Source organism: uncultured Bifidobacterium sp. (assembly GCF_959020145.1).
GTDB lineage: Bacteria > Actinomycetota > Actinomycetes > Actinomycetales > Bifidobacteriaceae > Bifidobacterium.
Genome location: NZ_CAUEQY010000004.1, coordinates 1 through 57,671, shown reverse-complemented (window position 1 = coordinate 57,671; position 57,671 = coordinate 1). Strand labels below are relative to the sequence as shown.

The 57,671-nt window shown below is 59.9% G+C and carries 50 protein-coding genes and 1 other RNA gene (1 of these 51 running past the window's edge); 33 read left to right on the top strand and 18 right to left on the bottom strand.

Annotated features, from left to right (window positions below):
• Positions 1-209: the final stretch of an MFS transporter gene (locus tag Q5H33_RS02605; RefSeq protein ID WP_003810819.1), read on the top strand. The gene continues 997 nt to the left of window position 1, outside the view; only the last 209 of its 1,206 coding nucleotides appear in the window; its start codon lies off the left edge, out of view; it ends in the stop codon at positions 207-209.
• A gap of 15 nt (positions 210-224) precedes the next feature.
• On the opposite strand, the gene Q5H33_RS02600 is transcribed toward Q5H33_RS02605, so the two are convergent.
• Positions 225-944, bottom strand: coding sequence for a hypothetical protein (locus Q5H33_RS02600; protein ID WP_152659291.1), 720 nt, complete (start codon positions 942-944; stop codon positions 225-227).
• A gap of 554 nt (positions 945-1,498) precedes the next feature.
• On the opposite strand from Q5H33_RS02600, the gene Q5H33_RS02595 reads away from it, so the two are divergent.
• The 7 genes from Q5H33_RS02595 to Q5H33_RS02565 all read left to right on the top strand — a co-directional run bounded on the left by Q5H33_RS02595 (position 1,499) and on the right by Q5H33_RS02565 (position 6,472).
• Positions 1,499-2,155, top strand: coding sequence for a response regulator transcription factor (locus Q5H33_RS02595; protein ID WP_042990837.1), 657 nt, complete (start codon positions 1,499-1,501; stop codon positions 2,153-2,155).
• 1 nt (position 2,156) lies between these two features.
• Positions 2,157-2,381 carry a hypothetical protein gene (locus tag Q5H33_RS02590; RefSeq protein ID WP_035010619.1) on the top strand — a complete coding sequence of 75 codons (225 nt, stop codon included), beginning with the start codon at positions 2,157-2,159 and terminating at the stop codon, positions 2,379-2,381.
• Between the two features lie 8 nt (positions 2,382-2,389).
• Positions 2,390-2,644: a hypothetical protein gene (locus Q5H33_RS02585; protein WP_158001464.1), complete on the top strand. Its 255-nt coding sequence runs from the start codon at positions 2,390-2,392 to the stop codon at positions 2,642-2,644.
• A 202-nt stretch (positions 2,645-2,846) separates the two neighbouring features.
• Positions 2,847-3,539 carry a hypothetical protein gene (locus Q5H33_RS02580; RefSeq protein WP_085382618.1) on the top strand — a complete coding sequence of 231 codons (693 nt, stop codon included), beginning with the start codon at positions 2,847-2,849 and terminating at the stop codon, positions 3,537-3,539.
• A gap of 22 nt (positions 3,540-3,561) precedes the next feature.
• On the top strand, positions 3,562-4,203 hold the full coding sequence (locus tag Q5H33_RS02575; protein ID WP_034984655.1) for an ATP-binding cassette domain-containing protein: 642 nt from the start codon (positions 3,562-3,564) through the stop codon (positions 4,201-4,203).
• Positions 4,204-4,225: 22 nt separating this feature from the next.
• Complete coding sequence (locus Q5H33_RS02570; protein ID WP_080716519.1) at positions 4,226-5,314, top strand: hypothetical protein; 1,089 nt, start codon at positions 4,226-4,228, stop codon at positions 5,312-5,314.
• 81 nt (positions 5,315-5,395) lie between these two features.
• On the top strand, positions 5,396-6,472 hold the full coding sequence (locus tag Q5H33_RS02565) for a hypothetical protein (protein ID WP_055054735.1): 1,077 nt from the start codon (positions 5,396-5,398) through the stop codon (positions 6,470-6,472).
• A gap of 45 nt (positions 6,473-6,517) precedes the next feature.
• On the opposite strand, the gene Q5H33_RS02560 is transcribed toward Q5H33_RS02565, so the two are convergent.
• Together Q5H33_RS02560 and Q5H33_RS02555 are read right to left on the bottom strand one after the other, a co-directional pair.
• Positions 6,518-10,627 carry a DUF3418 domain-containing protein gene (locus Q5H33_RS02560; protein ID WP_302422847.1) on the bottom strand — a complete coding sequence of 1,370 codons (4,110 nt, stop codon included), beginning with the start codon at positions 10,625-10,627 and terminating at the stop codon, positions 6,518-6,520.
• Entirely contained in the window at positions 10,624-11,268 is a 645-nt protein-coding gene (locus Q5H33_RS02555) for a class I SAM-dependent methyltransferase (protein WP_271720811.1), read from the bottom strand. Before Q5H33_RS02555 ends, Q5H33_RS02560 begins: the two co-directional genes overlap by 4 nt.
• A 129-nt stretch (positions 11,269-11,397) precedes the next feature.
• Here Q5H33_RS02555 and hflX point away from each other — a divergent pair, with 129 nt between their 5' ends.
• The 3 genes from hflX (at position 11,398) to Q5H33_RS02540 (ending at position 15,198) form a co-directional block, all read left to right on the top strand.
• A complete protein-coding gene (gene hflX, locus Q5H33_RS02550) occupies positions 11,398-12,858 on the top strand; it encodes a GTPase HflX (RefSeq protein ID WP_107646370.1) in 1,461 nt (486 codons plus the stop codon).
• 261 nt (positions 12,859-13,119) lie between these two features.
• Entirely contained in the window at positions 13,120-14,082 is a 963-nt protein-coding gene (locus Q5H33_RS02545) for an L-lactate dehydrogenase (protein WP_003810784.1), read from the top strand.
• Positions 14,083-14,256: 174 nt separating this feature from the next.
• Positions 14,257-15,198 (top strand): cation diffusion facilitator family transporter, encoded by a 942-nt coding sequence (locus Q5H33_RS02540; protein WP_302422841.1) that lies wholly within the window; start codon positions 14,257-14,259, stop codon positions 15,196-15,198.
• Between the two features lie 179 nt (positions 15,199-15,377).
• On the opposite strand, the gene lexA is transcribed toward Q5H33_RS02540, so the two are convergent.
• Entirely contained in the window at positions 15,378-16,151 is a 774-nt protein-coding gene (lexA, locus tag Q5H33_RS02535) for a transcriptional repressor LexA (protein WP_003810781.1), read from the bottom strand.
• A gap of 90 nt (positions 16,152-16,241) precedes the next feature.
• On the opposite strand from lexA, the gene Q5H33_RS02530 reads away from it, so the two are divergent.
• Together Q5H33_RS02530 and nrdR are read left to right on the top strand one after the other, a co-directional pair.
• A complete protein-coding gene (locus Q5H33_RS02530) occupies positions 16,242-16,544 on the top strand; it encodes a LysM peptidoglycan-binding domain-containing protein (RefSeq protein WP_236837551.1) in 303 nt (100 codons plus the stop codon).
• Between the two features lie 49 nt (positions 16,545-16,593).
• Positions 16,594-17,046: a transcriptional regulator NrdR gene (gene nrdR, locus Q5H33_RS02525; protein ID WP_021913880.1), complete on the top strand. Its 453-nt coding sequence runs from the start codon at positions 16,594-16,596 to the stop codon at positions 17,044-17,046.
• A gap of 116 nt (positions 17,047-17,162) precedes the next feature.
• Here the strand turns inward: nrdR and serA are convergent, their stop codons facing one another.
• A complete protein-coding gene (gene serA / locus Q5H33_RS02520; RefSeq protein ID WP_003810774.1) occupies positions 17,163-18,362 on the bottom strand; it encodes a phosphoglycerate dehydrogenase in 1,200 nt (399 codons plus the stop codon).
• 10 nt (positions 18,363-18,372) lie between these two features.
• On the bottom strand, positions 18,373-20,652 hold the full coding sequence (locus tag Q5H33_RS02515) for an AAA family ATPase (RefSeq protein ID WP_039775458.1): 2,280 nt from the start codon (positions 20,650-20,652) through the stop codon (positions 18,373-18,375).
• Positions 20,653-20,912: 260 nt separating this feature from the next.
• On the opposite strand from Q5H33_RS02515, the gene mraZ reads away from it, so the two are divergent.
• The 12 genes from mraZ to Q5H33_RS02455 all read left to right on the top strand — a co-directional run bounded on the left by mraZ (position 20,913) and on the right by Q5H33_RS02455 (position 35,023).
• Positions 20,913-21,428, top strand: coding sequence for a division/cell wall cluster transcriptional repressor MraZ (gene mraZ, locus Q5H33_RS02510; protein WP_021913877.1), 516 nt, complete (start codon positions 20,913-20,915; stop codon positions 21,426-21,428).
• On the top strand, positions 21,428-22,459 hold the full coding sequence (gene rsmH / locus Q5H33_RS02505) for a 16S rRNA (cytosine(1402)-N(4))-methyltransferase RsmH (protein WP_033499728.1): 1,032 nt from the start codon (positions 21,428-21,430) through the stop codon (positions 22,457-22,459). Before mraZ ends, rsmH begins: the two co-directional genes overlap by 1 nt.
• A gap of 1 nt (position 22,460) precedes the next feature.
• Positions 22,461-22,922 (top strand): hypothetical protein, encoded by a 462-nt coding sequence (locus Q5H33_RS02500; RefSeq protein ID WP_003810762.1) that lies wholly within the window; start codon positions 22,461-22,463, stop codon positions 22,920-22,922.
• Positions 22,923-22,975: 53 nt separating this feature from the next.
• The gene (locus Q5H33_RS02495) at positions 22,976-24,721 is read left to right on the top strand and encodes a penicillin-binding protein 2 (RefSeq protein WP_172620219.1); all 1,746 of its coding nucleotides are present in this window, start codon (positions 22,976-22,978) and stop codon (positions 24,719-24,721) included.
• A gap of 34 nt (positions 24,722-24,755) precedes the next feature.
• Entirely contained in the window at positions 24,756-25,634 is an 879-nt protein-coding gene (locus Q5H33_RS02490) for a hypothetical protein (RefSeq protein ID WP_033499725.1), read from the top strand.
• 75 nt (positions 25,635-25,709) lie between these two features.
• On the top strand, positions 25,710-27,179 hold the full coding sequence (murF, locus tag Q5H33_RS02485) for a UDP-N-acetylmuramoyl-tripeptide--D-alanyl-D-alanine ligase (RefSeq protein WP_302422923.1): 1,470 nt from the start codon (positions 25,710-25,712) through the stop codon (positions 27,177-27,179).
• 49 nt (positions 27,180-27,228) lie between these two features.
• Entirely contained in the window at positions 27,229-28,326 is a 1,098-nt protein-coding gene (mraY, locus tag Q5H33_RS02480; RefSeq protein WP_003810755.1) for a phospho-N-acetylmuramoyl-pentapeptide-transferase, read from the top strand.
• 76 nt (positions 28,327-28,402) lie between these two features.
• Positions 28,403-29,842, top strand: a complete 1,440-nt coding sequence (gene murD, locus Q5H33_RS02475) for a UDP-N-acetylmuramoyl-L-alanine--D-glutamate ligase (RefSeq protein ID WP_080755287.1) — start codon at positions 28,403-28,405, stop codon at positions 29,840-29,842.
• On the top strand, positions 29,829-31,076 hold the full coding sequence (locus Q5H33_RS02470; RefSeq protein WP_080505096.1) for a putative peptidoglycan glycosyltransferase FtsW: 1,248 nt from the start codon (positions 29,829-29,831) through the stop codon (positions 31,074-31,076). Before murD ends, Q5H33_RS02470 begins: the two co-directional genes overlap by 14 nt.
• A 121-nt stretch (positions 31,077-31,197) precedes the next feature.
• Positions 31,198-32,379 carry a glycosyltransferase gene (locus tag Q5H33_RS02465; protein WP_011743443.1) on the top strand — a complete coding sequence of 394 codons (1,182 nt, stop codon included), beginning with the start codon at positions 31,198-31,200 and terminating at the stop codon, positions 32,377-32,379.
• 89 nt (positions 32,380-32,468) lie between these two features.
• Positions 32,469-34,034, top strand: coding sequence for a UDP-N-acetylmuramate--L-alanine ligase (gene murC / locus Q5H33_RS02460; protein WP_302422826.1), 1,566 nt, complete (start codon positions 32,469-32,471; stop codon positions 34,032-34,034).
• Complete coding sequence (locus tag Q5H33_RS02455; protein WP_003810745.1) at positions 34,034-35,023, top strand: cell division protein FtsQ/DivIB; 990 nt, start codon at positions 34,034-34,036, stop codon at positions 35,021-35,023. Before murC ends, Q5H33_RS02455 begins: the two co-directional genes overlap by 1 nt.
• Positions 35,024-35,188: 165 nt before the next feature.
• Here Q5H33_RS02455 and Q5H33_RS02450 read toward each other — a convergent pair whose 3' ends face one another.
• The 4 genes from Q5H33_RS02450 to Q5H33_RS02435 all read right to left on the bottom strand — a co-directional run bounded on the left by Q5H33_RS02450 (position 35,189) and on the right by Q5H33_RS02435 (position 38,600).
• On the bottom strand, positions 35,189-35,593 hold the full coding sequence (locus Q5H33_RS02450; RefSeq protein WP_003810744.1) for a pyridoxamine 5'-phosphate oxidase family protein: 405 nt from the start codon (positions 35,591-35,593) through the stop codon (positions 35,189-35,191).
• Between the two features lie 287 nt (positions 35,594-35,880).
• Positions 35,881-36,277, bottom strand: a transfer-messenger RNA (tmRNA) gene (gene ssrA, locus Q5H33_RS02445).
• 190 nt (positions 36,278-36,467) lie between these two features.
• Positions 36,468-37,367: a carbohydrate kinase gene (locus Q5H33_RS02440; RefSeq protein ID WP_033499723.1), complete on the bottom strand. Its 900-nt coding sequence runs from the start codon at positions 37,365-37,367 to the stop codon at positions 36,468-36,470.
• Between the two features lie 30 nt (positions 37,368-37,397).
• Positions 37,398-38,600: an ROK family transcriptional regulator gene (locus Q5H33_RS02435; RefSeq protein WP_033499722.1), complete on the bottom strand. Its 1,203-nt coding sequence runs from the start codon at positions 38,598-38,600 to the stop codon at positions 37,398-37,400.
• A 391-nt stretch (positions 38,601-38,991) separates the two neighbouring features.
• Between Q5H33_RS02435 and Q5H33_RS02430 the strand changes: the two genes are divergently transcribed.
• From Q5H33_RS02430 to Q5H33_RS02415, 4 genes are all read left to right on the top strand, one after another.
• Positions 38,992-40,617 carry an ABC transporter substrate-binding protein gene (locus tag Q5H33_RS02430; protein ID WP_033499721.1) on the top strand — a complete coding sequence of 542 codons (1,626 nt, stop codon included), beginning with the start codon at positions 38,992-38,994 and terminating at the stop codon, positions 40,615-40,617.
• Between the two features lie 91 nt (positions 40,618-40,708).
• Positions 40,709-41,782, top strand: a complete 1,074-nt coding sequence (locus tag Q5H33_RS02425) for an ABC transporter permease (RefSeq protein WP_003810734.1) — start codon at positions 40,709-40,711, stop codon at positions 41,780-41,782.
• Between the two features lies 1 nt (position 41,783).
• Positions 41,784-42,959 (top strand): ABC transporter permease, encoded by a 1,176-nt coding sequence (locus tag Q5H33_RS02420; RefSeq protein ID WP_003810731.1) that lies wholly within the window; start codon positions 41,784-41,786, stop codon positions 42,957-42,959.
• A 4-nt stretch (positions 42,960-42,963) separates the two neighbouring features.
• On the top strand, positions 42,964-44,676 hold the full coding sequence (locus Q5H33_RS02415; protein ID WP_003810730.1) for an ABC transporter ATP-binding protein: 1,713 nt from the start codon (positions 42,964-42,966) through the stop codon (positions 44,674-44,676).
• An 87-nt stretch (positions 44,677-44,763) separates the two neighbouring features.
• On the opposite strand, the gene Q5H33_RS02410 is transcribed toward Q5H33_RS02415, so the two are convergent.
• Positions 44,764-45,285: an NUDIX domain-containing protein gene (locus Q5H33_RS02410; protein ID WP_003810728.1), complete on the bottom strand. Its 522-nt coding sequence runs from the start codon at positions 45,283-45,285 to the stop codon at positions 44,764-44,766.
• A 9-nt stretch (positions 45,286-45,294) separates the two neighbouring features.
• The gene (locus tag Q5H33_RS02405) at positions 45,295-46,896 is read right to left on the bottom strand and encodes an aminopeptidase P family protein (protein ID WP_033499720.1); all 1,602 of its coding nucleotides are present in this window, start codon (positions 46,894-46,896) and stop codon (positions 45,295-45,297) included.
• 146 nt (positions 46,897-47,042) lie between these two features.
• Between Q5H33_RS02405 and Q5H33_RS02400 the strand changes: the two genes are divergently transcribed.
• Positions 47,043-48,677: a folylpolyglutamate synthase/dihydrofolate synthase family protein gene (locus Q5H33_RS02400; RefSeq protein WP_080723518.1), complete on the top strand. Its 1,635-nt coding sequence runs from the start codon at positions 47,043-47,045 to the stop codon at positions 48,675-48,677.
• Between the two features lie 158 nt (positions 48,678-48,835).
• Here the strand turns inward: Q5H33_RS02400 and Q5H33_RS02395 are convergent, their stop codons facing one another.
• The 3 genes from Q5H33_RS02395 to Q5H33_RS02385 are packed head-to-tail and all read right to left on the bottom strand — an operon-like array spanning position 48,836 to position 52,375.
• A complete protein-coding gene (locus tag Q5H33_RS02395) occupies positions 48,836-49,561 on the bottom strand; it encodes an aspartate/glutamate racemase family protein (protein WP_011743433.1) in 726 nt (241 codons plus the stop codon).
• Positions 49,558-50,802 (bottom strand): carboxylate--amine ligase, encoded by a 1,245-nt coding sequence (locus Q5H33_RS02390; RefSeq protein ID WP_033499719.1) that lies wholly within the window; start codon positions 50,800-50,802, stop codon positions 49,558-49,560. The genes Q5H33_RS02395 and Q5H33_RS02390 overlap by 4 nt, the downstream gene beginning before the upstream one ends.
• A gap of 19 nt (positions 50,803-50,821) precedes the next feature.
• Entirely contained in the window at positions 50,822-52,375 is a 1,554-nt protein-coding gene (locus tag Q5H33_RS02385) for a UDP-N-acetylmuramoyl-L-alanyl-D-glutamate--2,6-diaminopimelate ligase (protein ID WP_033499718.1), read from the bottom strand.
• A gap of 130 nt (positions 52,376-52,505) precedes the next feature.
• Here Q5H33_RS02385 and Q5H33_RS02380 point away from each other — a divergent pair, with 130 nt between their 5' ends.
• Positions 52,506-53,087, top strand: a complete 582-nt coding sequence (locus Q5H33_RS02380) for a sigma-70 family RNA polymerase sigma factor (RefSeq protein ID WP_003810718.1) — start codon at positions 52,506-52,508, stop codon at positions 53,085-53,087.
• On the top strand, positions 53,084-53,335 hold the full coding sequence (locus Q5H33_RS02375) for a hypothetical protein (protein ID WP_003810716.1): 252 nt from the start codon (positions 53,084-53,086) through the stop codon (positions 53,333-53,335). The genes Q5H33_RS02380 and Q5H33_RS02375 overlap by 4 nt, the downstream gene beginning before the upstream one ends.
• Before the next feature lie 346 nt (positions 53,336-53,681).
• Here the strand turns inward: Q5H33_RS02375 and Q5H33_RS02370 are convergent, their stop codons facing one another.
• Entirely contained in the window at positions 53,682-54,632 is a 951-nt protein-coding gene (locus tag Q5H33_RS02370) for an aldose 1-epimerase family protein (RefSeq protein ID WP_302422817.1), read from the bottom strand.
• Positions 54,633-54,818: 186 nt separating this feature from the next.
• Here Q5H33_RS02370 and Q5H33_RS02365 point away from each other — a divergent pair, with 186 nt between their 5' ends.
• Positions 54,819-55,823 (top strand): 4-hydroxy-3-methylbut-2-enyl diphosphate reductase, encoded by a 1,005-nt coding sequence (locus Q5H33_RS02365; RefSeq protein WP_033499716.1) that lies wholly within the window; start codon positions 54,819-54,821, stop codon positions 55,821-55,823.
• A gap of 92 nt (positions 55,824-55,915) precedes the next feature.
• Here the strand turns inward: Q5H33_RS02365 and ybaK are convergent, their stop codons facing one another.
• Positions 55,916-56,422 carry a Cys-tRNA(Pro) deacylase gene (gene ybaK, locus Q5H33_RS02360; RefSeq protein ID WP_033499760.1) on the bottom strand — a complete coding sequence of 169 codons (507 nt, stop codon included), beginning with the start codon at positions 56,420-56,422 and terminating at the stop codon, positions 55,916-55,918.
• A gap of 126 nt (positions 56,423-56,548) precedes the next feature.
• Positions 56,549-57,604 (bottom strand): type I glyceraldehyde-3-phosphate dehydrogenase, encoded by a 1,056-nt coding sequence (gap, locus tag Q5H33_RS02355; RefSeq protein ID WP_302422815.1) that lies wholly within the window; start codon positions 57,602-57,604, stop codon positions 56,549-56,551.
• Positions 57,605-57,671 lie beyond the last annotated feature (67 nt).

Genomic DNA, 57,671 nt, shown 5'->3' with positions numbered 1-57,671 from the left:
GATCGTTGAACCTGGCCGCGTCGCTCAACTCCATGTCGTTCAACATCGGCATCGCGATCGGTTCCGCGGTCGGAGGTCTAATCAACGGCCATTTCGGACTGATGTGGCTCGGCCCCGTCGGCGCGCTGTTCCTGGTATGCGCCATCGCCATCACCACGTTCCTGCGCCCGTTCGTCGCGCAGGAACGAGACTTCTATGCTGATATATGACGGGGAACACGGTGGTCAGCCGAGCGGCTTCCACTGATCGGTGTCATTGACGTCCCCGAACGACGCGCCGTTCGCCACCCAGCAGCTCTGCATTTCGGCATTCGAGAAATCCACAGTGGTGGGCTGGTTTTTGGCGTGCGCGTCCAAATCCTTCTTGTACGCTTCCTTGTCGTAGTTTTTCGGCACGATACCGGCCTTATGCAGGCAATCGACCATGGCCTGGTCGCCATCGGAAAGCATGCCGGGATTGCCGATCTGCATCTGGTACACGCCGGTCACCGCAATGACTTCAGTGTTATAGCATTTGTTCTCATCCTCGTTGAACTTCCTGCGCTGCTGGTCGCTCATGCCTGTCGTGTCGCGCATGGCGATCATGTACAGGCCATTGGAGAACTGCTTGAGCACAGGTGTCGTATACCCATAGCCGGTCACGCACTGCTTGTAATTCGACCAGGCGAGTTCGTAATCCGGTTTCGACACGCTTCCCGACTTCCTGGAACGTTTCAGAATCGTTTTCTGTGCGTCACTCATGGGATATTTGGTATCGGGTTTGGCGTCCAAATCAAGAAGGAAATCGATGTAATCCGGTATCGAATTCGCGATTTTGGCTTTGGATGTGTCGCTGCCGACACTTCCGGTCGGCTGTTTCGTATCCTGCTGGTCGACAGCCACCCCACAGCCCGCGCAGCCGATAAGAGTTATGCCTACCAAGCATGTGGTGATGTTTCTCAACACATGGACTATTCCATTCCGCATGGTGATCGAGCTTCCTAATACTGATAATATTCAACATAATCATTTTGAGTCAATGAAGAGCCTCCGCTGACTGAGGCGGAGCAATGTTGCTTAGCGAGCGCTCTGCTTGTCTGCGAATGTTGCGTCCTATCTTGCTGTGCGTAGCAATATTGGTTATGGTAATCGGTTTGAGTCCTTACATATGAACTTGTCGGTTGCACACTCCATTCAACATGATAAGGGCCTTCGCTATATGAGCCACTGGTGACAGGGTACCGACATGCAGCACTCGCCACGGCAGTGGCGCCGAAGCATATTCCGACAGCTGCTATTGATGCGGCAATTGTTTTCGCTAATTTATTGTGTTTCATCCAGGACATCATCGTCCACCTTTCATCATCATATCGAACTGCCTTGGCCCGGTGATTCATATGATATGAGTTGTTTTACGGGGTTATTGCGAACGATCTACTCAATATGAGTAAGGGGTGGTGATGAAATGATGTATTGTATTGCGGCAGGGGGATGTTTCCCGGGGGAAGGAGCGTTGTACCATGACGGGGAAAACGGTTGGTGGTCCGAAGATATTGCTTGTTGACGATGACAAAATCGTCATCGAAGCGCTGGCCGACCTATTCAAGCGGATTCTTCCGGCGGTGGGTATCGTCGATTCGGCTACCAGCGGAGTTGAGGCTTTGGAATTGTTTGCATCAAATGCCGACCAATATGCTCTTGTGCTGCTTGATATGTCGTTGGAAGGTATGCAAGGCCCGGAAGTCTGCCGTCGCATGCGGCTGACAGACTGTTCCACGCCGATTCTCGGCATGACCAGCTTCAGTCTGAACCGGTATCGCGTGCCGCTGGCGGCGGCTGGCGCGCAAGGGCTTGTCGGTAAAGGTGACGAGACACAGCTCGAACAAGCCGTCTCCCGTGTCCTTTCAGGATGTTTCCTGCCCGGTTTTGAAACTCCGATGGCGGCTTACGCGAGGCTGAAATGCGATGCTCGAGCGGAGTCCACGCTCACCAACACGCAAGAAACCATCATGAACCTGTGCGCGAACGAATATCTGACGGATGGAGAGATAGCCGAACGACTCGGCATATCCATCGCCACTGTGCGCAAGCACATGCAGAACATCGTCAAACGACTGAACTGCCGTACGCAACGGCAAGCCATCATCACATGGTTGAAACATGGGAACGAGCGCTGACATGACCGGAAAGAACAAAGAGCTCCGGTGGCCGGATATGCCGCGAATCAAACATCCGTTCCGTCTTGCGGCCATCATGACGTGCGAACTTCTGATGGTCTATGAGGCGGTGTGTTACCCCGGTTCGCCAATGGCATTGATGTTTACCGTCATGCAGATTATGCTGACCGGTCTCGCCTATTTCTGGTCCCGTGCGCGCGTCCGTATGCCTATCATAAGGATGTGATCGGCCGGTTGATTGGCGAGGTGTACGCGAACGTTTCGCGTCATGCGCCTTCCGGAGGCAAGTACGAGGTGTCGGTTCTGGTAAAGGCGCATTCCTTGGAAATCACCGAAGTGAATGATATGGGTGCCCGGCATTCCGGCAGCCTGCCCGGTGGCCATGGTCTCAGACAGTTCGCGGCTGAAATCGAGCATATCGGAGGAAGTCTTTCCACCGATTGCGAGAACGGCATATGGATGTTCCACGCGCGCATTCCGTTTGACTGATGGCTTTCCGGCGCGGAGAACGGGGTAAATGCAACGAGCCGGTGGATGATGCTGGGGAACACCTGGTTCCACATACCCATATTGGGTATGCCGCGCGTGACGGCAGGTCTTGGGGGTATAGAATAGGGGTAAAGCGGGCCATGGCGGCCTGACGGCTGCGTCGTTTGTGAGGGGGCTGATGACGATGTCGAGGAAAACGGGCATGCGTGGCAAAGCTATTGCCGTCATATGCTGTCTCGCTTTGCTTGTCGGCTGCACGGGCTGCGGGGCACTGAAAGAAAGCTCGCGACGGGAGCGTCAATCCCAGCAGGGTCAATCATCGCAACAGGGTGAACGAATCGCGTCGTCGCTGAAGGATTATGCGCGATCGTTGTTGGATTCCGACGGCGGCAAAATATCCGATCAGCAGAAGTCTGCACTGGAGAAGGCCGCTTCGGGCGGAAAGGTGAGTCAGGCCGACTACGAACGCGCATGGGCGGATTACAAGCAGTGCATCATAGACAAAGGCTATGCCGAGCCGACGTTCGACAAGTACGACAACGGCATTTACGCTCTGCCCTCGTACAACACCGATGGTGCCAGCAAAGAGGCGATCCGCAAACTCAATGACGATCTGACATCCTGCAGTATGCTGCATGTCACGGATATCAACACCGTGTACAGGCTCCAGTTGGGCAATCCGAAGCTGCTGCTCAATGACAAGGAGGTGGCGGCCGACTGTCTGCGCAAGGAAGGCATAAAGCCCAAAGACTACACCGCCGATAAGCTGGAGAAGGATTTGGAATCCGGAGAAAGCGCAGGACTGCGCGATAACAGGAAGGCGCTGACCTGCTTGGTGACGGCCGGAGTGAACGTGACCGCCTCGGATGAGACGGTCTGGTATCCGCTGAAGTAGTCTGATGCGCGAAGGGGCTCATATGCGAGTGGTTGTGGAAGGGCTGGCCCACCGGTTCCCGGGGACAGACCTGCTGTTCGAGCATCTTGATTTCGTGGCGGAACCTGGCTCCACCATCGCGGTATGCGGACCATCCGGTTGTGGTAAATCGACATTGCTGTCGATTCTCGCCGGTTGGGAGAAACCATATGCCGGAACCGTAACCCGTGAAGGCGTGAACCGTGTGGGATGGGTGTTTCAAAACCCGTACGGTGTGGCGGAACGCACCGCGCTCGACCACGTGGTGTTCCCGCTGCTCGCCAAAGGCATGCGGCGCAAGGAAGCGGAGCTCAAAGCCTTGGAAGCCATGGGGCTGTTCGACCTCGAATACGCGGCCGACCGCCGGTTCTCCGACCTCTCCGGCGGCGAGGCGCAACGTCTCATGCTGGCACGCGCCGTCTGCTCCAAACCCGACATGCTGCTCGTGGACGAGCCGACCGCTCAATTGGATACGCGCACCGCGCATTCCGTCAGCCATGTGCTGAACAACCTTTCCGGCCAAGGCATGATCGTGCTCGTGGCCACACACGATCCCGACACCCGCGACGCCTGCGACCGTGTGCTCGACCTCGCCGACTACGCGCCAGGCGGCAGCAAATCGCAGGAACCGGAATTGGAAGAATAGACGAATAGAAAGGCATCGACTCATGGGAAAGAAACATAACGCCACAGCCGTGACGAACGGTGCCGGACGCGGACGACTCGCATGGGCTTGGAGCCTGCTCGCCGTGGCAACCGCCATCTGCGTGTCCGTGGGAGCATGCGCGCTGCTCCTGCCGGATCGCGCGCCGGCATTGCTCGGCTCGGCAGGGGAGACGACCACCGCGCCAGCCAGCGTGCAGGAATACTCCGGCAGCCAGCAAGTGACGGTTGTGCCCACTATCTCCACCGAACGTAATCTTCTCGGCAACGCCAACGGCACCGTCACCGCCGACTGGTCCGCAGACGGACTCGCCTCCGGCAAAGGCGCATACAAAGTCAACGACCGCGTGGTCGTGGCCTTGAACACTGCCACACCCCTATACCGTGACCTCAAAACCGGAGACAAGGGCGACGACGTGCTCGCACTGAACAACGAGCTGAGCCGACTCGGATACAACAGCGTGGCCGGTTCCGACACCTACTGGTGGGCAACATCCGACGGCTGGCGGCAACTCATGAACGACAACGGCAACCCCTCCGACGGCACGCTTGCGCTTGCCGACACCATGTGGATTCCTGAAAACGCAGTCGCGGTCGACGAGTGGACGGCCACCACCGGTTCCATGGTGACGGGCGGTACGGCAATCGGAAAAATACCGGGAGCGTTGACGAAACTCACCGTGAAAAACGGCGCGGCGGTAGGACAGGATCGCACCATAAGCATGTATGGCGTCAATGGAATATTGCCGGCCGATAGCACGGAAATCACCGACGCCGAATTCCTGCGTAATGTGTCGGCAAGCGAGACGTTCCAGTCCATGGACATGCAGACCAAAAAGGCCGGTCTCGATGCCACCGTGGCATTGAAGGAACCATTACAGGTGCTGCGTGTGCCGGCGGGAGCGGTGTTTGGCATCGACGGCAGCAGCGGCTGCATCGTACCAAAATCCCACAATGCGTCTAATACGCCGGCGAAGGTGACGATTGTGGGCAGCGAGCTGGGCGTGAGTCTGGTGCAGACGCAGGATGCCGACGTGTCCGCGATCGCCAACGTCGAAATCGGCAGCGGGCTCAACGGGCTGGTTTGCAAATAGTCGGCGGATGAATCGCAAGAAACCGTTGAGCTTCGCCAAACAGTGTGAAAACCGCATGAAACCGCCAATAAGGGAGCGTATATGAGACTTGGATCGGTGCTTTCCGAAGCGCTGCGCAACATCGGTTCGGGCGTGAGCCGCGCGTTCGCTATGTTCCTCGCAGTGCTGCTCTCCGGAACGCTGCTGGGCGGATATGAGGCGATGACCGTGATTGACTTGGAATCGCAGGCCGTGCAGCGCATCAACGCGTACGTTGACGTCAACGCCATCGTCGGTGGAACGGTGGATGGCACCGCATGCGACCGGTTGTCCGACGCCGGCGATGGAATGACGGGAACCTTGGCTGGTGCGATGCGTGCCGGCGAACAGGTCGTGCCACTCGCGACACCCGGCAAGGACATCTCATCGTATGACGTGACGCCTGGTATGATCCGGCTGATCGCCGGCAATGCCAAGGCCGACGTGTCCGGCGTATGGGTGCCGCGCGACGTGGCCAAGGACTTCGGGCTCGCCGTGGGCAGCGCATTGCGGACACGCGAAGGCACCACACGTGTGGCTGGTGTGTTCGACTGGCCGAACGATGGGCGTGACACGCGTTTCGCCTACGCGTTCATCGTGCCGGTGTCGGCGAGCGCCTCGACGTTCAACGAATGTTGGGTCAAGCGGTGGCCGGCCGATGGACAGATGGAAAATCTGCTGTATGCCACGTTGGTGGCGGGTTCCGGCTCGTCGAATGCGGGTGTGACGCAGGTGAATAAGGGGTTTGATGCGCATTATGACGCGCGTGCGTCGTATCTGAATCGTTCGACGCGGTGGATGCCGTGGGTGGGGTTGGCGATTGGCGTGTTGGTTGGTGTGTTTGGTGTGCGCCGGCGTAGGTTGGAGTATGCGGGTGCGTTGCATTCGGGGCAGTCGAAGGGTGCGCAGTTGCTGGGTATTGGTGTGGAGACCGGTGTTTGGGCCGGGCTGGCTACGTTTGCTTCGTGTGCGTTGTTGTTGGCGTATGCGGTGCGGATGAGCCGGTCCGATTGGGTGGCGGTGTTGGCGGCTGCGGTGCGCACGCCGTTGGCTGTGTTCGCCGGTGTCATGGTGGCGAGTCTATTGGTGGGGTTGTTGATTCGTGAATCGCAGTTGTTCCGTTTCTTCAAGAAGCGTTGACGGGTTTGAAGAAACGGAACAATCCGTTGGGGTTTTGGCTGGTGGCTAGGCGATCGCCTTTTTGATGCGTTGCAGGCTGATCGGTTTCGGCGTGCCGAGTTCCTGTGCCCACAGGGACACGTAGAATTCCTCCAGCATCCAACGTACGGTTTCCGCCTGCTTCATCAGTGTTTCGTGGCGTGGGCCGGCTGGTTCACGTTGTGCTTTCGCCACGGCCTTGTCGGCAAGTTGTTTGGCTTCGTTGGCTTCCCAAGCCCATCGCACGTCGCGGTTCTTGTCGTTTTTCGCCTTGGTGAGGCGCAGCAGGTCGGCGTGCAGGTATCGTTCGATGGACGGCAATGCCTCTGGCGGCGTCTTGCCGATGAAACCGGGGTATACGAGTGTGGCGATGTGTTCGCGGATCGACTGCAGCACGCTCAGCAGTGGCAGGTCCGCTTTGCCGGACACGGCTTTGTCGACTTCCGCATACCGTTTCAGTATGGCGATCACGTCATGCGCCACCGCGTACACGGTGTCCTCGTACACTTCGCGCACATCGAGCACTGCGTCGGCGAGCGCTTCGTCGTCGGGCAGCTGGTCGATGTTGGGCAGGAGCCGTTTGACGGCTGCCAGCTGCAGGTCTTCGGTGAGCTCCTTCGTGGACTTGTAGGGGGCAGAGGCGAGCATGAGCGCTTCCGTGCCGAGCCAGCGTGAGGAGATGCGTTCACCGGGCAGGCGCAGCGTGTCGAGCGCGCCTTGCCAGAGCATGGTGGCGCGTGCTTCGGTGGTCGCTCCCGCTTTGTTGAGCAGGTTGGCTTGTTCGACGAACTTGCCTTGGTCTCCTGCGTTTCGGGCTTGTTTTTCGACCATGTGGCGTGCGGAGGCTTTGGCTTGTTCGGCGAATCTGCGTTGCAGTTCGACGAGTGATTTGCCGGTGCCGAGTGTTTTGACGGGGCCTCGCGCGTGCCGTCTGCCGTGCTGGTTCTTGCGGTTGGGCGGCAGCTGCTGTTCCACGGCGAAGGTCATGCGCAGGTATGGTGCGAGCTTGTTCCATAGTTCTCCGGTGAGGACTTCCGGGTGGATTTGCGCGCCGACGATGCTGATGGCCGCTTGGGTGAACGCGTGTGGCAGGTCGGGCCATGTGGCGACGCCATCCTCGTTTTCGGGGGCCAGGTTTGGTTTTTGCTGGCTTCCGGAGCCGGGAAGGTCGGGGTAGCGTTCGTCGATCCAGGCGCGGATCCTGCGTGCCGTGTCCGGGGCGGGTACGAACTGTACGCGCAGGGTTTTCGGCAATGATTTGATCATGCCGATGATGAGCTCGTCCAGCAGTCCCGGCACGTTCCATGTGAACTGTTCCGGGGTCAGCCGCGACAGCGCCTTCAACGGCACGTGCACGGTGACGCCGTCGTTCGGGTCGTGCGGATCGTAGATGTAGCTCAACCTTAGGTCGATGGGGGAGCCGTCGGTGCCGAGCGTATGCCAATGGTCGGGATAGTCGTCCAAGGACACCGAATCGGAGTCGGCGAGGCGTTCCACCTTGTCCGGGTCGAAATCCAGCAGGTCGGGTTGTTCGTCGTGCCTTGTCTTCCACCATTTCGCCAGGTCGGCCACGCTGGTGACGGTGTTGGGGATGATGGCGTTGTAGAAGTCGAACAGGTCCTCGTCGCCGACGGTCTGCGCCACCTGGCGGGTGCGGCTCGCGTCGTCGGCCGCGTCTTCGAGGATGTCGCGGTTCCGCATGACGAAATCGTCGTAGGGGAACCGTTGCTGGATGTCGCCTTCCACCAGGCCTTGGCGGATGAGGAAGTCGCGTGCCTCGAGCGGGTTGATGCGCCCCCATTGCACGGTGCGGTCCTGCACGATCGGCAGGCCGTACAACAGCACCTTCGCGCTCGCCACGGCCGAGCCACGCGAACCGGACCAGTGCGGATCCGCGTACGTGGTACGGGTGAGTGCTCCGGCGAGCGGCTCCGCCCATGCGGGATCAATCTGCGCGGAATACCGCGCCCACAGTCGGCTTGTCTCCACCAGTTCGGTGCTCATCACCCATTGCGGTGTCGATTTGGCTACGGCGGAGGCGGGGAACAGGGCGAAATGCGTGCCGCGCGCGCCCTGATAGTCGTTCTTCGCCATCTTCTGCGCGCGTTTCATCGCACGAGCGCGTGCCGCACCCTTCAAACCAGCGAAATCGGATGCCTTCGGCTCGCGCGTGACCTGCATGCCCATCATGGACAGCAGGCCGGAAAGCATGGACGTGTGGATGCCCTGCGCGTCCCATGAGCAGCACAGCGAATGCGCTGCCTGCTGGTTAAGCGGCAGCTGGCGGATCTCCAACGGTGGACGGGACACGGGAATCGGCTCGCCAAGCTTGAATTTGAACTCCTGGCACATTTCGCGCAGCTGGGCGACCAAATCCTTCCATTGGCGCATGCGCAGCCAACTCAAGTACTCGGTCTTGCAGATGCGGCGCAGCGCGGAATTGCTCGGCTCGCCATCCGCTTGGAACACGCGGTCCCACAGGTTCAACGCGGTCAGGAAATCACTGGTCGGGTCCGCATACCGGTTGTGGATCCGATCCGCCTCCTCACGGTTCTCGTCGGGACGTTCGCGCGGATCCTGCAGGCTCAGGAACGCGACTACTACCAGCACCGCCGCCAGAGTGTTCGGCGTGGTCGACTTCGCGGCTTCGATGACCATACGGCCCAAACGCACGTCGATCGGAATACGTGCCAGCAGACGGCCGGTATGCGTCAACACCACCTCGCCATGTTTGCGCGCCACGGCCTTCAGCTCGGTCAGCTCGTTGAAACCATCCGACACGGCCTTCATATCCGGCGGATCGATGAAACCGAAATCCGTCACATCCTTCGCCGTACGCGCCACACCCACCGACAGCATGTGCAGCACGACCGCGCCCAGGGACGTGCGCAGAATCTCCGGCTCCGTGAATTCGGGACGCGTCTCGAAATCCTCACGCGAATACAAGCGGATCGCAATGCCGTCGGCGATACGGCCGCAACGGCCCGAACGCTGGTTCGCGCTCGCCTGGCTGATCGGCTCGATAGGCAGACGCTGCACCTTCGCCGTCTTCGAATAGCGGGAGATACGCGCCGTGCCCGGATCGACCACATATCGGATGCCCGGCACCGTCAGCGACGTTTCGGCGACATTCGTGGCGATCACAATACGCTGATGCGTATGCGGTTCGAACACCTTATGCTGTTCCTTCGAAGACAACCGTGCGAACAACGGCACGATCTCGATCGCATCCGGCCTGCGCATATCCGCCGCGCGCGGACCGTAATGGCGGCGCAGCGCGTTCTCGAAATCGTGGATGTCGCGCTCGCCGGAAGCGAACACGAGAATGTCGCGCGGACCACGGTCGTGCGTGGAATGGATCACCAATTCGGCGCAGGCGCGCGCCACCGCGGTGGGCATGTCCACGTTCGTGTCGCGCGAATCGCGGCCGTCCCTGCCATCCGGCGCGGCCGACAGCGCCTCGTAATCCGCGTCGCCGGGCATCGCGCCCGTTTCGAAACCCGGCACGGAACGCATCAGCGCCGGCGCGGTGCCCAACGGCTCATACACGATCTGCACCGGATACGTGCGTCCCGACACTTCGATGACCGGCACCTTCGTGTGCAGCGCGTGTTCGAAATGCTCCTGGAACTTCACCGAATCGATTGTCGCGGACGTGATGACGAGCTTCAGGTCGCGCCGCTTGGGCAGCAGCGCCGTCAGATAGCCGAGCAGGAAATCGATGTTCAGACTGCGCTCATGCGCCTCGTCGATGATGATCGTGTCGTACTGCATGAGCTTCGGATCGCGTTGGATCTGTGCCAGCAGAATACCGTCCGTCACCACGCGCAGGCGCGTCTTCGGCGAGCTTTCGTCCGTGAACCGCACCTGATAGCCGACTTCCTCACCCAACGTCACGCCCATTTCGCTGGCGATTCGTTCGGCGACGGTACGTGCGGCAAGCCTGCGCGGCTGCGTGTGCACGATCTGCCTGCCGTGCGATCCACGGCCCAGTTCCAGCAGAATCTTCGGCAGCTGCGTGGTTTTGCCGGAGCCCGTCTGGCCGGAGACGATCACCACCTGGCTTGACCTGACGGCTTCGGCGATGTCGCTGCGAGCCGCGGAAACCGGCAGTTCGGAAGGATATTCGAATTTCATGCCTTCACAACCTCGATGACGCGGAAGCCCTTCGAACTCGCGTACTTGCCCACTTCAAACCCGTCGCCCAACTGCGTGGCGAGCCACGGAATCAGCGAATCGGAACCCAGATTCCTCTGCACCACCAGATAGGCGGCACCGCCCGCGTTAAGCCGCGGCAGCCACGTCATCAGCAGCTCGTGCAGAGCCTCCTTGCCGACGCGGATCGGCGGATTCGACCAGATCAGATCGAACATGAGAACGGCCGGAACCTGCTCGGCGGTGACGGCATGGATATTGCCCATGCCGTTCAACTCGGCGTTGCGGCGCGTGAGCTCAAGCGCGCGTTCGTTCACATCCAACGCCCAGATATCGGCCTTGGGCGATTCGAAACCCAACGTCAGCGCGATCGGACCCCAACCGCAGCCCAGATCAAGGAACGTGCCCTCCTCCGGCGGTTCCGGCGCCTGGCGAAGCAGCACCGACGTGCCCAAATCCACACGATTGCCGGAAAACACGCCGTTCGACACTTCCACATCCGCCTCATTGCCACGCAACGTGACATGCAGCTTCCTGCGCACGTCCTTCGACTGCGGTTCCGCCGCGAAATACTGCTCGGCCTGTGCCATGCTCTCTCCTTGCAAACGTTCGTCCTCCGGCATCCGCGCGGTAATCGCGTCCACGTGGCGAAAACGGTGATGCCCATGTCTCTAGACAATGATGATAATAAAGACACCATAGTTCAACCGTGAGAGGTGCCATTGAGCCAAGAGAACGATATCGAGCAGAGCATGACCGCAGGCGACGTCGGGGGAGTGCTCGCCGACCAATCCGACGTGCTGCTTGATACCGACGGCGGGGAACACCTTCGCGAAACCCACGACGAACAGTGGCAGGAACGCGAATCCCGCAACGCATTGAAGCATGTGGCGGGTCTGGGCGAGATCCAGGACGTCACCGAAGTCGAATACCGTAAAGTCAGGCTCGAACGCGTCGTGCTCGTAGGCGTATGGTCCAGCCGCGAGACCACGCAGGCCGCGGCCGAGGAATCGCTCCGAGAACTCGCCGCGCTCGCCGAAACCGCGGGCGCCGTGGTGTGCGACGGCCTGCTGCAGCACCGCATCAAGCCGGACGCGGCCACATACGTGGGTTCCGGCAAGGCGCGTGAACTGGCCGGCATCGTGGCGCAGGACGAGGCGGACACCATCGTCGTCGACGATGATCTGCCGCCGAGCCAACGACGCGCATTGGAAGACGCCACCAAAGTGAAGGTGGTCGACCGCACCGCCGTCATCCTCGACATCTTCGCACAGCATGCGACTTCGCGCGAAGGCAAGGCGCAGGTGGAGCTGGCACAGCTCGAATACATGCTGCCGCGACTGCGCGGCTGGGGCGGGTCGCTGTCGCGTCAGGCGGGCGGCCGCGCGGCAGGCGACGCGGGCATCGGCTCGCGTGGTCCGGGTGAGACGAAAATCGAAATGGACCGTCGCGTGATCCGCAGCAGAATCGCCAAACTACGCCGGCAGATCGCACAGATGGCGCCCGCGCGTGACGTCAAACGTGGCGCGCGCCGTCGCTTCGGCCTGCCGACCGTCGCCGTGGTCGGCTATACGAACGCCGGCAAATCGTCGTTGACCAACCGGCTGACCGGTTCCGCGGAACTGGTGGAGAATGCGCTGTTCGCCACTTTGGATACCGCCGTACGCCGTGCGAAAGCCAAGGACGGGCGACTGTACGCGTATGTGGACACCGTCGGTTTCGTGCGCCGCCTGCCAACGCAGCTCATCGAAGCGTTCAAATCCACGTTGGAGGAAGTCGCCGACGCCGACCTGATCGTGCACGTGGTCGACGGCTCGCATCCCGACCCGTTCTCCCAGATCGACGCCGTCAACGACGTGCTGTCCGACATCGACGGCGTCGAGACGATCCCCACGATCGTGGCGTTCAACAAAGCCGACCGTATGGACGAGGCCGCACGCGAACGTATCGAGGCGCTGATGCCGGAAGCGCACATCGTCTCCGCGTTTTCAGGGGAGGGCGTCGACGCACTGCGCGAGCACGTGGAATCGATGCTGCCCACGCCGAACGTGCACGTCGAGGCGCTGCTGCCGTACACAGCCGGCTCGCTCATGTCCCGCGTGCGCGAATACGGCAAGGTGATCAACGTCGAATACCGCGACGACGGCATGATGCTCGAAGCGGAGGTCGACGACCAGCTGGCCGCGCAGATCGTGGAGCAGGCCATCGACTGAGCTTCCGCGCAAGCCGTTCCCGATGACGTTTACCGGAGCGGCCGTGCAAACGCTGCAACGGATTGCAACAGCTGCATTTCAACGGGCGCAGTGTATGTGAGCGCTCACAAAAGCTGTGACGAAAATCACTTTTCAGTGGTTGCAAATCATGCGGATTCACGGCGAAACGTCATGCTGTATGGATAAAGTAGGGTTGAAATCGAAAGAAAATACCCTGCCACAACGCGGGACGTTCTTCTTGCTCAAAGAGAGGTAAAGCACATGGTGGATTCACCAATCAAGCCCACAAAGCTCGCTATCATCGGTGCCGGCGCAGTCGGCTCCACTCTCGCTTTCGCTGCTGCTCAGCGTGGCGTCGCACGTGAGATCGTGCTCGAAGACATCGCCAAGGAACGCGTCGAGGCCGAAGTGCTCGACATGCAGCACGGCTCCAGCTTCTATCCGACCGTGACCATCGATGGCTCCGACGATCCGGAGATCTGCCGTGACGCCGACATGATCGTCATCACCGCAGGCCCGCGCCAGAAGCCGGGCCAGTCCCGCCTCGAGCTGGTCGGTGCCACCATCAACATCCTCAAGGCCATCATTCCGGGCCTCGTGAAGGTCGCTCCGAACGCCATCTACATGCTCATCACCAACCCGGTCGACATCGCCACCCACGTGGCCCAGAAGATCTCCGGCCTGCCGGCCAACCAGGTCTTCGGCTCCGGCACCAACCTCGACTCCGCCCGTCTGCGCTTCCTGATCGCGCAGCAGACCGGCGTCAACGTCAAGAACGTGCACGCCTACATCGCCGGCGAACACGGTGATTCCGAAGTCCCGCTGTGGGCCTCCGCCACCATCGGCGGCGTCCCGATGTGCGACTGGACCCCGCTGCCGGGCCACGATCCGCTGGACGCCGAAGTGCGTGAGCAGATCCACCAGGAAGTCAAGAACGCCGCCTACAAGATCATCAACGGCAAGGGCGCTACCAACTACGCCATCGGCATGTCCGGCGTGGACATCATCGAAGCCGTCATGCGCGACTCCAACCGCATCCTGCCAGTCAGCTCCATGCTGCACGACTTCCACGGCATCTCCGACGTGTGCATGTCCGTGCCGACCCTGCTCAACCGTTCCGGCGTCAATACCGCCATCAACACCCCGGTGTCCGACCGTGAGCTCGCGGCCCTGAAGCGCTCCGCGGAGACGCTGAAGGAAACCGCCGCCCAGTTCGGTTTTTAATTGACGGTTTGACTTTATTGACAGGGGAGCGGTGAGCCGCTAGACTGTCAGCAGAACTTGGAAACCCCAGCCTTCGGACTGGGGTTTCCTGCGTTTTGAGACGAATGAAAATGGTATTGAGAAGCGGTTTCAATAGCCGCGGATCGAACCAAAGACGACGAAAGGAAACCCATCATGGCACACAGCCATGCGGGTGTGGACGCCACGACCGCCGCAAGCGGGGCCGAACACCAGAAAAGACTCATGATGTCATTGGGGCTGACTTCCACGGTGTTCATCGCCGAAGTGGTCAGCGCCATCGTCACCGGATCGCTGGCGCTGCTGGTCGACGCCGGCCACATGCTCACCGACATGTCGGTGCTGATCGCCTCCACCGTCACCGCGGTGCTCATGCAACGCAAACCTAGCAACAAACGCACCTGGGGATGGGCGCGACTCGAAGTGCTCACCGCCGCGGTCGGCGCGCTCGTGCTCCTGATCGTCGGCATCTACGCGCTCGTCGAAGCCGGCATGAGGCTGTTCGGCGGAGCCGCCGACGAAGTGCACGACGTGCGGTTGCTGCTGTTCATGGGCATACTCGGCCTTGCCGCCAACGTCGGTTCGATCTTCATCCTCGCGGGGCAAAGCGAGGACAACATGAACATGAAAGCCGCGTTCCTCGAAGTCATGAACGACGCATTGGGGTCCGTGGCCGTGATCGTTTCAGCCATCGTGCTGATCTCAACGGGCTGGGTCGGCTTCGATGCCGTCGCGGGCGGCATCATCGCATTGATGATGATCCCCCGGGCGTTCGTGCTGCTGCGCAACGCCGTGCGCGTGCTGCTGGAGGAAACCCCACAGGAACTCGATCTGGACGAGGTGCGCGAACATCTTGAGCAGGTGCCGCACGTGGTGGCCGTGCACGACCTGCACGCCAGCACCGTCTCTACCGGCATGCCCGTCGTCATGGCCCATGTGGTAGTGGAGCGCGGGCTGACCATGGATGATGCCGCCGACATCCTCTCCCAATTGCAGAACTGCCTGCGTGAGCACTTCCCCGTATCCGTGCCGCACACCACCTTCCAGCTTGAACCTGAAGGATACGATTCGGACAGCCGCAAGGAACTGCATTCCTGAACCGTGCTCCCGAACTTCAAGAATGCGACGACATTTTGAAATGCCCTCGCGTTCATTCTTGATGGATTCGCAAGGTGAATGCACAACCGCGCGGTATGGCAAAGGGTATGGCAAAGGGCGTCGGACATGCCTCAAAATGGTATGTTCGACGCCCTTTGCCGTTTAACGTGTGAAAGCAATCAGATCTTGCGCAGCACGGTGACGACCTTGCCCATGATCTCGGCATGCGTGCCGTCGATGGGGGAGTAGGCCGGATTGTGCGGAATCAGCCAGACATGGCCGTGATCCTTGCGGAACGTCTTGACCGTGGCCTCGTCATCCAGCAATGCGGCGACGATATCGCCATTCTCCGCGCTGTTCTGCTCGCGGACCACCACGAAATCACCATCGCAAATGGCGGCGTCGATCATGGAATCACCGTGCACTTCAAGCATGAACAGATTGCCGGTGCCGGTAAGCCGTTCGGGAAGCCTCATCACATCATCGACATGCTGCTCGGCCGTGATCGGCACGCCGGCGGCGATGCGCCCGACCAGTGGAACGTCATGCGAGGCCATGATGGAGCCGCATGCGTCGTCCTGACTGGGGAACGGGATGACCTGGGCGACTTTTCCATTCGGCTCCTCGTCATTGAGGTTCACCACTTCGATGGCCCTCCCCTTGTTCGCGTTCATGCGGATGAAGCCTTTTTCGTCAAGAACCTGAAGCTGGTGTTTGACGGATGACGGGCTTTTAAGCCCTGCGGCCTCACCAATCTCACGGAACGAAGGAGCGAATCCCTGCTTGGCCAAATGCGTTTTGATGGCGTCAAGCACCTTGCGCTGGCGGTCGGTCAACGTGCTTTCATCCGGACGCTCGTCGCTCTTCTTGGGCGTGAAGGGGATGGTGCTCACGATGGGCTCCTTTCGTAGTTCCTTAGAAGCATAACGCGAAACGCCGATAAAATCAAACATCTGTTCGAGGTGTGTTTGCGTTTATCGAACATATGTGCCATACTTGGAACAAGCGTTCGATAGAACAGCTGTTCGAAAAGGAGTGGCGTGGTGAACGGTGCGGCGAATATCGGAAATGTGGCAAATCGAATCGCCATGGCGATCATGGCGGCCGGTCTTGCCTGGTGTCTTTTTGGATTCATCGCGCCCGGAAGTGCGCAGTCCGCGCCGGATTCCACCGCTGTCGCCGTGTATACGGTGCAACCCGGCGACACCTTGTGGAGGTATGCGGCGAGCATCACTCCGGAGGGTGGCAATGTCGGAGATACGGTGGATGAACTGATGCGGCTGAACAACCTTGATACGGTGTCTTTGCATGCGGGGCAGCGCCTCATTGTTCCCCATGAGGCGTAGGGGCCGCCAAGCGTGGCTTATTTCAAGGGCTCAGTCTATTCTGGACAACATGCATTGCCCGTTTTGCCAGAATCCAGACACCAAGGTGGTCGATACCCGTATTAGCGACGATGGTCACTCCATCCGTCGCAGGCGCGAATGCCCGAAATGCTCCAAGCGATTCACCACATTGGAGACGACCATGCTATTGGTCGTGAAGCGTTCCGGAAACGTCGAGCAATTCGACCGCAATAAGGTGATTTCCGGCGTGCGCAAGGCATGCCAGGGCCGTCCCATCAACGAGGACGATCTGAAGATGCTGGGGCAGAAGGTCGAGGAAGATCTTCGTTCACGAGGATTGGCCCAAGTCAAATCTGATGAGGTCGGCAAGGCGATTCTCAAGCCGCTGCGTGACTTGGACATGGTGGCGTACATGCGCTTCGCCAGCGTCTACCAGAATTTCGAGAATCTGGAGGACTTCCAAAGGGCCATCGACGAGCTGAAGGGCGCAAGTTCCGAATGATGGTGTGAGACGGGTGCCGCATCCGTAAGCAAATACAGCATATATAATGCGGGCGGGGTTCCAATCCTGATGGTTGGAACCCCGCCCGCATTATCGTAACGTTTCGTATTGCGTGCTCAGCTGATCACGCGCATGCGGATCGTACCCTCGATGGAGGCGAGCTGGTCGAGAGCCCTCTGGTCCGGGCGCTGTGCCACATCGGTGACCACATAGCCGATCTCGCCTTCCGTGCCCAAGGCCTGGGCGGCGATGTTGATGCCGTCCTCGCCCAGCACACGGTTGACGCGTGCCAGCACACCCGGAAGATTCGCATGCAGGTGGGCGATGCGGAAATTCGACTTGATGTCGGACAGGGTGATCTGCGGCAGATTCACCGACAACATGGTGGAACCCTTGAACCAATAATCCTCAAGACGCTGGGAGACGAACTGTCCGATGGACTTCTGCGCCTCAAGCGTGGAGCCGCCGATATGCGGGGTGAGGATCATGTTGTCCTCGTCCGCAAGGTCGGTCAGGAACTCGTCGCCGGTCTTCTTCGGTTCGATTGGGAACACGTCCACCGCCGCGCCGGACAGATGGCCGGAATCCAGATGCTTCTTCAACGCATCCAAATCCGCCACGAAACCACGGGACAGGTTGATGAAGATGGCATCCTGCTTCATATGCTCGAACTGGTCTTCGCCGAAGAATCCCGTGTTCGACTTGCGTCCATCCACATGAAGCGTGACCACATCGGACTGTTCCAGCAATTCGTTGAGCGTGTCGCAACGGTGGGCGTTGCCCATGGCGAGCTTCTCTTCAATGTCGTAGAACAGCACGCGCATGCCAAGCGCCTCGGCGACGACGGAAAGCTGGGAGCCGATGTTGCCGTAGCCGATGATGCCGAGCGTCTTGCCTCGGACCTCATGGGAGCCGGAGGCGGACTTATCCCACATGCCGTGCTTCATATGATGGGTGTGCGCGGGAATGCGGCGCATCAGGCAGATGATGTCGCCGATCACCAGCTCCACCACGGAACGGGTATTCGAATACGGCGCGTTGAAGACGGCGATGCCGTTCTTGCCCGCGTATTCGAGATCCACCTGGTTGGTGCCAATGCAGAAGCAGCCGACCGCGGTGAGCGTCGGACGCGCGTCGATGACCTTGCGGGTCACACTGGTCTTGGAACGGATGCCGAGCAGGTCGACACCTTCCAACGCATCAATCAGCTCGTCCTCGCTCAGGGCTCCCTTGAGGCACTCGACCTCGAAGCCATGGTCGCGCAGCGACTGCGCCGCGTCGGGATGGATGTTTTCAAGTAACAATGCTTTAGGCATGGTTCCTACCTTATAGCTTGAGCAGCTTTTCGTCGTCTTTTGTCCGCAGTATAAGCAGACGCTGCGTGGGCCTCGTCATGGCGACATACAAATCGGAGGCCGCTACGATACGCGACGGCGCGTTCTCCTCGATTCGTCCGGGCTGGACCACCATCACGGCATCATACTCCAGACCCTTCACGGTCTGTGTGGAACATACGGTGACCTGCTCGTCCCAGGAACTCTGGGCATCGAGCCTGTCGAATTCCTTCGGGTCGAGCTCATCCTGAAGTTGTGCGTATACGCGTGCGCGCAACGGCTTGAGCATATCGTCCGGCGCGATGATCGCCACACGACCGGTACCGTCGGAGGAAACGTAGGCGCGCACCAACTCGACGGTCTGCTGCGCGACGGCGTCGCCGATCAGGCTATCGTCACGCAAGGTGAGACGCTTGACTGAATCCGGGACGCCACGCACGGCGTTCACCGTGGAGATGTACAGGCCTTCGGACGAGGCGAAATCGCTGGCGAGCTGTGACACCTCCTTCGGATTGCGGTAGTTGATCGTCAACTCGTTGAGCTGCCAGTTGCGTTCGCCGAACAGCGGATCCATCATGCGACGCCAGGACCGGGTGCCGCCCAACGCGGAGGTCTGCGCCACGTCGCCCACAATCGTGAACGAGCGCGACGGACAACGACGGATCAGCATGCGCCAATCCATCGCGGTCAGCTCCTGCGCCTCATCCACCACGATATGGCCATACGTCCACTCGCGGTCGGCCGCGGCGCGCTGCGCGGTCAATTCGGCGTCCATGCCATTGATATTGTCCACCAGCATCTGCGAAGTGACGATGCCGGAACCGATACCGGCCTGCGCCAGCGTGTCCTTGGCGAACTGCTCTTCCTCGGCGCGCTTGGCATCCAACGCCTTCTGCCTGGCCACGGCCTTCGGATCCGGTCCAAGCAATTCCATGGCCTCATCCAGCAGAGGTACGTCGCTGACGGTGAAGGGCGAGCCCTTCGGACGCGTCAGCGTCTCGATGTCACGCTCTTCGAGCCAGGGGGCGAAACGGCGCAATTGCTGCGGTTTCGCGAACAGCTGGTCGACCAGCCATTCGCCGGTCATCGGCAGCCATGCGAGGTTCAGCGTCTTGCACAAATCGTCGTTCATACGCAACTGCTGCATCACATCGTTAAGCTCGGCCTGCTCCGGCTCGTAGTCAAGCCGTTCGACGTACCGGTTGCGCATGGCCGACAGCATGTCGCGCACGAAGGTCTCGCGCGCCTTGTTATGCGGCTGCCGCGTGCGCTTGGCATCGGCGATGGCCTGCTCGATATCCGCACGCACCATCGGCACGTTGAAACCGTTGATGCGGATGACCGGCAGATGCGAAGGCACGCGTTCACGAGCCGCCACGGCATTGGCGATCGCCTTGGCCATACGGCGTTCACCCTTGAGCTTGGCCGCATACGGGTCGTCATGCGCGGTGGCGATGATGCCGGGAATCAGATCCGCGATGGTACGGCTGACCACACCCGTCTCACCCAGCGAGGGGAGCACCTGGTCGATGTAATGCAGGAACGTCGAGCTGGGGCCGACCACCAGCACTCCGGAACGCTGCAACGCGCGACGATGCGTATACAACAGGTAGGCCGCGCGATGCAACGCGACCGCGGTTTTGCCGGTTCCCGGACCGCCCTGCACCACCACCGCCTGGTTGAGGTCCGCACGGATGATACGGTCCTGCTCGCCCTGGATGGTGGCCACGATATCGGTCATCTTGCCGGTGCGTTTGGCGTTAAGCGACGCAAGCAGAGCACCCTCGCCGGTCAATGTGCCATTGGAGGACGCCTCGCCGACCTGATCGGAATGCACGTCGAGCACCTCATCCTCGACGCCGACCACTTCCCGGAAACTCAACGTGATATGCCGGCGCATGACGATGTCGCCATGATTCGAAGGCGTCGCCTCATAGAACGGGCGTGCCGCGTCGGCACGCCAGTCGGTGAGAATCGGCTCATGATCCTCATCGGACAGGCCGATACGCCCAATGTAGCGATGCGCGCCATGCACGTCGTCGAGCCTGCCGAAAACCAGACGATCCTCCACCGCACGAAGCTGGGTGAGACGGTCCTCGTACATGGTGGCGAAGGAATCGCGTTCGGTGCGTTGCGTGGGCGAACCGTGCGATCCTGCGGCCCGGACCGTGTCGAGACGCGACCGAGCCTGCGCCCTCAACGCGTCCAGACGATCATATGCGCGGCTGACGGCCTGTTGCTCCTCACGCAACTGGGCGGAATAACTCGACATTGCTGTCCCTTCATCAAAAACTTAAGGCACTCTAATGTACCCCAAGGCTTCTACGAGCGGCGAGTGATCGCGGCGAATCGCGACGGTCTGACAGCGACGGAACTGTACGGTGCGGACGCGCAATCTCAAATATGGGGAGAAATCGACAATATTTTGAGGCATTTTTGCTTTTTCGTGGGGAAAAATGGTGAGCAGTGGGGTAGAGTGGGGAAAGTGTCTCGGATTGGTGGGCCGAGTGTGGGCAAAAAGGAGGTGCGGTAATGGTCCATGACATTGGAACAGAATCCGTCTCCGACGATGACCCGGCTCAATCCGGCGGCATGATGGCGGACTTGCCGCCATTGCTGCTGGGCACCTACACTCCGAAAATCGACGCCAAAGGACGTATGGCATTGCCTGCGAAGTTCCGCAGCCAACTGGGCTCCGGCATGGTGATGGCAAGAGGCCAGGAACGATGCGTCTACCTGCTGCCGCAATCGGAATTCAGACGGATCGCGGTGCAGATCCAACGCACGTCCATGGGAAACAAGGCGGCACGCGACTACCTGCGTGTGTTCCTTTCCGGCGCGGTCGACCAGGAGCCAGACAAGCAAGGACGTGTGCTTGTGCCGCAGATGCTCCGCGATTACGCGAATCTGGGCAGCGACATTGTGGTGATCGGCGTGGGAACCCGGGCCGAGATTTGGAACAGACAGGCATGGGAGGATTACTTGGCCGACAAGGAACAAGGATATTCCGACATTGCCGATGACGTATTGCCGGCGATGGAGTTCTAATGACAGACGTGACGACGATTCATCAGCCGGTGCTGCTCCGCGATTGCGTGGACCTGGTGGCACCGGCATTGGCGAAGCCCGGCTCGATCGCGGTGGATTGCACACTCGGCCTCGCCGGGCATTCCACAGCGTTCCTCAAAGCAAGCCCCAACGCCCGCCTGATCGGCATCGACCGGGACACCGAGGCGCTCGCGCTCGCCACGAAACGCATGGAAATGGAAGGCCTTGCCGACCGTTTCACGCCCGTGCACGCGGCATTCGACGACTTCTCCCAAGTGCTTTCCGACCAAGGCGTCGACAAGGTCAACGCGGTGTTCATGGACCTCGGATTGTCCAGCCTGCAGATCGATGAGACGGAACGTGGCTTCTCCTATTCCCATGACGCGCCGCTCGACATGCGTATGGACGTGACGCAGCCCCTGACCGCAGAGCAGGTGCTCGCCGAATATTCGTTCGCCGATTTGGTGCGTATCTTCCGCACATACGGCGAGGAGCGGTTCTCCAAGCAGATCGCACGGGAAATCGTACGCCGGCGTGAAACCGAGCCGCTGACCACGTCGGGCCAGCTCAATCGTTTGGTGGACGAGGTCGTGCCGCAGGCCCACCGTCCCGCCGGCAACCCCGCGAAACGCGTCTTCCAGGCGCTGCGCATCGAAGTCAACGGCGAACTGGACAAGCTTGCCGGCACGCTGCCGCAAATCGCCAACCACCTTGCAGTGGGAGGACGTCTGGTGGTGGAGTCGTACCACTCGTTGGAAGACAAAACCGTCAAAGCCTTCATGAACCAAGGGCTTAAGGTCGACGCTCCGGCGGATATGCCCGTGGTGCCGCCCGACATGATGCCGTTCTTCAAGGAACTGACCCGCGGCGCCATCAAGGCGGACGCGGAGGAAATCGCCAACAATCCACGATCGGCGTCCGTCAGATTGCGCGCGGTGGAATTGACCAGACCGATTCCCGCACGATGGCGCAAACGGTTCGACCAAGGCGCGGATTACGCAAGCATGACCAGACAAGGAAGAAGGGACTGAAGTGGCGGCACCAAGAACGATCGCTTCGAATGCGGCTCCGGCCGGCCGCAAAAGCCAGACCGAGACCATCGGCACCACGCGTCCCGAACTGCACGTCATCAAAGGGACCAGAGTCGAAGGCAACGGCATCCGTCACGGCTTCGAACAACTCATCACATGGACGCGGACCCGCAGCACGCCGCTGCTGCACCTGGTCATCGCCGCGGTGTTCCTTGGTGTATGCCTGCTGGGCTCACTGATGCTGCGTACCCAAATGGTGCAGAATTCCTTCGAGGCGAGCCAAATCGAAACGCATATCACCCAGCTGACCCAGGACGTCGAGGACGATCAGGCCAAGCTCGACGAACTTGACGCCTCATTGCCGAGCAAGGCCGAAGAGATGGGCATGGTCCCGCAGAAAGGCGCATTGACCATCGATCTGAACGGCTATCAGGCAAACGCAAGTGGAGACAAGACCCGGTGAACCCTATCCGCAGGATCTACACGTTCTTCCACAAGAACCTGTTGACGAAAACCATGGCCATCGGCGTCGTTCTGGCGCTGATGGGCACCACCTGCCTTATCCAACTTGCCAATATTCAACTGGTCAACGGCAAAGGGATGGCGCAGGCCGCGGCGCAAAGCCGCACCACCACCGTGACGTTGAAGGCTCGACGCGGCAAGATCATGGATACCAATGGCGCGATTCTCGCGCAAAGTGTCGAACGCTACACCATCATCGGCAACCCCGAACAGGCGCAGGCGTTCATACCGACCACCTGCACCAAACAGACCGGCAGCAACTGCCACCAGATCAACGGCAAGCCGGTCGGCGTGACGGGAGCCGCAGCCGTGGCTCGTCTGCTGGCCCCCGTATTGGGCATGGACGCCACGGAACTGGGCGCCAAACTGTCGATCAGCGGGCAATACGTGGTATTGAAGAAGGACGTGACGCCTGCGGTCAAGCGTAAAATCTCCAAGCTGAACCTCGGCGGCATCGTCTACGCGGAACTAAGCAACGAACGTCTGTACTCCAACGGCACTTTGATGGGTTCGCTATTGGGTGGTGTCGACGCCGACGGCAAGGGCGTGGCCGGCATCGAGCAGATGGAAAACAAGACATTGACGGGCCGTGACGGCTACCAGGTGTACCAACAGGGCAACAGCGGCGTCGAAATCCCCGGAACCATGACCGAATCCAAAGACGCGGTCAACGGATCCGACGTCACCCTCACCATCGATCGGGATGTGCAGTGGTACACCGAGAAAGTGCTGAGCGACAGCGAAAACAAATACCATTCCGCTTGGGGCATCGCCATGGTCCAGGACGTGCAGTCGGGCGACATCCTCGCTTTGGCGGACAGCGATACGACCGAGGCCGGAAGCGACCAGGCGAAGATGGGCGCCTCCCGGGCGGTGAGCGAGACCTTCGAACCTGGCTCCATCGGCAAGGTGCTGGCCATGTCGGGCATGCTGCAACTGGGATTGCACAAGGTCGATGACAAATTCACGGTACCGAACACGGTGACCGTGGAAGGACAGACCTATAAGGACGCGGTGGACCATGGCAACGAACATTGGACGCTCGCCGGCATCCTCGAACAGTCGTCGAACGTTGGCATGGTCATTGCCGGAGACAAGATGACCAACGAGCAGCGGTACAACTTCATCAGCAAATTCGGTATCGGACAGGCCACAGGACTGAACCTGCCAGGCGAATCCGAAGGCGTGCTGCACCCCTCGGATAGCTGGGACAGGCGAACCCGCAACACCGTGCTGTTCGGTCAAGGGTACACGGTGAACGTCATGCAGCTGACCAACGCGGTTTCGGTGATAGCCAACAAGGGCGTCAAAAAGCCGCAACGCATCATCAAGTCCATCACCGACACCGCGGGGCATGTCGAAGAGCAGCAGTCCAAGGGCGAGGCGACACGCGTCATCGACGAATCCGTGGCGAGCCAGATGCTCAACGCCATGGAATCGTCCGCTGAACACTACAACACTTTCGTGAAGGTCGACGGCTATCGTATGGCGGCGAAATCAGGCACAGCAGAAGTCGCCGGAGCGAACGGCCAACTGACCTCGATCATCAGCGATTACTCGACGATCATTCCCGCGGATAATCCACGCTTCGTCATCACCGTGGTGCTCAAAGACCCCCAAGGCAGCTTCGGCGGTTTGACGGCGGGTCCTGTCACCGCGGAGATTGGTGAATTCCTTATGCAGAAGTATGAAGTGCCGGCGTCTTCACCTCGCACGGATGCTATTCCGGTGAATTGGTGAGCGAATACGTATTCAGACACGGAGGGGCGGAAAGGTGAGCGCGGTCAGCGAATCCATGAACAGACGAATGACTTTAGGGCTGCTTGCCAGCCGATACGGTTTCGATCTTGATCCGACGTCGGCGGCTGAAGTGACGATCACTTCCATCGCGGATGATGTCGAATCGGTGCGTCCCGGCGCACTGTTCGTCCCGTCCGCCGATGTGGACGTGCACCAGTTGTCGCAGGCTCAGGAGCAGGGAGCATATGGCGCGATTGTGCCCCATGCGCTGCGCGGTCAAACCGACGACATCCAGATTCCGCTCATCTACGCCGAACCCACCATGGGACAGCTCGGCAAACTGGTGAGCGACATGGCCGGCAATCCGTCCGACGCATTGGCCGTATTCGCCATCACGGGGAAGAACAGGGAGATCGTGGAATCCGAAGTGAGGAACCTCGCGGATTTCCTGCACATGCTGGGCAACCCCGTCGGCGTGATCAGCTCGTCCGATTCACAGTCATTGGAACGCTTCCTCAATCTGGAATATCCTCTGTCGGCCATCGATGTGCAACGTACCATGGCGGTGTGCGCCGAAGACGGCGCAGCCGCTGTGATCCTCGCGTTGGATGAAGAGACCCTGCGTGAGGACGCGTTGCAATCGGTCAGCGTCGATGTGCTTGCCTGCGATGACAATGGTTTGAGCGATGCCGAGGTTGCGAAACTCGTCGCAAAATTCGGATGCGCGGTCGGCAAACAGACCCGCATCGCGGGACGAACCCAGGAATCCGACCTGCTTGCGGCGCAGGCCGCGACGGCATACGGCCAGACGGACAGCCGTTCGCTGTCCCTGTCCATCGCCATGGTGCTGGCCGCCGGCGTGAGGAAAGCCAACATCAAAAGCGCGTTACGCGTCTCGCGTGACCTGAACTAAACGTGGAACGAAACATTCTCCACATCAAACACAAACCCAACCATTAGAGGAGTAACGACAGTGAGCAGCCCGACCATGATGCCGATGAGCCTGACGGAGATCGCGCAGGCGGTTGATGGACGGTTGATGCCGATGACCGTGCCGACCGACGAACCGGTGGCCATCAGCGCCTTCACGGATTCGCGCCAGATCGTGCCGGGATCCGTTTTCGTGGCGATTGCCGGCGAACGCGTCGACGGTCATGATTTCGTGCCGAAGGTCGGCGCGCAGGGGGCTGTGGCCGCACTGGTCGACCACGAAATCGCGGGCGCGCAGGTGCCGCAGATCGTCGTAGAAAACACCGTCAAGGCGTTGGGAGCGCTCGCCAAGCATAATATCGAGCGTCGGCGCGCGCTGGAATCGCCGTTCACCGTCATCGGCATCACCGGTTCCGTCGGCAAAACCACCACCAAGGATCTGCTCAAATCGCTGCTGTCCAAAATGGGCGACACCGTCGCTCCGGTCGGATCGTTCAACAATGAGATCGGCCTGCCGCTGACGTCGCTCAAGGTGAACGCCGGCACGCGTTTCCTGGTGGCGGAAATGGGCGCCAATCACGTGGGCGAAATCGCCAACCTCACCTCCCTGGTTCCGCCGGACATCGCCGTGGTGCTCAAGGTGGGCGTGGCGCATCTGGGAGAATTCGGCTCTGCGGAACGCATCGCCCAAGCCAAATCGGAAATCGTACGCGGACTGGTGCCGGGCGGCCTGACCATCCTCAACGCCAACGACGAACATGTGGCCGCGATGAGCGCCATCGCTCCGGCCGATGTGCTGTGGTTCGGCCTGCCGCAGAAAGAAGACGCGCAACTGGACACGACCGCGCTCGACGTGCGCTGCGACGATCTCGACCATCCGTCATTCGTACTGGAAGACAAGACAGGCCGGCACGCCAACGTCACGCTCGGCATCTGCGGACAGCACAACGTCATGAACGCGCTTGCCGCAGCCACGGTGGCGATGACGTTGGGCATGCCGATTGACGACGTGGCCTCCGGCCTATCCGACGTGACGAGCATCAGCCCGCATCGCATGGCGGTGTCCACCGTCACCAAGCCCGAAACGTCGTTCACACTGATCGACGATTCGTTCAACGCCAACCCCGATTCCATGAAGGCCGGACTCGATGGCCTGTCGCGCTGGCATGCCGGCGCCGAGCAGCAGCCGTTCAGAATAGCGGTTCTCGGAGCCATGCTGGAGCTCGGACCGGATGAGCATCGCCTGCATGAGGACGTCGGCAGATACGCCGTCGAGGGCGGTGCGGACGCGCTTGTGACGGTCGGCAGCACTTCCGACGAGGCGTTGGACGCGCTTGCCGAGGCCATGGCGCAGGGCGGCAAGGCGGTTGCCGCCGACCCGACGATGGTGCAATGGGCGCATGATGCCGAACAGGCCGACCGAATGGTCACCCGGCTTGCGACCGACCATGAGGGTACAGTGGTGTTGCTGAAAGGATCCCACGCGTCCGGATTGAGCGCTCTGGCGGAGCGTTGGACGCAAAACTGACGGAATCGGCGTCGTGCCGATCATAGCTGACTGAAACGGAGAAGATCAGGTGATTTCACTCATCATCGGCATTATGGTGTCGCTCGTCGTGACGATTGTGGGCACTCCGCTGCTGATTAAGTTGGTGCACAAGCTCAATTACGGACAGTACATCCGTCAGGATGGCCCGAAGTCGCATCTCGTCAAGCGCGGCACGCCGACGCTTGGCGGCGTGGTCATCAACCTCGCGGTGGTGCTCGGCTGGTGCTCCTCGGCACTGTATCGGTTCCTCACCAGGGGAGAGGTGCCGTCGTGGTCCGCGGTGTTGGTGCTGTTCGCCATGCTGTCGATGGGATTCTTGGGATTCATCGACGATTTCGCGAAGGTCCGCAAGAAGCAGAGCGAGGGACTGACCGTCAAGGGCAAGTTCATCGGACAGTTCATCCTCGCCACCATATACGCGGTGCTGGCGCTGATTCTGCCGACCAAATCCGGCTTCCCCAGCGCCCAGGCCGGCATGAGCTTCATCGAAAAGCCGTTCTTCAGCTTTGAATTCGCCGGTCGTGTCGTGGCCATCGTGCTGTTCGTGATCTGGGTGAATTTCCTGATGACCGCATGGACCAACGCCATCAATCTGACCGACGGTCTTGACGGCTTGGCCGCCGGCTCCTCGATGATCGCCTTCATCGGCTATGCGATCATCGCGTTCTGGGAGTTCTACCACCTCAAGGGTTCGGACCATCCAGGCTTCACCTATGCGGTGTCCGATCCTCTTGACCTGACCATCATCGCGGCGTGCGCGGCCGTAGCCTGCTTCGGCTTCCTGTGGTACAACTCCAATCCGGCCTCCATCTTCATGGGAGACACCGGCTCCTTGGCGCTTGGCGGTCTGTTCGCAGCCATGTCCATCGCCACGCACACCGAATTCCTGGCGATCATCCTTGGCGGTCTGTTCGTCATCGAGACCATGAGCGACATCATCCAGGTCGGCTACTTCAAGATGACCCACAAGCGCGTTTTCAAGATGGCTCCGATCCATCATCATTTCGAATTGAAGGGCTGGCCGGAAGTGAAGGTCGTGGTCCGGTTCTGGATGATCGAGATGCTGTTCGTGCTGATCGCCTTGGTGCTGTTCTACGGCGATTGGGTGGCCCGTTCCGGCCTATGACACGATTGCGGGCGCGGCTTTACGCCCGCAATATGAGTGTGCTATCACGGCAAATGACGTTTCCGATTGAAGGGTGATGGATATGAATATGGATGGCAAGACCGTAATCGTGGCTGGTCTCGGTGTCTCCGGGCAAAGCATGATGGAAGTGCTGGGCTCCCGTGCCGGCAGAGTGCTGGGCGTGGATGAGAAGAAGCCGGACGCCGACCTGCATTCCTTCGACCAAATCGATTGGGACAATACCGACATGGTGATGACCTCGCCGGTCTTCAACCCGCGCACGCCATTCATCCTTGAGGCGCAGAAACGCAACATACCGGTCATGAGCGAAGTCGAACTGGCCTGGCAGCTGCGCGTGAACAGCAACACCACCGGCAAGCCGGCGCAGTGGATCGGCATCACCGGCACCAACGGCAAGACCTCGACCACGGAAATGACCTCCGAAATGCTGACCGCATGCGGCCTGGCCGCTCCCGCCGTCGGCAACATCGGCAAAGCCGTGTCGCATGCCGCCGTCGACCCCGCGAACGACGTGCTCTGCGTCGAACTGAGCTCGTTCCAGCTGCATTTCACCTATTCTCTGGAACTCGACTGCGCGGCGATCACCAACATCGCCGACGACCATCTCGATTGGCATGGCGGCATCGAGAACTATGCCGCCGACAAGGCGAAGGTGTTCCACAACGTCAAGAAGGCGCTGGTCTACAACGCCGACGACGAACGCGTCACCAAACTGGCGTTCGCGGCCCAGACCGCGCCGGAATGCCGCCGGATCGGCTTCACGTTGGCCGAGCCGAAGGACGGGCAGATCGGTGTGAAAGATGGCTGGATCGTCGACATGTCCGGCATTGGCGGCGGAGAAGCGGGAAAGCCGTTCCAAGTGGCGAAGGTCACCGATTTCACGCATCTGACCGAGCCGGATGGCACGGTCTACCCGCATCTGCTCGCCGACGCCCTGACCGCGTTGGCGCTGGTGTTGGGTCTCGGAGCAGACAAAGACAAGGCGTTGGCCGCGCTCAAGCAGTTCACGCCGGGCGGCCACCGCATCCAGACCGTCGCCGTCGCCAAAACGTCCGACGGTGGCACCATCCGTTTCGTGGATGACTCCAAAGCCACCAACGCGCATGCGGCCAAGGCGTCGCTTAACAGCTTCGCGGACAAGTCCGTGGTGTGGATCGCCGGCGGACTTGCCAAAGGAAGCCGTTTCGAACAGCTCGTCGCCGACCAGGCGCACACCATCAAGGCGGCCATCATCATCGGCAAGGACCAGCAGCCAATGCTGGACGCGTTCAAGGCAAGCGCTCCCGACATTCCCATGTCCATCATCGATCCCACGGACAACGACACCGTCATGGCCCGCGCCATCGACGCTGCCGGCACCTACGCGCAATCCGGCGATGTGGTGCTCATGGCTCCGGCCTGCGCGTCCATGGACCAGTTCAAGTCGTACGCCGATCGCGGAAACCAGTTCGCGCAGCAGGCTCAGCGTTGGGTGAATGAGCATGGGGAAGCCTGAGGCCAGCCGTAGCATCACGTCTTCCGCAAGCCGCCCGAACATGACGGACGGCGCCGCGGCACAGACACGAGAACCGTTGAAGAACGGCGGAACGCGTAATCTCGCCAACCCGTTATGGTGCTTCCACGGATTCCGCCTATGCGTGATCATCCTCACGATCTTCGGCGTGATCATGGTGTTCTCCAGCTCTTCGGTGAACATGATCGCCAACGGGCAGTCGCCATGGGCGCAGGCGCTGAAACAGGGCATGTACTGCGTGTTCGGCCTGGTCATAGCATTCATCACGATGATGCTGCCGGCCAGCTTCTACCGAAAGATCAGCTTCTGGTTCCTGCTTGGCGCCATGGTCATGCAGGCCGCCACACTGACGCCATTGGGCGTCGAAGTCAACGGCAACAAAGGATGGATCGGCATTCCGGGCGTGTTCACCATGCAGCCCGCGGAAATCGTCAAGCTGGCGTTATGCATCTGGATGCCGAACGAGCTGATCAACGCGCGCAAGCAGGTGAAGAAGGTCGGCGCGCCCCGCGCGTACTCCAAGCTTATTCTCGGCTATCTGTGCGCGTTCTGCCTGGTCATGTCCGGCAAGGATCTTGGTACGGGCTTGATTATTCTCGCAATTGGCGGCATTGCATTGCTGCTTGGCGGATTCCCCGGCAAATGGCTTGCCGGAGCCGCGCTGCTTGGCATATGCGGTATCGTCGGATTCATTCTGACTAGCCCCAACCGACTCGGCCGCATCATGGCGGCCTACCGGACCTGCTCTCCGTCCGACCTGCAGGGCGTGTGCTATCAGGCGGTCCACGGCAAATACGCGATCGCATCCGGCGGCTTGTTGGGCGTCGGCATCGGCAATTCCGGCGAGAAATGGGGCTATCTTCCCGAAGCGCACAACGATTTCATCTTCGCCATCATCGGCGAGGAAACCGGATTCGTCGGAGCAGCCATGGTGATTCTGCTGTTCATCGTCATGACGTGGTGCATGCTGATGGTGGCCGTGCAGGTCCGCGACCGGTACATCACCATGGCGTTGGTGTGCATCGCGGTATGGATCGTCGGCCAGGCGTTTGTCAACATCGGCGTCGTCGTCAGCCTGCTGCCGGTCATGGGCGTGCCGATGCCGTTCGTATCAGCAGGCGGATCGTCTCTTATCATGTGTCTGGGGGCCGCCGGCGTGGCCATCAGCCTGATGAAGGAGCAGCCGCAGGTCAAAGCCGAGAACCGCATACTGTAATCGGTTCCCGTCATGCGAGTTGCGAAGCAAGCAAAAGAAAAGTAGACGAAATGTAAGTATCTGCATCGGCGGCGGTATGCCGCGTGGCCTGCCGCCGCATGGTGGGCTAAGCTCGTGGATTATGAGCAATCAGAAGCATATCGTTCTTGCCGGTGGCGGCACGGCAGGCCACGTCAATCCTCTGCTCGCCGTGGCGCATGTGATTCGCGAGCTTGAACCGGAAGCGGATATCGCGGTGGTGGGCACCGCCGTCGGTCTGGAGCGTGATTTGGTTCCGCAGGCCGGTTTCGAACTGGAAACCATCGAAAAAGTGCCGTTCCCGCGCAGGCCCAACAAGGCTGCGTTGCAGTTTCCAGCCAAATGGAAGGCCGAGAAGGCCAAAGTACGTGACATCCTCACCCGGCATCAGGCCCAAGTGGTCGTCGGTTTCGGCGGATACACGTCCGCACCCGTATACGCGGCCGCGCACAGCATGGGAATTCCGATTGCGATTCACGAACAGAACGCACGTGCGGGCATGGCCAACAAGCTGGGCGCGCGTTGGGCGTCCATGATCGGTGCCGCATACGCCCAGCCAGGACTGAAACCACGCAGGGGCGTCGAAGTCGAACGCGTGGGCCTGCCGCTTCGTCCGGCAATCGCACGATTGGCGTCCGATCTGGAACATGACCGTACCGCCACTCGTAAAGCCGCCGCGGCGCAGCTTGGTGTCGATCCGGACCGTCCGCTCGTGGTCATCACCGGCGGATCCTTGGGCGCGGTGAACGTGAACAGGGCTGTGGCCGCTTCCGCCAAGGATCTGCTTGCGCACGCCCAGGTGATTCATCTGACCGGTAAGGGCAAAGACGACGAAGTGCGTTCCTTGGTGTCGGTAAGCGCCGGAGAGGACGTGCTCGGCGAGCTTGGCCCCGACCACGTTTCGGATGGCGACTACCGTGTGGCTCCCTATCTGGAACGCATCGATCTGGCGTTCGCCTGCGCCGATCTGATCATCTGCCGTTCCGGAGCCGGCACGGTCAGCGAGCTGACGGCTTTGGGACTGCCGGCGATTTACGTGCCTCTGCCGATCGGCAATGGCGAGCAGCGTTTCAACGCGCAGCCCGTGGTCGACGCGGAAGGGGGCTTGATGGTGGCGGATGGCGATTTCACCCCGGATTGGGTCCGTGGCCATGTGCCGGAACTGCTTGCCGATCCGGACAAGCTGTCCCGATACGGTGCCAACGCGTGGAAATACGGCATCCGCGACGCCGCCGAAGTCATGGCGAAGCGCGTGCTCGCGCTAATCGATCAGCCAGCTGATTAACCGGCCGAACAATCATGGCCGCACCCCGTGGGAGACCATGGGTGCGGCCATAATGAAATGAGCTTGAAAACAATTTACGAGGAGCAATCGTGTCTGACAACCAGCGTGAAGCCGGTACCATAATTCTTGACCCAACCCATGCGTCGTTCGCACCTGAAGAGACGGTGCATGACCTAGGTGCCACGCATTTCATCGGCATTGGTGGCGCAGGCATGAGCGTGCTCGCTGAAATGCTGCATGAGCAGGGTGTCGAGGTCGATGGTTCGGACCGCGAGCCAAGCGCCAAAACCGACCGTCTGCAAAGCCTCGGCATCACCGTCGAATTCGGCCAGCAGGCGAAGAACGTCGAAGGCAAGAACACCGTCGTGTTCTCCAGCGCCATCAAGCCGGACAATCCGGAAATCGTCGCCGCGCATGAGGCAGGGGAGCGCATCGTGCACCGCAGCGACATCCTCGCCCTGCTGATGAACGCGAAACGTGCGGTGACCGTGGCCGGCGCCCACGGCAAGACCACGACCAGCTCCATGCTGGCGCACATTCTCGTGAACGCCGGAGAAGGCGAACTCGCCGATCCGAGCTACGCCATCGGCGGTTCCATCCAAGGCAAAGACGGTGCCATTTTGGACGGCGGCCATGCCGGCAAGGGCAACGTGCTGGTGGCCGAGGCCGACGAATCGGACGGCAGCTTCGCCAAATACCATCCGCAAATCGCCATCATCACCAATTCCGAAGCCGACCACCTTGACCACTACGGCACGCAGGACAATTATCGGGCCGTATTCGTGGACCATGCCGGACACGCCACCAAAGCCGTAATCATGTGCGGCGACGACGAAGGCAACCTTGCCGTGCTACGTGCGCTTGACGCCACCGTGGCCGGACGCACGATCGTCTATTCAACACGGAACGCCGCCGAATTGGGCGACCTGAACGGTGCCACGCTGGTACGCATCGAATCGGAAAGCGAAACCGCCGAAAGCGGCGCCGAACATTTCACGCTGCATATTCCGGGCGGACTGATCGGCGAAGAGGAGCGCCGCATCGCCGTGACGCTTACCGTTCCCGGCATCCACAACGCACGCAACGCCTCCGCGGCGATTATCGCGGCCGCGCTGTTGGGCATGGACGTCGAACGTGCCTCCGCGGCGGTCACCTCGTTCCTCGGTGCCGCACGCCGCTTCCAGGTCCGTGGCACCGTCAGCCAAGTGACGGTCGTCGATGATTACGCGCATCATCCGACCGAAATCGCTGCGCTGCTGGATGCGGCCCGTCGCCGCTACCCGCAGTCCAAGATCCGTGTGATCTTCCAGCCGCACCTGTTCTCCCGCACGCGTTTCTTCAGCTCTGAATTCGCGCAGGCGCTTGCCAAGACCGATGACGTCATCGTTACCGGCATCTTCCCCGCGCGCGAGAAGCAGGAGGATTTCCCCGACGTGACTCCGGCCACCATCGTGGACGAGGCGCTCAAGCTTGAGCATGAACCGGCCAAGGACTGGATCCGTGGCGTCGAAGACATGCACACCGCGGCCCAGATGATGGTGATGCGCGCGCATCATGGCGACGTCATCTTCACCGTAGGCGCCGGCGACATCACGCAGATGGACGAGGTCATCCTGCATGCTCTTGAAGCGCATCGTTGGGATTGCGAGGGCTGATGGCTCGACGGGTCATCAGTTCCGGCAAGGATGTGCAGGAGACGGACCAGTCGGGCGGACGACGTTCCGGACGGTCCATCTCATCGGAGCATGCCGAAGGACGGTCGATTGAAGGGTACGCGGACCGTTCAAAAGCCGAAGGCTTCGTAGACGCGCGACGTTTGCAAAGCGAGGACCTGGTTTCCAAAACCCTGCAGGAGACCACCGGCACGATCGGCATCATGACACGTCCGAAAGTGGTTGATTTCGGCGAACGGCTCAAGGAACGCCGTCAGGCCGGCGCGCGAGCCATAGTCCTGCGCGTGCTCATCGGTCTTGTCGTAGCCGTGGTTTTGGGAGCTGTCGTCTGGCTGTTCCTCTTCTCGTCGGTGTTCCGTTTGGAGCCAGGCAACATCAGCGTGGTCGGCGCCAACGAATGGGTGAGCGAATCGCAGGTGCTTGACATCGCGAGGCAGCAGTCCGGAAAATCGTTGTTCCTGGTTTCGGATGGAGCCGTGGAGAAGCAGATCAAGGCGATTCCGGGAGTCACGTCAGCCAAGTCGAAGAAACAGCTGCCGAACTCGCTTGAAGTGACGATCAAGGCGCAGAAACCCGCGGCCATGCTCAAAACCAGCGAGGACCATATGACGGCGGTCGACAGCAAGGGCCGCGTGCTCAATTCCGTCAGCGGCGTTTCCGTGGAAGGCATTCCCGTCATCGAAGTGCAGAACGTCGATGCGAGCCTGTCTAGGCGTCCTATCAAGGAAGCGTTGAAGATTCTCAGCTCACTGCCGGAATCGATGCGCAATTCCATCACCAAGGTCACCGCGGCGACCCAGGATTCCATCACCACGGAACTCAATGGGGGAGACCGCGTGATCGTATGGGGTGATTCCTCGGACCTGAAGCTCAAGAAAGCGGTGGTGGACAAGATCGTCAATGATCCGAACGTGATTGGAGACAAGCATAACGTGGACGTGTCCGCGCCGTTGAGACCGATCATCAAATAGCGTTATTGCGCAACGTCACTGCATGACGGAGCGGAAATACTTTGATCTAGCTCTTTTTGTCTTGACAGAAAAACGAAACGCGCTCTGGACCTTCTTTCCAAGGGAGGGCCAGAGCGCGTTTCCGCGTTTGGATGGATGGTATTAGCCGTATGCGTTGAACGGGCGTCAGTCCTTGACGATGGTCTTGCCTGCGGTCGCCCCTGGCGTCAAGTCCTGAATCTCCGTGATCTCCAGAACGGGAATGGTCATGGGCTTCTTCGTGCCGTTATGTTCGGCCACAGCGACCTGCTCATCGTAGATCGCATCATCGGAATGCAGAGTGACGTTGCCACGGAAACGATAACCTCGCTTCTGCTCAAGATTGGCCACTGCGATGACCAGTTCGCTGCCGTCGAGCAGATTACGGTACATTTGGCCGGCGGTACGCTCGTGATAGCCGATATGAGTGTCATCGATGACGAACGTGCTCATTTTCGGCCCCAAATCGACGTGTCCATCCTTGCCGATGGTGGCCACCCAAGCGAGATTGCTGCTGATGAAATCCTTCATTTCCTCTGTAAGCTTCGCCATGATATCGTCCCTTTCGATGGTTGGCTGGCCGGCGGCTTGCAATATTGAAAGGCGCCGGACGGTTATTTCGATGATACGGAGGCGTTGCTGCCGACATGCGTTGTTTCACCAAACGAGAAATGTGATTGCAAATACAAAAAGCCGTCATTGCTGACGCATGATTCGTGCCCACATTTTGCCCATGTTTTTGAGAAATATCGCGATAAAGGGTGAATTGCAGCGAATTGCAAAAGTGGTGGAAACCGTTGGAAATAAAGGAAAAGCCGCCATTTCTGGCGGCTTTCAATCCGTGGAGATGCGGGGAATCGAACCCCGGTCCGATGACCGAACCCTCAGTCTTCTACGTGCGTAGTCTGCTGGCCGTGCGGCGGTTTTTCTGCCCCCATCGATGTCGCAGACAACTGATGGCGAGCATATCTACAGTAAAAGTCCCTTGCCGGCCCTGTGGCTCAGCCGGTAAGGCAAGTCTTCTAAACGACGCTCAACATCCCCCCAAAGACGAGGGGGAGTGAACGGAGCGGCTGCTCACTGGTTAATCCTGGCGCGAAGCTCAGGCAGCGAGAGCGAACTCAGTGCGGTTAGATTTAGCACTTATTCTTTTGTAGGGGGCATCCACGAGCGGACCCTACGTTCTCGGCACGCTTCCCTGCGACGAACAGGTCACCGTCGAAACCGATCATCCCCAAATATTGAATTATCAAACCTTCCGGCTTTATAGCCAGAAATTTCAAGATACCACGGTTTATCCGACAAACCAAATTATGCTATCGGCGATTCATCATACCGACGAAACTTCGCAAAACCGGTAAAAAAATTCCGCATGCCGTTATTTGACGGCATGCGGAATCGGTGATGATGAAAGGAAAAGATACGCTTACTTGGCTGCTGCGGCGAGGTAATCCGGAACGCCTTCGGTCGGGTAGGCCGGCCAGCCGCCTTCCTTGGTGCACACGTAGGCGGCGGTGTTCACGGCCGCGCGATGCGCTTCCTTGAGGGAGGCACCGGACAGGATCTTACCGGTGAAGGAGCCGGAGAAGGAATCGCCGGCTCCGACGGTGTCGGCCACCTCGACATGCGGGGTCAGCAGAGTGGAGGTCTCGCCGTCCTTGGCGATGATGGTGCTGAAGGTCGCGCCGCCGGTCAGGATGGTGTACTCCAGATCGAAGCGATCCATGAACCACTTGCAGGCCTCTTCGTCGTTGCCCTCCGGAATGGAGAACATCTCACGCATCATGATGAGCTCGTCGTCGTTGATCTTGAAGATGTTGGCGTATCCCAGCAGCTCCTCGATCAGCTCCTTGGAGTAGAAGTTGGCGCGCAGGTTGATGTCGAAGAACTTCAGCGCGCCTTCCTTGGTATGCTGGAGCAGTTTGATGATGGTGTCATGCGATTCCTGGGAACGCAGACCCAGCGTGCCGAAGCAGATGGCGTCGGCCTTGGACACGGCCTCGGCGAGTTCGTCGGTGTAGCCGATGTGGTCCCAAGCTACGTTCTGCACGATGGTGTATTCCGGAATGCCGTTGGTCAGTGCCACGGCGACGGTGCCGGTCGGGTATTCGTTGGTCTGCACCAGCGTGTTGATGCCGGCCTTGTGCGCATCGTTGAGCAGCTCGGCGCCCAGCTCGTCGTTACCGACGGCGCTGATGGCGTAGCTTTCTGCGCCGTTCTGGGACGCGTGGTAGGCGAAGTTGACGGGAGCGCCGCCGGCGCGCTTGCCGGTGGGGAGCATATCCCACAGGATTTCACCGAGGGCGATGACGATTGGCTTGGACATGGGTGGTTCCTTTCTTTGGTGGGCGGCGTGCTATGCGACGTCGAAGAACATCGATGGATGTTCCAAAAAATTGGTGATGGCCACGGCGGCGGCACCGGTGACGGTGGCGTCGGTGGGCAGGGCGGACAGGGTGATTCGGGTGTTGCGCCCGATTTCGGGGATCGTGCGTTCGCGCACGACTTGTGTGACTTCGTCGAGCAACGGCTGGCCGGCTTGCGCGATGATGTCTCCAAGAACGATGTGTGTCGGATTGAAAGCGTTGATGATGGTGACCGCGCCGTACCCAACGTATCGGGCAACATCGAGCATCAGAAGCGTCGCGGTCTCGTCTCCCGCGTTCGCCTTGGCGAACAGTGCTGCGCAAGCCTGCGCATGCGTCATCGTCTCGCATCCGGGAACGATGCTCGGGTTGGCGTTGAGTTGTTCGTGGATGGCGTTGGCGGAGCAGTAGCGTTCCAGGCATCCGACATTGCCGCAGTCGCATGGCTTGCCGTTCACGTCGATGGAGACGTGTCCGATTTCCGTGGCGGTGCCGTGCTCGCCGTAGTAGATGGTGCCGTTGTCGATGACTCCGAGGCCGATGCCTTCGCCAAGCAGATAGTAGGCGAGGGAACCTTCCGACAGTTCCGGATTGAACAGGAACTGCGCCAGCGCGCCGGCGCGGGCGTCCTGTTCGACGAACACGGGGACGCTGAATGCGTTGCTGAATTCGTCGATGAAGTTGATTTGCCTCCAGCCCTGCATGGAGGAGACCAAAGCGGTGCGTCCTTCGTCCTTTAAATAGGGCCCCGGAACCGCCATGCCGACGGCCACGATGCTGGGGTCGTCCTTGATGAGCTGGCGTACGGTATCTCGAATGCGCTCCACCGTTTCGGGGATGTGCTCTTCGCTGACGGTAGGCAAGTCGGACAGGAAGATACGGTTGCACTTGAGGTCGAAGACCGCGATTTGCACCAGACTGCGGGCGAACTTCACGCCGATGATGTGGTATTTGGCGCAATTGAGATTCAGACCGATGGAACGGCGGTTCTTGTCTCCGTCCATGTCGCCGGTTTCTTCGATGATGCCCTGCGCCAGCAGTTTCGCGGTGATTTTGGTGATTGCCGCCGGAGTGAGCTTGATGGCTTTGGCGATCTGCGCGCGTGAGCAGATGCCATTGTGGTACAGGTATTGCAGGATGCGGGAACGGTTGTTTTCCGAGATCGATGACTGTTGGGCGCTGTACCTACTCATGCTCACCTCCTTGCGACAGTGCATGGACCCTCGTTGAACTTCTTAATATATTAACGCCGTTAATTGATTAATGCAATTCGTGTTGTGCCGCGTGTCGCGCGCTTATCTGGGTCTCTCTGTGCGAAAGCAATGAGTGAAAAAGAAGGACGTAGACCTTGAATGCGACTTTGGCTGGGTCCGTCTCATAAAATGGCTGGTTTTTCTTATTTTCTTTCACTAGTCGTTAAAACGTTGGAATTTCGCCGTTTTAATGCATAGCAGAAAACGGCGAATATAAGGTAGGTGGGTAAAACGGCCTCCAATGAAACGTACGGTTAACATTGCGCGCCGATTCTTGTCACTATATCGCCTTGCACAGGGGCGATTCGGATAGAAAAGAGAGGATTCCATAGTGAATCGCAAGAAAGTTATCGCCGCTCTGGCTTCTGTCGCGGCTCTGGCTTCCCTGGCCGCCTGCGGCGGCGTGAAGGACGGTGGCGCCGCAACTGGCAACACCATCACCGTCGGCACGACCGATAAGATCACCAGCCTTGATCCGGCTGGCTCCTACGACAACGGTTCCTACGCCGTGCAGATTCAGGTGTTCCCGTTCCTGTACGCGCAGAACTACAACACTTCCGAGCTGTCTCCGGACATCGCCGCCGATGACGGCACCTGGAGCGCCGACGGCACCGAGTTCACCGTCAAGCTCAAGAAGGGCCTGAAGTTCGCGAACGGCCACGATCTGACCGCCTCCGACGTCAAGTTCTCCTTCGACCGTATCAAGAAGATCAACGACGAGAACGGTCCGTCCTCCCTGCTGGCCAACATCGAGTCCGTCGAGGCCAAGGATGACACCACCGTCGTGTTCCACTCCGCGGTCAAGGACGACGTGACCCTGAAGCAGGTGCTCTCCAGCCCGGCCGGCCCGATCGTCGACGAAGAGTCCTTCTCCGCCGACAAGCTGACCGATGCCAACACCATCGTCAAGGACAACGCCTTCGCAGGCCCGTACAAGCTCACCTCCTACAAGGTGAACGAGGCCCTGGCATATGCCAAGAACGTTTCCTACAAGGGTTTGACCCCAGCTAAGAACGACGTTGTGCAGGTCAAGTACTTCGCCGATTCCTCCAACCTGAAGATGGCCGTGCAGCAGGGCCAGGTCGACGTGGCCTACCGCTCCATGACCCCGACCGACGTCGAGGACCTGTCCAAGGACAACAAGGTCAAGGTCGTCAAGGGACCGGGCGGCGAAGAGCGCTTCCTTGCCTTCAACTTCAAGATCATGCCGTACGGCGAGAAGTCCAGCGAGCCGAACGCCGACAAGGCCAAGGCCGTGCGTCAGGCCGTTGCAAGCCTGATCGACCGCAACGAGCTGGCCACCAAGGTCTACAAGAGCACCTACACCCCGCTGTACTCCTTCATTCCGGATGGCCTGTCCGGCCACGACGACACCCTGAAGGAAGCCTATGGCGACGGTTCCGGCAAGCCGGATGCGGCCAAGGCCAAGAAGACCCTCGAAGCCGCCGGTGTGAAGACCCCGGTAGACCTGAAGCTCCAGTACAACCCGGACCACTACGGCCAGTCCTCCGCCGACGAGTATGCGGCCATCAAGGCCCAGCTCGAGGAAGGCGGCCTGTTCAAGGTCGACCTGCAGTCCACCGAATGGACCCAGTTCAACAAGGACCGTGTGGTCACCGAGGATTCCGATGGTTCCTACCCGGTCTACCAGCTCGGTTGGTTCCCTGACTACTCCGATCCGGACAACTACCTGTCCCCATTCTTCCGTGACGGCAACTTCGTGAACAACGGATACTCCAACAAGGAAGTCAACGATCTGATCGTCAAGCAGGCCGGAGAGACTGACGCCAAGGCCCGTGAGGACCTGTTGAAGGAAATCCAGAAGCTCGAAACCGATGACCTGTCCACCATCCCGCTGCTGCAGGGTGCCCAGGTTGCGGTCACCGGTTCTAATGTGAAGGGTGTCGTCCTTGACGCTTCCTTCCGCTTCCGCTACTCGTCCGTGACCAAGGCCTGACGGAAGGCTTTGACCGCCCCTGCCTGACCCGCCTAAGTCAGGCAGGGGCTCAATTTGTATCTAAAACACCAATAAGGAAAAGGAGCCCGACGTGACGCAAAGCGCAACCGAGGCTCAGCCGAAAGCCAAGAAAAACAAGCTTTCAAGCGGATTCTTCCGTTTCGTGCTCACACGCTTTCTGCTGATCATTCCTACAGTATTTATTCTTGTAACCATCGTCTTCTTCGTGATGCGCGCTACCGGCGATCCGATTTCCGCCGCTCTTGGTGGCCGTCTCACTCCCGAGGAACTGCAGAAGCGTATCCACGCGGCCGGTTATGACCGTCCGCTCATCGTGCAGTACATCGATTATCTTGGCGGCCTGCTGCATGGCGATCTCGGCACCACATTGACCGATAACCAAAAAGTGAGTACCATCCTTACTCACTATGGTGCCGCTACATTCGAGCTGGCGTTCCTCGCGCTCATCGTCGCGCTCATCGTCGGCATCGGCTTGGGACGCATCGCCGCACGCAAGCGTGACCACGCGGCCGATGCGGGCATCCGCACCTTCGCCATCCTGTGCTATGCCACCCCGGTGTTCTTCCTCGGCCTGATTCTGAAGCTCATCTTCGCCATCTGGCTGAACGTGCTGCCGGCATCCGGGCGCTCATCGCTTGGCAGCGAGATGCAGTTCTCCCGACTGGTCTCGCCGACCGGCTTCTACATCATCGACGCGATCCAGTTGGGTGATATGTCCGTGTTGCTTGATGTGCTCCGTCACGCTGTGTTGCCGGCCCTTGCGTTGGGCCTGCTGACCGCCGGCGTGTTCATCCGTTTGGTGCGCACCAACGTGATCGCCACCTACAATTCCGGCTACGTCGAAGCGGCACGTTCCCGCGGCGTCTCCGAGAAGCGTCTGCTCAACAAGCACGCATGGAAGCCGGCGTTGATTCCAATCATCACCGTCATGGGCATGCAGATCGCCCTGATGCTCGCAGGCGCGGTGCTCACCGAAACCACCTTCGAATGGAAGGGACTCGGCTTCATGCTGTCGCAGTACCTGAAGGCACGCGACTTCGTGGCCGTGCAGGGCATCGTTATCCTAATCGCCATCATCGTGGCCGTCGTCAACTTCATCGTCGACGTCATCGCCGCGTTGGTCGACCCGAGAGTGAGGTACTGACATGACCGCAGCATCTGCCAACAAGGTCACCGTTCCAGGCGACAATCGTCTGGACGAGCTCAAGCTCGGCAACAAGACGCCATTCTGGCATAAGATTCCGATCATCAAGGAACTACGCGTCGCAGTCGGCTGGCAGAAAGGCATGCTGATCACGGGCCTCGTGCTCACGGCGTTCTTCCTGCTGGTCGCCATTTTCGCGCCGCTCATCGCGCCATACAGCTACGCGCAGCTCAAGGGCGCCGACGGCGTTTCCTTCCCGGCCCAGGCGGCACCGTCCTCCGAACACATCTGGGGCACCACTGCAGGTGGCTACGATGTGTTCAGCCGTGTGGTCTGGGGTGCCCGCACCGCCGTCATCGCCATCGTCGTCGCGGTATTGCTGTCGATTTTCGCAGGCGTGCTGCTCGGCCTGGTCTCCGGCTATTTCGGCGGATGGGTCGATCGTGTGCTCGTCATGATCGCCGACGCTGTGTACTCCTTCCCGTCGCTGCTGCTGGCGATTCTGATGGCGATCATGATCTCCCACGGCCAGTCCGGCCTGTGGAGCGGCATCTTCGCCTCCGGCATCTCCATCACCGTGGTCTATATTCCGCAATACTTCCGTACCATCCGTGCCGAAGTGATCCGCATCAAGGAATCCGCGTACGTGGAATCCGCCCGCGTGGTCGGCGCCTCCACGTGGCGCATCATGACCAAGCACCTGTTCAAGAACTCCACACGAACCCTGCCGGTCATCCTGACGCTGAACTCCTCCGAAGCCATCCTGACCCTTGCGGGCCTGGGCTTCCTGGGCTTCGGCATCGAACCGACCGCGGCCGCCGAATGGGGATACGACCTCAACCGCGCCGTCTCCGATGTGACCGCCGGCATCTGGTGGACCGCCGTGTTCCCGGGTCTGGCCATCGTGCTCATCGTGCTGGGCATCACCCTGGTGGGCGAATCGCTGAACGATCTGGCCGATCCGCGTCTGCGCGCCCGCAAGTCCGCAGGCGAAGTGGTGGGTTCCATCGAAGACACGTCCGTGGACCCCAGCCAGGAGCCAGGCAAGCGCAACGAGGTCGTCGCCGAACTTGAGGCGGCGAAGAATCCGATGGGAGCCAGCGACAAACCGGTGACCGTCACCGACCGTGATCCGTCATTCGTGGCTTCCGAATGGGCTTCCGAGGAAGGGGAGTGAACCGATGAGTGAAATCAAGGAAGGCAATCTCGCCGAGATCAAGGACCTCAGCGTCTCGTTCATGACCGACGCCGGTTCCATCAAAGCCATCGACAAGATCAGCTTCGAAATTCCCCGTAAGAAGGTCATCGGCGTGGTGGGCGAGTCCGGTTCCGGCAAGTCCGTGACCGCACGCTCCCTCATCAAGCTGCTGCCGGAGACCGCTACGACCTCCGGCGCGGTGTACCTGTCGAACCGCGCGGGCACCGAGGAGCTGGAAGTGCTGTCGCTGTCCGGCGAACAGCTGCGCGAAATGCGCGGCGCCGAAGCGGCCATGGTGTTCCAGGAGCCCAATTCGGTGCTCAACCCGGTGTATACCATCGGATGGCAGATCGAGGAAGGCCTTCGCGCCCATGGCATGAAGGACAAGAAGGAACTCCGTGCCAAGTCCATCGACATTCTCAAGAAGGTCGGCATTCCGGACGCGGAAACCCGCATCGACTACTACCCACACCAGTTCTCCGGCGGCCAGAAGCAGCGCATCGTCATCGCCATGGCCCTGGTGCTCAACCCCGGCCTGATTCTGGCCGACGAGCCGACCACCGCCCTCGACGTGACCGTGCAGGCCGAAATCCTCGACCTGCTGCGTCTGGCGCGCGACGAGTTCGACGCATCCGTGCTCATCATCACCCACAACATGGGCGTGATCGCCGACATCGCCGATGAGGTCGTGGTCATGTACCGCGGCCACGTCGTCGAACAGGGCAGCGTCGAGCAGATCTTCTACTCGCCGAAGGACGACTACACCAAGCGTCTGCTTGCCGCCGTGCCGCGTATTGGCCAGAAACTGGTCGTCAAGGATGCCGATGGCAAGGTCATCGAACGTGAGAAGGATTGGCGCGATCAGCCCATCGCGGTCGAGGCCAAGGGACTGACCATCACGTATCCGGGTCATCTCATGCAGCCTGATTTCAAGGCCGTGGACGGCATCGACTTCACCATCCACCGTTCCGAAGTGCTCGGTCTGGTAGGCGAGTCCGGTTCCGGCAAATCCACCACTGGCCGTGCCATCGCAGGCCTGCAGAAGGTTTCCGGCGGTTCCCTGAACGTTCTAGGCATAGAAATGAACGGTGTGAAGGAACGTGATTTCAAGCCCAAGCGCGCCGACATCGGCTTCGTGTTCCAGGATCCGGGCAGCTCGTTCAATCCGCTGATGACCATCGCGGAAAACGTGGCCGAACCGTTGATCGTGCACAAGAAGTTCTCGTCGGTATCAGATGCCCGCAAGTATGTGGGCGATCTGCTTGAGATGGTGCAGCTTCCGCGCGCCTACATGAACCGTTTCCCGCACGAGCTGTCCGGCGGCCAGCGCCAGCGCGCCTCCTTGGCACGCGCGTTGGCGTTGAAGCCGAGCCTGCTCATCGCCGACGAACCGACCTCCGCGTTGGATGTGTCGGTGCAGGCGAAGGTGCTGGAACTGTTCAAGAAGCTGCAGGCCGAAATCGGCTTCGCATGCCTGTTCATTACCCACGATCTCGCCGTGGTCGACATGCTCGCCGACCGCATCATGGTGATGCACAAGGGCCAGATCGTGGAACATGGCGATGCGGACCAGATCATGCAGAATCCGCAGAACCCATACACGCAGAAGCTGCTGGCCTCCCTGCCGGTGCCCGATCCGCGCGAACAGCGCAAGCATCGCGAGCATCTGCATGAGCTGCTTGCCGCCCAGCAGTGAGCTGATCCACGGAATCTAATAAAAAGGAATCCCCGCAACGCTTGAAACGTTGCGGGGATTCCATTTTATGATGTATGGAAGGCGATTTCAGCGGATGGTGCCGTTGAAGGCAAACTGGGCATGGGAATCGCCATTCGCCTTGGCCTTCAGATATTCGCGTACGTAAGCCATGCGTTCCACCGTGGTGGCTGCCAACGGTTCGGGCAGAGCATCAGGGGAGAACCAGCCCACGTTGAGGCTTTCCTCATCGCCGACGAACGGCTCCGTGTTGCCATTCGGATCGGGCCTGCAGATGAACAGGTGATCCATGTACATGGTGTTGTCCCCATTCGCATAGGTGAGGACCTTTCTGGACGATTTGACCGACACCAGATCGGTGACGACCACATCCACGCCGGTCTCCTCCTTGACCTCGCGGGCAACGGTATCGGCCGGTTCCTCTCCGGGCTCGTTGATGCCATACACCATGGCCCATTCGCCGGTGTCGGAACGACGCCCCAACAGCACACGGCCCTGCTCGTCCTCGACATAGCCGGAGACGCCCATGAGCCATAACAGATCGTGGCCTATTTTTTCACGTAGCGAGAGCACGAATTCAGGCGTGGGCATGATGCATCCTCAGGCCTTCACGCCTTCGGCGGCCATATCGGCCATCCACGCCTCGACATCGTCGATCTGCTTCGGAATGCCCGCGGAAATCCATTCCGGACCATCCTCCGTCATGAGCACATCATCCTCGATACGAATGCCGATGCCACGGTATTCCGGCGGAATCAGCAGATCATCCTCACGGAAGTACAGGCCCGGTTCGATGGTGAAGATCATGCCCGGACGAATCTTGGCGTTCTGATACGACTCATAACGCGCCTGCGCGCAATCATGCACGTCGAGACCCAGATGGTGGGCCACGCCGCAGGCGAGCCAACGGCGATGCTGCTGGCCTTCAGGGGAGAGCGACTCCTCGACATCGACCGGCAGAATACCCCAGTCATGCAGACGTTCGGCGATCACGCGCATGCACGCATGATGGATGTCCGAATACGTGGCGCCCGGCTTGGCCGCCTCGAAACCGGCCTGCTGGGAATCCAACACGGCCTGGTACAGCTTCTTCTGGAAATCGGTGAACTTGCCGTTGGTCGGGAACGTGCGGGTGATGTCGGCGGTATACAGGCTGTTGACCTCCACACCGGCGTCGATGAGCAGCAGCTCGCCCGACTCCACGGTACCGGTATTGCGCATCCAATGCAGAATCGGAGCGTGGGCGCCGGAAGCGATGATGGTGTCGTAGCCGACCTCGTTGCCTTCTTCACGGGAGATGGCGTTGAACGCGCCCTCCAGCATGCGCTCCGAACGCGGCTTGCCAAGGGAAGACGGAATCTTGCGCAGAATGTTGTCGAAACCATGCTTGGTTGCCGCGACCGCCTTGCGCATCTCACGAACCTCATACTCATCCTTGCACATGCGTGCCTCGGCGGCGAATTCGTGCAGCTTGTCATCGGCAGCGGTGTTGTTGTCCGGATCGGCGAAACCGTTGGCTTCACGGATCTCCTCGACCATGCTGGTAATCGCCGGATCGGCTTCGCGGATCACGCGCACGCGCACCGCGCCGGCCTCAGTGCCGACATCCTTGCTCAACGCGTCGGGCAGCTGCGCGATGTCGTTGGTTTCGATGCCGGTCATCGCGGTCATTTCCTTCACACCGGCACGCGGACCCACCCAATACTCGCCATAATGGGCGTTCATGAAAAAGTCCTGCGTGTAATGGTTGGCACGCGGAGCCACGAACAGTTCCGGAACATGCGTCTTGCCGGCCTTCGCCTCCGGAGAATCCGGATCGACGGGATTCAGCACCAGCACCGCGCCGGCCTCGAAATCCTCACCCAAACCGGTGTAGTAGGAAAACGTCGTATCCGGACGGAACGCGTAATCGCAATCGTTGTTGCGCACCTTCGGCTGTCCGGCCGGAATCACGATACGCTCGCCCGGGAACGCCTTGCCCAACGCCTCCAGACGCGCCGGCGTGTACTTGGAGGACTCCAACGGCTCGATCTGCGGCTCGTTGTCATCCCAACCGGTGGTCATGAACTCCTTGAACGCCTCGGAACGCGGACGCAGCGAACGATTGTTCACACGATCGCTCATGGCCTGATCCGGTCCCGGAGCGGCCTCCCGCTCCATCTTCTCGTATTCCTTGTCCTTGTCAGTAATGACTTCGCCCATCACATCTCCTGAACATGCATTCGTAACGTACGGAAATTACCGCAACCCATCCTATAACTTTTCCCGGCGCGCAACGTTCATGCGGACATCTAGAATGGGAAAAGTTTAGTGTGCTGTCCGCAAGGTACGGGAGGAAAACGGGAAATATGTCATTCGAACATCCCAATCGCAACAACGAAAGCATGATCGACGTCGAACGCGACATCATGAGCCGTCCATCGGAACGCAACACCACCAATCTCGACCTGCAACGCATGAAGATGATCCTCGACATCATGGGCCATCCGGAGCAGTCGTTCCGCGTCATCCACATCACCGGCACCAACGGCAAGGGCTCCACGGCACGTATGGCCGAAGCCATCTGCCGCGCCTACGGCATGCGTACGGGCCTATACACCTCGCCCCATCTGGAACACGTCAACGAACGCATCGCCATCGACGGCCAGCAGCTGTCAGACGACGATTTCGTCGACACATGGGACCAGGTCAAGGACCTCGTCGCCATCGTGGACATGAAAATGGACGAGCTGGGCAAGCCGAAGATGAGCTTCTTCGAAGTGCTCACCGCCATGGCCATCTGGAAATTCGCCGACGCGCCGGTCGACGTCGCCATCGTGGAAGTCGGCATGGGCGGCCGATGGGACGCCACCAACGTGCTCGACGCGGACGCGGCCATCATCGGACCGGTCGACATGGACCACATGGCATGGCTCGGCGACACCGTGGAGGAAATCACCACGGAAAAGGTCGGCATCATCAAGCCGAACTGCACCGCCATCATCGGCCGCCAGCCACACGAGGACGAGGTCATGCCGATTATCGAGGCCGCGGCCAAGGAGAACCACGCCAGCTTGGTGCGCGACGGCGTCGAATCGGAAGTCGTTACCCGAGTGCCGGCCGTCGGCGGCCAGGTGGCCACCCTGCGCACCCCGAACGGCACCTACACGGAAGTGCCGATCGCCAAATTCGGCGAGCATCAGGCACACAACGCGCTCGCCGCACTGTGCGCGGCGGAAGTGGTGATTCCCGTCAACGGCGCGTTGGACGGCGATTTGGTGGCCGAAGCGTTGAGCAGCGTACGCATTCCGGGACGTATCGAACAAATTCGTACCTCGCCTACCATCATCCTTGATGGCGGACACAACGTGAACGCGGCCGAATCGCTGCGTGCCGCCATTGAAGAGAACTATGATTTCCAGCAGCTCGTCGGCGTGGTCGCCATGATGGGGGACAAGCAGGTCGAGGAGTATCTGGGCGTGCTCGAACCGTTGCTGAGCCATGTGATCGTCACCGAGAACTCGTGGCGTGACCGAGTGATGCCGGCTGAGGATCTGAAGAAGATCGCGGACCGTGTTTTCGGGCCGGAACGCGTCACCTGCATTCCCGAATTGCCGGACGCCATCCAGGAAGCCGTCAACATGGTTGATGCCGATGACGAACTGGGCGTCGGCTACGGTCATGGCGTGCTCGTCTGTGGCAGCTTCACAACCGCCGGTGATGCGCGACTCATGCTGGAGGAGAAGATCAACCCCGACCTGAAGAAGCCAAAGGCCGAACGTGTGTTCCAGGAAGCCGTCGATCCGGAACCGCGCAAAAAGCAGGACGAGGCTGACGTGGATTTCGAATCCGACGCCAACCCCGATTTCAACATCAACGATTTCGGCAGCGTCGGTCCGGACGATTCCGTTTTAGCAGACGCCGATGCGGATGAAATGGATGAGGCGGCGGATGCCAACGAACCGGCGGATGCGGAAACGTCTTCGGAAAACGAAACGAAGTGACGAAGCGAAACAACATCGGACGATGACGCCATACGTGCGGCGTACACCGTCCATATAAAACAGATTGTGGGTGGCTCCCCAGGCAATGGGAAGCCACCCACAATCTTGTTTTATCGTCCGACGCCTAAGCAGTCGAAGATAGGCGTGACAAATAATAGCTACGCGCGCAACGCTTCGGCCCGCGCCACGGTATCTTCCACCAGCACGGCCTGCGCGTCGATGACCGGCAGCTGGGGCAGCGGAAACGCCTCGTTGAGCACGCTCAGCTCGGTGCAGCCCAATATCAGCGTGTCGCACGCGCAGGGGCCTGCCGGATCGAGCATATCGCGCAACACCGATTCGTAGCGTTCCAGATTGAGCTCGCCACTACCTTTCACATCGTCATAAATCAGCGAAGTGATACGGGCCTGCAACTCGTCGGTCGGTTCGACGAACGTGTACCCGGCCTCTTCGACGGCACGCTTGTACACGCCGGATTTGCGCGAACCCACGGTGCCGAGGAAACCGACCCGCGGAAAACGATCCTTCGGATAACGCTGAGCCATGCGTGCCACCGCGCCGCGTGGCATATGCAGAATCGGCACCGTCGTCAACGCCTGGAAATCGTCATAGAAATAGTGCGCGGTATTGCAGGTGAGCACAATGAAACTCGCGCCCATCGCCGTTGCCTTCTCGATATCGTCGGCGAGTACGGGGAAGGGATTCTCGTCGGATTCGCCGAGAATGTACGCGGTGCGGTCCGGCACGGAGGAATCGTTGAAGACGATGTAGTCCAGATAATCCTGATCGCAATGGGCATGCGTGGCGCGGTTGACCAAGCGGATGTAGCTTTCGGTGGCCAGCGTGCCCATGCCGCCCAGTACGGCGAAAAACGGTCGTTTCACTTAAGCTCGCCCTTCTTGGTGAAGTACTTGGCATAGCTCTTCTTGTAAATCGAGAACATGTGCCGAATCATCAGCCAACGCAGCGGATTCATATCCTTGGAATACTCCAAGGTGGTACCCCAATCGCCCGACTTGAGCATGCGCTTGCCGGTTTCCTTGTCAGCGCCTTCTGCGACGTAATCAAGGAAAATCGACTTCGGAATCTCAAGCCACAGCTTCGAACCGCGGCCGAACAGGGTGTTGCCGTCGAACGGCGTGTCCTCGACGAGGTCGTCGACGAAATACTTCGCCAGATTGAATCCGTTCAGCGTGACGAAATAGCTGGAACGTCCTTGGCGAAGGTTGATTTCGAACAGCTTGTACTCGCCGTCGCGTTCGTCGTACTTCATGTCGAAATTGGCCACGCCCTCGTATTTGATGTCCTCGAGGAAAGCCTTGATACGACGGAACACACCCTCGTTGTAGTCGGGCAGAATGGCCGCATAGTTGCCTGCGGCGACAGGGGAGGGATCCTCCAGCAGCGGGTGGCCGAGGAACATCATACGCACGCGATGATGCTGGTCCACATAGGCGTTCAGCACACGCATGCGGGAATCGTCGCCGGGGATGAAGTCCTGAATCACCATTTCGGACGTGTATCCGGCATCGTACGCACGCTTGATGATGGTCTCCAATTCGGCCGGATCGTTGAAGATGTAGGCCTTGCGACGGCCCTCGAAATCGATGTTGAGCCATTCCACCGAATTCGCGGGCTTCATGGCCACCGGATAGCTGAACGGCAAATCACGGTAGGTTCCTGCCTTCACCTCATCGGCGGTGACGGTGCGCGTCTTCGGATGGGGCAGATCATACTGCTCGCAGATCTGGTAGAACGTGGACTTGTAGGCGAGCCGGCGCGAAAGGTTCACGTCAAGCGTGTTGTATACGAAATATTCGCGAAGATCGTCGCCGCACTGGCTCAGCAGATTGGCGTACACGTCGCCGCAGGGGATGAGCAGCAGCACGCGTTCCGGATCCTCGGCCTTCATACGCTTGCCGAGCTTGAGCATGAAATTACGGAACGTGACGAAGTTGTTGAAATCGTCGACGATGTGCACGTTGACGATACGGCTGAATTTCGTGGGGCTCAGCTGGAAATACGCATACGCCTCGGAAACGAGGCCGTACTCCTCATGGAACGCCCTGGCCATGCCGTAGACGTTGATGTCGCTGCCCAGCAGAATCGGTTGGAATCGTGTCATAATGCCTTCACCTTAGTTGTTATTTGAGACGGAACACACGTTCCACGATGCGGTCGTCGCCCTCGTAAGGGATGTGCTTGCCGTGGTCTTTGAACCAACGTTCGTTGCCCTTGCCGATGATGAGGATGATGTGCAGATGCTCGGGATCCTTGCGATCGCGGCTTACCGTGGTCTCCACGGCTTCGGCACGGTCGAGAATGGTCTTCACGTCAAGCTGCGGGTTGGTGACGCTGTCGTTCATGTCCGCGCAGACCTGTTCCACAGGCTCGTCGTCGGTGTCTTCGAAAGTGAGCACGAGATGGTCGATGCGGTCCTGCGCGGCGTGGACGATTTCGGCGCGGCGATCGTATGCCTTGTTTCCAGCGGAGCCGGTGATGAGCGTGATTTCCGGCTTTTCGCTGCCGTAACGCTGATCGACGTAGTCAAGCAACGCGGTGACGGACGCGTAGTTATGCGCGTAATCAACAATGGCGATGGTGTTCGACCGCGTGTCCTTGAAATGCTCCATACGTCCGGCGATGCGTACCGGCTCCATCTCACGCAACGCGTCCTTGGCCTGTGCGGAACCGAAATCGAAACCGGCCGCACGGGCGATCGCGACGGCCGCCGCCGCGTTCGCATAGTTGAAATCGCCGTCCAATGTCAGGCTCAACTCGCCGATCGAGGTGCCGTCGATGACGATGGAGAAGCGGCTGTGATCGTCATTCGCCGGCGCGGCCATGACGTCTGCCGTGGAATCGCCGCCAAGCGCGAACGTGGTGACGGGAACGCTGGCATGACGTGCGTCCTGCCGGATGAGGTCGGCGCGCGCGCAATCGGCACCCAATACGAGGGCACGGCAGTTCTTGACGATCTGACGCTTGCAGTGGAGATAATCCTCGAACGTCGGATGCTCGATCGGGCTGATATGGTCCGGGCTGATGTTGAGGAACGCGGCCACGTCGAATGTGAGACCGAACACGCGGTCCACCTTGTAGGCCTGCGAGGAGACCTCCATGACGAGATATTCCATGCCGTTATCAACGGCCTCGCGCATCATGCGGAACGCATCCATGGATTCCGGCGTGGTCAGATCGGATTCCACGTAGGTGTGGCCGTCAAGACAATTGTCCACGGAGGAAAACAGCGCGCACTTGCCGCCGGAACAGCCATTGAGCATCGCCTGCGTGAGATAGGCGGTGGTGGTCTTGCCTTTGGTGCCGGTGATGCCGACCACCTTCAACTGGTCCTGCGGACGACCATAGAATTCAGCCGATAGCAAAGCCATGGCCTTGCGCACGTCATCCACAATAAGGCCCGGAGCTTGCGTGGCGTCGGAGAAGTCGTTCTCCGACACATAGGCGGCAAGGCCGCGTTCGTCGATGCCCTGCAGATATTCGGCCTTGAAACGGCCCTTGCAGCACAGGAACGTGCCCGGCTCCACCTTGCGGGTGTCGTAGGTGATTGCGGAGAACGGCTCGTCGAATCCCTTGATGTCGTGCGGATCAAGCGTCCAGACATCGCCGCGGATGATTTCGCGCAGCAGTCCGTGCCTATCGAGCAGTCGGGCCGCCGATTCCAGAGTCAAAGCCATGTTTTCGTGTTCTCCCTGTGTATGAGACGCCGAGCGGATACCGAAGAGCCATTTTAGCGGCAACCATGTGCACGACGTGTGACGTCGGGGAAGTTACAATGAGGGTGTGACTGAACAAGAAACGGAATCCATGGCAGGCCGGCGCGCGCGGTTTGAGAAGCTTGCCATGCCCGTCGTGGACTCGCTGTACCGGCAGGCGATGAAACTGACCAACAATCCCGACGACGCGCAGGATCTGGTGCAGGACACCTTCGAACGTGGATTCAAGGCGTTCGACTCCTTCAAAGAAGGAACGAATTTCGCGGCTTGGATGACCACCATCGAACGCAACGCCTATTTCAACCAGTACGCCAAAGCCAAGCGACGGCCGCAACGCGCCAACGATTCCACCGGCGAATACGACGACTGGGACCTGTATTCCGCGTCCGAGCATTCCTCCGAACAGCTCAAATCCGCCGAACAGGAATACTTGGACGCCTACGCGCCGGAGGAGATCATGGCCGCTTTGAACCGGCTTTCCCCGGAACGCAGGCAGGTTTTCATCGACGCCGCGATCGACGGCAAATCATACAGCCAGGTAGCTGAGGAACAAGGCGTGAAAATCGGCACCGTGATGAGCCGGCTCAACCGCGCCCGCACACAGCTGAAACGTGAGCTTGCCAATTACGCCAAGGAACGTGGCTATGCCACTGCCGGGAAGGATCGACCATGAGCGAACCAATGGAACGGCACATCTCCATTACTTCGACCACCACCAACACGAACGGTGTGGTGACGCAGGTGACGCATGCCAGCGTGCATGTCGTGGCTTCCGGGGACTGCTTCGACCCGGAGACCTGTTGCGATGAACGCGAACGTGCGCTGATCGCAGCGATGCGCGCGTACCTGCGGCCGAAACACGCGCCGCAAAGCCTGATCGACAGGCTTGAGGCGACACTTGACCACTGTTGTGACGAGTAATTGGAAGGACGTGCGGCGTTTCATGCGCCAAGTGCCACGCTGATGTGACGCGAGGCGCGCCCGCCGCATCAGCGTCTGAATATGGGAAAACCCCGCGAACCGTAATGATTCCGCGGGGTTTTCCATGCTCTGTGACGCTATTCGCGCCGGCAGGGATCAGGCGTTCGGGCGCTTGCCGTGATTGGCGGCCTTCTTACGACGATCCTTGCGCTTACGTCCGCGCATGCCCATGATTGGACTCCTTTACTTGCGATTAATAAGCCTTCGGGATTATCGCACACGAGCGAGACGTTTGCCAAATTCGGCGTCCGCTGTGTGGCCGGGACTTATTCCGATGGTGATTATATCAGTCGAGCATCCCGATGAACAGCGCCGTGCTTGACGTCTCGCCCGGCTTGATGACGATGAGGTCCTTGCCGGTGTTGAACGCGTTCGCGTATGCCGTCTGCGGTTCCACCGCCACTCCGGCCGGATGCTTGATGGCCGGGAAACCGGTGCCGGTGCACACCTGGAACGAGGTGACGGTCTCGTCGCCGCCCACACGCACCTTCTTGCCGTCCGGACGGGTGAACACCGCGGTGACGGTGCCGTCTTCGGCATGCTCCAGATCCGTCCAAGCGTCGTCGAACGGCTGCTCGGTGAGCAGCGTGTCCTTACGCAGGTCATACTTGGTGCCGTCCACCGGCTCGGTGCCGGTCGGAATGAGGTTCTCGTTGACGGTGACATGCGTGCGCCCCGGCACGGTCAGGCTGCACTTGGCGTTGTGGGCGTCGATCTCATCGCCGTATCCGTTGAAGCCGTTGGCGAGCCACGGGTGGATGGCCAAGGCCCACGGTGCGTCCGCATCGCCGTTGTTGTAGGCGTTGATGTTCAGATGCAGGCCATCGTCGGCGAGGCTGTACGTCGCGGTCACCACGATGTCGAACGGATATCCCTCCATGTTGGGGGCACGCCAGCTGAGGGTCACGGCATCCTCTTTAAGGGAGACAAGCTTCCAGAACGCGCGCTTGCCGTAGCCGTGGATGGCGTTGTGGCGCTCATGCTCGTCGATCGGCAGCGTGTAGGTCTTGCCTTCGAAGGTGTATTCGCCATTCTCGATGCGGTTCGGGAACGGGATGAGCAGCTGGCCGTGGCAGCAGGTCACCATGTCATCCGGACCGGGGGAGACGATGATGTCCTCGCCTTGGTAGGTCAGTTTGCGCAGCGTCGCGCCCAACTCGGTGACGACGGCATGGTAATCGCCATGCGAAATGGAAAATTGCTGTCCGGTGCGTGGCGGCAGATTGGTGCAGGTCATAAATCACTCCATAGTGTTGTCGACTGTGTTTCCGCTACTATGTTACCGCTCACGATGTGGTGGTGGATGCGCTTGTCGTGTGGAAATTCTGCGGATGAAGACGGCCGATGTCGATTGACGGCGCCCGTGCCTTAATATTGGTGATTGCTGTTGTGATGGATGGATACGATTGGAAGGCGGCTTGACATGGGCAAACGCATCGTGCTGGCGGATCCGCGCGGATTCTGCGCCGGCGTGGATAGGGCGATTCTGACGGTGCGGACGATTCTCAAATCCGCCGATACGCCACGTGCCGACGGATTGCCGCCGGTGTATGTGCGCCGCCAGATCGTGCACAACAAGCATGTCGTCGAGGATTTGGCCGCGCAGGGCGCGGTGTTCGTGCAGGAATTGGCTGAGATCCCCGATGCCGCCGCCGAAGCCGGCATCCCAATCGTATTTTCCGCCCACGGCGTGTCTCCGGCGGTCAAAGCCGAGGCCGCGGCGCGCGGCATGCATGTGGTCGATGCCACCTGCCCGCTGGTAAGCAAAGTGCATCGCGAGGTGCTGCGTTTTGTCAAGGAAGGTTACGAGATCATCTACATTGGGCATAAAGGCCACGATGAGGCCGTTGGCGTGGTGGAGGAATCGCCGGAACATGTGCATTTGATCGAGCATGCGTCCGACGTCGACTCGTTGGATTTCCAACCTGACACGAAACTGGTGCTGCTTACGCAGACCACGTTGAGCGTCGATGAGACCGCTGGCACGATCACCGCGCTCAAAGCTCGTTTCCCATGGCTTGAAATGCCGCCGAACTCCGATATCTGCTATGCCACGTCGAATCGTCAGGCGGCGGTCAAGCTCGTTGCCGAGCAAGCCGATTGCGTGGTGATTGTCGGCTCCGCGAATTCCTCGAATTCCGTGCGGTTGATGGAAGTCGCTCAGGAGGGACTTAACGCGCGGTACGCCTCAAAAACGGCTGTTGGCGCCGCTGGTCGCGCCCATCGTGTTGATGATGCTTCGGAACTTGACCCCGCATGGTTTGAAGGTGTCGAATCCGTGGGTATTTCCTCGGGTGCCTCCGTGCCGGACGAGCTGGTTTCCGGCGTGGTCGCAGCGTTGCAAGAACTTGGCTACCAGGATGTGAGCACCATCGAAACCATCAAGGAGAACATGCATTTCGTGCTTCCTGCGGAACTGCGCAAATAGCGCGAACCTTTCGCTTACGCAAGTGGGTGGTCGGAACATCGTGTTGTTCCGACCACCCACTTATGTATTGGTGTGATGTATCGGCGTGTTTTTTACCAAGTGCCGATTGGCGCCGCTACCGCGTCGAGCACCTTGAGCAGATCGTTGGGATTGACGCCGACTGAGAAACCGCGTTTGCCGCCCGACAGCAGGATTTCGTCGTATTGCAGCGCGCTTTCGTCAAGCACCGTCTTGTGGTGTGTGCGCTGGCCAAGCGGGGAGATGCCGCCGACCACGTAGCCGGATTCGCGCATGGCGACCTTCGGATCGGCCATCGCCGCCTTCTTCGCGCCGACTGCCGCGGCCAGCGCCTTCAGATCCATATGTCCGCTGACCGGCACCACGCCGACCACGCGTTCGGAGCCGGTGTCCGCCATCAGCGTCTTGAACACCTGATGCTCGTCGAAACCGAGCTTGGTGGCGGCCTCAACCCCATAACCGTCATCCATGTGATCGTTCGAATGCGCGTATTCGTAGGTTTTGAACGGAACTCCGGCTTTTTCCAACTGCACGGTGGCCGGTGTGGAACCGGCGCCCTTCTCATGCTTTTTCTTTGCCATGCCGCCCATAATAAGCCTTCCACGTGTCCGTTGTGGCGTTTCGGATACGAAAAGGGGCTTCCGCCGAAGCGAAAGCCCCTTTGTCTGAGGTTCAGAGACGAACCGTGCGGATTACTCCGCGCCGATTCACTCGGAGATCTCGGCGAAGTACAGCAGGGTACGCACCATGTTGCAGGTGAAGCCGTACTCGTTGTCGTACCAGGAGACGGTGCGAGCCATGGTCAGGCCGTCAACGGTGTTGACATCGGTCTGGGTCGGATCGAACACGCCACCGTGGGTGTCGCCGATGATGTCGGAGGACACGATGCCATCCTCGTTGTAGCCGTAGAAGTCGGTGTCGGAGAAGGCGGCCTTGAAGGCGGCGTTGATCTCATCGGCGGTGACTTCCTTGTTCAGGACGGTGGTCAGCTCGGTGACGGAGCCATCCGGAACCTGGATGCGCTGGGCGTGGCCCTGCAGCTTGCCGTTCACGGACGGAACGACCTTGCCGATGGCCTTGGCGGCGCCAGTGGAATGAGGAATGGTGTTGATGGCGGCGGCGCGGTTGTTGCGAGCCTTCGGGAAGCGCGGGCCGTCGAGGATCATCTGGGTGCCGGTGTAGGCGTGGATGGTGGTCATGAAGCCAGCCTTGATGCCCCAGTTCTCGTCCAGCAGCTTGACCATGGCGGCCATGGAGTTGGTGGTGCAGGAGCCGGCGGACACGATCACGTCGGAAGCCTTCAGGGTCTCGTGGTTCACGCCGAAGACGACGGTCGGGGTGGTCTCGTCCTTGGCCGGAGCGGAGATCAGGACCTTCTTGGCGCCAGCGTTGATGTGGGCCTGGGACTTCTCAGCGGAGGTGTAGAAGCCGGTGCACTCGAGCACGAACTCAACGCCGTCGTTCTTGACCCACGGGATGTTGTTGGCATCCTTCTCGGCATAGACCTTGTATTCCTTGCCGTCGACCACGATGGAATCGTCGGTGGAGGTGACCTCGACCGGGGTGCCATCGTCATGACGGAAGGTGCCGTGGGTGCTGTCGTACTTCAGCAGGTAGGCCAGCATGGACGGGGTGGTCAGATCGTTGATTGCAGCGACCTCAATGTCACCGGCCTGGCCGCCACGAGCCTGCAGCTCGAAGATACGGCGGAAAGCCAGACGACCGATACGACCAAAGCCGTTAATACCAATCTTAACTGTCATGTAATTCTCCCTTTAGGGTAGGCCACGCGTGTGCCAGGCACACTGAAGCCATTGTTTACCAACACCG

Bases quoted from the DNA above. Each gene is read 5' to 3' on its own strand.
- Q5H33_RS02515 (WP_039775458.1), bottom strand. From the start codon at position 20,652: ATGTCGAGTTATTCCGCCCAGTTGCGTGAGGAGCAACAGGCCGTCAGC.
- Q5H33_RS02420 (WP_003810731.1), top strand. From the start codon at position 41,784: ATGACCGCAGCATCTGCCAACAAGGTCACCGTTCCAGGCGACAATCGT.
- ybaK (WP_033499760.1), bottom strand. From the start codon at position 56,422: ATGGCAAAGAAAAAGCATGAGAAGGGCGCCGGTTCCACACCGGCCACC.
- Q5H33_RS02580 (WP_085382618.1), top strand. From the start codon at position 2,847: ATGCGTGGCAAAGCTATTGCCGTCATATGCTGTCTCGCTTTGCTTGTC.
- Q5H33_RS02415 (WP_003810730.1), top strand. From the start codon at position 42,964: ATGAGTGAAATCAAGGAAGGCAATCTCGCCGAGATCAAGGACCTCAGC.
- mraZ (WP_021913877.1), top strand. From the start codon at position 20,913: ATGGTCCATGACATTGGAACAGAATCCGTCTCCGACGATGACCCGGCT.
- Q5H33_RS02555 (WP_271720811.1), bottom strand. From the start codon at position 11,268: ATGCCGGAGGACGAACGTTTGCAAGGAGAGAGCATGGCACAGGCCGAG.
- Q5H33_RS02450 (WP_003810744.1), bottom strand. From the start codon at position 35,593: ATGGCGAAGCTTACAGAGGAAATGAAGGATTTCATCAGCAGCAATCTC.
- Q5H33_RS02545 (WP_003810784.1), top strand. From the start codon at position 13,120: ATGGTGGATTCACCAATCAAGCCCACAAAGCTCGCTATCATCGGTGCC.
- Q5H33_RS02385 (WP_033499718.1), bottom strand. From the start codon at position 52,375: ATGGCTTTGACTCTGGAATCGGCGGCCCGACTGCTCGATAGGCACGGA.
- Q5H33_RS02455 (WP_003810745.1), top strand. From the start codon at position 34,034: ATGGCTCGACGGGTCATCAGTTCCGGCAAGGATGTGCAGGAGACGGAC.
- murD (WP_080755287.1), top strand. From the start codon at position 28,403: ATGGATATGAATATGGATGGCAAGACCGTAATCGTGGCTGGTCTCGGT.
- Q5H33_RS02390 (WP_033499719.1), bottom strand. From the start codon at position 50,802: ATGACACGATTCCAACCGATTCTGCTGGGCAGCGACATCAACGTCTAC.
- Q5H33_RS02570 (WP_080716519.1), top strand. From the start codon at position 4,226: ATGGGAAAGAAACATAACGCCACAGCCGTGACGAACGGTGCCGGACGC.
- Q5H33_RS02365 (WP_033499716.1), top strand. From the start codon at position 54,819: ATGGGCAAACGCATCGTGCTGGCGGATCCGCGCGGATTCTGCGCCGGC.
- Q5H33_RS02375 (WP_003810716.1), top strand. From the start codon at position 53,084: ATGAGCGAACCAATGGAACGGCACATCTCCATTACTTCGACCACCACC.
- lexA (WP_003810781.1), bottom strand. From the start codon at position 16,151: ATGTTTGATTTTATCGGCGTTTCGCGTTATGCTTCTAAGGAACTACGA.
- Q5H33_RS02435 (WP_033499722.1), bottom strand. From the start codon at position 38,600: ATGAGTAGGTACAGCGCCCAACAGTCATCGATCTCGGAAAACAACCGT.
- Q5H33_RS02465 (WP_011743443.1), top strand. From the start codon at position 31,198: ATGAGCAATCAGAAGCATATCGTTCTTGCCGGTGGCGGCACGGCAGGC.
- hflX (WP_107646370.1), top strand. From the start codon at position 11,398: ATGACCGCAGGCGACGTCGGGGGAGTGCTCGCCGACCAATCCGACGTG.
- Q5H33_RS02560 (WP_302422847.1), bottom strand. From the start codon at position 10,627: ATGAAATTCGAATATCCTTCCGAACTGCCGGTTTCCGCGGCTCGCAGC.
- Q5H33_RS02410 (WP_003810728.1), bottom strand. From the start codon at position 45,285: ATGCCCACGCCTGAATTCGTGCTCTCGCTACGTGAAAAAATAGGCCAC.
- Q5H33_RS02405 (WP_033499720.1), bottom strand. From the start codon at position 46,896: ATGGGCGAAGTCATTACTGACAAGGACAAGGAATACGAGAAGATGGAG.
- Q5H33_RS02595 (WP_042990837.1), top strand. From the start codon at position 1,499: ATGACGGGGAAAACGGTTGGTGGTCCGAAGATATTGCTTGTTGACGAT.
- Q5H33_RS02380 (WP_003810718.1), top strand. From the start codon at position 52,506: ATGGCAGGCCGGCGCGCGCGGTTTGAGAAGCTTGCCATGCCCGTCGTG.
- rsmH (WP_033499728.1), top strand. From the start codon at position 21,428: ATGACAGACGTGACGACGATTCATCAGCCGGTGCTGCTCCGCGATTGC.
- Q5H33_RS02370 (WP_302422817.1), bottom strand. From the start codon at position 54,632: ATGACCTGCACCAATCTGCCGCCACGCACCGGACAGCAATTTTCCATT.
- Q5H33_RS02495 (WP_172620219.1), top strand. From the start codon at position 22,976: ATGGCCATCGGCGTCGTTCTGGCGCTGATGGGCACCACCTGCCTTATC.
- Q5H33_RS02540 (WP_302422841.1), top strand. From the start codon at position 14,257: ATGGCACACAGCCATGCGGGTGTGGACGCCACGACCGCCGCAAGCGGG.
- Q5H33_RS02470 (WP_080505096.1), top strand. From the start codon at position 29,829: ATGGGGAAGCCTGAGGCCAGCCGTAGCATCACGTCTTCCGCAAGCCGC.
- serA (WP_003810774.1), bottom strand. From the start codon at position 18,362: ATGCCTAAAGCATTGTTACTTGAAAACATCCATCCCGACGCGGCGCAG.
- Q5H33_RS02400 (WP_080723518.1), top strand. From the start codon at position 47,043: ATGTCATTCGAACATCCCAATCGCAACAACGAAAGCATGATCGACGTC.
- Q5H33_RS02565 (WP_055054735.1), top strand. From the start codon at position 5,396: ATGAGACTTGGATCGGTGCTTTCCGAAGCGCTGCGCAACATCGGTTCG.
- Q5H33_RS02575 (WP_034984655.1), top strand. From the start codon at position 3,562: ATGCGAGTGGTTGTGGAAGGGCTGGCCCACCGGTTCCCGGGGACAGAC.
- Q5H33_RS02440 (WP_033499723.1), bottom strand. From the start codon at position 37,367: ATGTCCAAGCCAATCGTCATCGCCCTCGGTGAAATCCTGTGGGATATG.
- nrdR (WP_021913880.1), top strand. From the start codon at position 16,594: ATGCATTGCCCGTTTTGCCAGAATCCAGACACCAAGGTGGTCGATACC.
- gap (WP_302422815.1), bottom strand. From the start codon at position 57,604: ATGACAGTTAAGATTGGTATTAACGGCTTTGGTCGTATCGGTCGTCTG.
- murF (WP_302422923.1), top strand. From the start codon at position 25,710: ATGATGCCGATGAGCCTGACGGAGATCGCGCAGGCGGTTGATGGACGG.
- Q5H33_RS02590 (WP_035010619.1), top strand. From the start codon at position 2,157: ATGACCGGAAAGAACAAAGAGCTCCGGTGGCCGGATATGCCGCGAATC.